The sequence below is a fragment of the Kribbia dieselivorans NBRC 106261 genome (assembly GCF_001552435.1).
Lineage (GTDB): Bacteria > Actinomycetota > Actinomycetes > Actinomycetales > Dermatophilaceae > Kribbia > Kribbia dieselivorans.
In genome coordinates this window covers 1-40,861 of the sequence record NZ_BCRE01000050.1, presented here as the reverse complement: position 1 = coordinate 40,861, position 40,861 = coordinate 1, and the positions used below count along the sequence as shown (strand labels likewise).

Annotated in this window: 39 protein-coding genes and 2 pseudogenes; 18 read left to right on the top strand and 23 right to left on the bottom strand. The window is 69.0% G+C overall.

Features of this window, described 5'->3' with window-relative positions; all coding sequences use genetic code 11:
- The coding region (locus KD1_RS05045; protein WP_169795340.1) for a helicase-associated domain-containing protein at nt 1-1,369 on the top strand (1,369 nt) is incomplete at its 5' end.
- A gap of 109 nt (nt 1,370-1,478) precedes the next feature.
- On the opposite strand, the gene KD1_RS05040 is transcribed toward KD1_RS05045, so the two are convergent.
- A complete protein-coding gene (locus tag KD1_RS05040) occupies nt 1,479-2,411 on the bottom strand; it encodes a hydroxymethylglutaryl-CoA lyase (protein ID WP_068398416.1) in 933 nt (310 codons plus the stop codon).
- Between the two features lie 106 nt (nt 2,412-2,517).
- Here KD1_RS05040 and KD1_RS05035 point away from each other — a divergent pair, with 106 nt between their 5' ends.
- The 7 genes and pseudogenes from KD1_RS05035 (at nt 2,518) to KD1_RS05010 (ending at nt 13,085) form a co-directional block, all read left to right on the top strand.
- Nucleotides 2,518-3,291 (top strand): hypothetical protein, encoded by a 774-nt coding sequence (locus KD1_RS05035; protein WP_068398413.1) that lies wholly within the window; start codon nt 2,518-2,520, stop codon nt 3,289-3,291.
- A gap of 265 nt (nt 3,292-3,556) precedes the next feature.
- Nucleotides 3,557-5,959, top strand: coding sequence for a CARDB domain-containing protein (locus tag KD1_RS05030; protein ID WP_068398410.1), 2,403 nt, complete (start codon nt 3,557-3,559; stop codon nt 5,957-5,959).
- A gap of 90 nt (nt 5,960-6,049) precedes the next feature.
- A complete protein-coding gene (locus KD1_RS05025; protein ID WP_068398407.1) occupies nt 6,050-7,696 on the top strand; it encodes a DNA repair helicase XPB in 1,647 nt (548 codons plus the stop codon).
- Nucleotides 7,697-7,917: 221 nt separating this feature from the next.
- Nucleotides 7,918-10,296 (top strand): CARDB domain-containing protein, encoded by a 2,379-nt coding sequence (locus KD1_RS05020; RefSeq protein WP_083542110.1) that lies wholly within the window; start codon nt 7,918-7,920, stop codon nt 10,294-10,296.
- A gap of 190 nt (nt 10,297-10,486) precedes the next feature.
- Nucleotides 10,487-10,621 (top strand): annotated as a pseudogene (locus KD1_RS17625) (ABC transporter ATP-binding protein); the annotation flags it as partial.
- Nucleotides 10,622-10,725: 104 nt separating this feature from the next.
- Complete coding sequence (locus KD1_RS05015; protein WP_370670748.1) at nt 10,726-11,400, top strand: ABC transporter ATP-binding protein; 675 nt, start codon at nt 10,726-10,728, stop codon at nt 11,398-11,400.
- Complete coding sequence (locus tag KD1_RS05010) at nt 11,397-13,085, top strand: ABC transporter permease (protein ID WP_068398400.1); 1,689 nt, start codon at nt 11,397-11,399, stop codon at nt 13,083-13,085. The genes KD1_RS05015 and KD1_RS05010 overlap by 4 nt, the downstream gene beginning before the upstream one ends.
- Before the next feature lie 104 nt (nt 13,086-13,189).
- On the opposite strand, the gene KD1_RS05005 is transcribed toward KD1_RS05010, so the two are convergent.
- The 5 genes from KD1_RS05005 to KD1_RS04985 all read right to left on the bottom strand — a co-directional run bounded on the left by KD1_RS05005 (nt 13,190) and on the right by KD1_RS04985 (nt 16,067).
- Nucleotides 13,190-13,528, bottom strand: a complete 339-nt coding sequence (locus tag KD1_RS05005; protein WP_068398397.1) for a hypothetical protein — start codon at nt 13,526-13,528, stop codon at nt 13,190-13,192.
- 11 nt (nt 13,529-13,539) lie between these two features.
- Nucleotides 13,540-13,890: a hypothetical protein gene (locus KD1_RS05000; protein ID WP_157073181.1), complete on the bottom strand. Its 351-nt coding sequence runs from the start codon at nt 13,888-13,890 to the stop codon at nt 13,540-13,542.
- Nucleotides 13,887-14,459 (bottom strand): hypothetical protein, encoded by a 573-nt coding sequence (locus KD1_RS04995; RefSeq protein WP_068398391.1) that lies wholly within the window; start codon nt 14,457-14,459, stop codon nt 13,887-13,889. The genes KD1_RS05000 and KD1_RS04995 overlap by 4 nt, the downstream gene beginning before the upstream one ends.
- A 2-nt stretch (nt 14,460-14,461) precedes the next feature.
- On the bottom strand, nt 14,462-15,112 hold the full coding sequence (locus KD1_RS04990; RefSeq protein ID WP_157073180.1) for a hypothetical protein: 651 nt from the start codon (nt 15,110-15,112) through the stop codon (nt 14,462-14,464).
- 61 nt (nt 15,113-15,173) lie between these two features.
- On the bottom strand, nt 15,174-16,067 hold the full coding sequence (locus KD1_RS04985) for a DUF2589 domain-containing protein (protein WP_068398384.1): 894 nt from the start codon (nt 16,065-16,067) through the stop codon (nt 15,174-15,176).
- A 95-nt stretch (nt 16,068-16,162) separates the two neighbouring features.
- On the opposite strand from KD1_RS04985, the gene KD1_RS04980 reads away from it, so the two are divergent.
- Both KD1_RS04980 and KD1_RS04975 read left to right on the top strand, forming a co-directional pair.
- Nucleotides 16,163-17,074, top strand: coding sequence for a peptidoglycan-binding domain-containing protein (locus tag KD1_RS04980; protein WP_169795339.1), 912 nt, complete (start codon nt 16,163-16,165; stop codon nt 17,072-17,074).
- A gap of 66 nt (nt 17,075-17,140) precedes the next feature.
- A complete protein-coding gene (locus KD1_RS04975) occupies nt 17,141-17,674 on the top strand; it encodes a hypothetical protein (RefSeq protein WP_068398379.1) in 534 nt (177 codons plus the stop codon).
- Between the two features lie 37 nt (nt 17,675-17,711).
- Here the strand turns inward: KD1_RS04975 and KD1_RS04970 are convergent, their stop codons facing one another.
- The 7 genes from KD1_RS04970 to cmtR (KD1_RS04940) all read right to left on the bottom strand — a co-directional run bounded on the left by KD1_RS04970 (nt 17,712) and on the right by cmtR (KD1_RS04940) (nt 25,528).
- Nucleotides 17,712-19,214, bottom strand: coding sequence for a hypothetical protein (locus tag KD1_RS04970; protein WP_068398378.1), 1,503 nt, complete (start codon nt 19,212-19,214; stop codon nt 17,712-17,714).
- A gap of 301 nt (nt 19,215-19,515) precedes the next feature.
- On the bottom strand, nt 19,516-20,334 hold the full coding sequence (locus tag KD1_RS04965; protein ID WP_010552309.1) for an AAA family ATPase: 819 nt from the start codon (nt 20,332-20,334) through the stop codon (nt 19,516-19,518).
- On the bottom strand, nt 20,331-21,728 hold the full coding sequence (locus tag KD1_RS04960) for a TnsB C-terminal domain-containing protein (protein ID WP_083542106.1): 1,398 nt from the start codon (nt 21,726-21,728) through the stop codon (nt 20,331-20,333). The genes KD1_RS04965 and KD1_RS04960 overlap by 4 nt, the downstream gene beginning before the upstream one ends.
- Nucleotides 21,729-21,735: 7 nt before the next feature.
- On the bottom strand, nt 21,736-22,332 hold the full coding sequence (locus tag KD1_RS04955) for a recombinase family protein (protein WP_068398375.1): 597 nt from the start codon (nt 22,330-22,332) through the stop codon (nt 21,736-21,738).
- 263 nt (nt 22,333-22,595) lie between these two features.
- Nucleotides 22,596-23,201, bottom strand: coding sequence for a cadmium resistance transporter (locus tag KD1_RS04950; RefSeq protein WP_068398372.1), 606 nt, complete (start codon nt 23,199-23,201; stop codon nt 22,596-22,598).
- Between the two features lie 66 nt (nt 23,202-23,267).
- Nucleotides 23,268-25,172, bottom strand: coding sequence for a heavy metal translocating P-type ATPase (locus KD1_RS04945; protein ID WP_068398428.1), 1,905 nt, complete (start codon nt 25,170-25,172; stop codon nt 23,268-23,270).
- Entirely contained in the window at nt 25,169-25,528 is a 360-nt protein-coding gene (cmtR, locus tag KD1_RS04940) for a Cd(II)/Pb(II)-sensing metalloregulatory transcriptional regulator CmtR (RefSeq protein ID WP_068398425.1), read from the bottom strand. The genes KD1_RS04945 and cmtR (KD1_RS04940) overlap by 4 nt, the downstream gene beginning before the upstream one ends.
- A gap of 86 nt (nt 25,529-25,614) precedes the next feature.
- On the opposite strand from cmtR (KD1_RS04940), the gene KD1_RS04935 reads away from it, so the two are divergent.
- From KD1_RS04935 to KD1_RS16785, 3 genes are all read left to right on the top strand, one after another.
- The gene (locus tag KD1_RS04935; RefSeq protein ID WP_068398369.1) at nt 25,615-25,989 is read left to right on the top strand and encodes an ArsR/SmtB family transcription factor; all 375 of its coding nucleotides are present in this window, start codon (nt 25,615-25,617) and stop codon (nt 25,987-25,989) included.
- Entirely contained in the window at nt 25,989-26,900 is a 912-nt protein-coding gene (locus KD1_RS04930; protein ID WP_002854089.1) for a cation diffusion facilitator family transporter, read from the top strand. Before KD1_RS04935 ends, KD1_RS04930 begins: the two co-directional genes overlap by 1 nt.
- A 64-nt stretch (nt 26,901-26,964) precedes the next feature.
- Nucleotides 26,965-27,105: a hypothetical protein gene (locus tag KD1_RS16785; RefSeq protein WP_002854087.1), complete on the top strand. Its 141-nt coding sequence runs from the start codon at nt 26,965-26,967 to the stop codon at nt 27,103-27,105.
- A 271-nt stretch (nt 27,106-27,376) separates the two neighbouring features.
- Here KD1_RS16785 and merA read toward each other — a convergent pair whose 3' ends face one another.
- Nucleotides 27,377-28,825: a mercury(II) reductase gene (gene merA / locus KD1_RS04925; protein WP_041103924.1), complete on the bottom strand. Its 1,449-nt coding sequence runs from the start codon at nt 28,823-28,825 to the stop codon at nt 27,377-27,379.
- A 71-nt stretch (nt 28,826-28,896) separates the two neighbouring features.
- Between merA and KD1_RS04920 the strand changes: the two genes are divergently transcribed.
- From KD1_RS04920 to KD1_RS04900, 5 genes are all read left to right on the top strand, one after another.
- Nucleotides 28,897-29,286 (top strand): heavy metal-responsive transcriptional regulator, encoded by a 390-nt coding sequence (locus KD1_RS04920; RefSeq protein ID WP_036382791.1) that lies wholly within the window; start codon nt 28,897-28,899, stop codon nt 29,284-29,286.
- 223 nt (nt 29,287-29,509) lie between these two features.
- Complete coding sequence (gene cmtR, locus KD1_RS04915) at nt 29,510-29,869, top strand: Cd(II)/Pb(II)-sensing metalloregulatory transcriptional regulator CmtR (protein WP_006590980.1); 360 nt, start codon at nt 29,510-29,512, stop codon at nt 29,867-29,869.
- Complete coding sequence (locus KD1_RS04910) at nt 29,866-30,468, top strand: cadmium resistance transporter (protein ID WP_015070590.1); 603 nt, start codon at nt 29,866-29,868, stop codon at nt 30,466-30,468. Before cmtR (KD1_RS04915) ends, KD1_RS04910 begins: the two co-directional genes overlap by 4 nt.
- Nucleotides 30,469-30,834: 366 nt before the next feature.
- On the top strand, nt 30,835-32,556 hold the full coding sequence (locus KD1_RS16780; protein WP_068398366.1) for a winged helix-turn-helix domain-containing protein: 1,722 nt from the start codon (nt 30,835-30,837) through the stop codon (nt 32,554-32,556).
- On the top strand, nt 32,541-33,092 hold the full coding sequence (locus tag KD1_RS04900) for an AfsR/SARP family transcriptional regulator (RefSeq protein WP_169795338.1): 552 nt from the start codon (nt 32,541-32,543) through the stop codon (nt 33,090-33,092). Before KD1_RS16780 ends, KD1_RS04900 begins: the two co-directional genes overlap by 16 nt.
- Nucleotides 33,093-33,180: 88 nt before the next feature.
- On the opposite strand, the pseudogene KD1_RS04895 reads toward KD1_RS04900, so the two are convergent.
- From KD1_RS04895 to KD1_RS04855, 9 genes and pseudogenes are all read right to left on the bottom strand, one after another.
- Nucleotides 33,181-33,561: pseudogene (locus KD1_RS04895) on the bottom strand (NADase-type glycan-binding domain-containing protein); the annotation flags it as partial.
- 18 nt (nt 33,562-33,579) lie between these two features.
- The gene (locus KD1_RS04890) at nt 33,580-34,404 is read right to left on the bottom strand and encodes a hypothetical protein (RefSeq protein ID WP_068398357.1); all 825 of its coding nucleotides are present in this window, start codon (nt 34,402-34,404) and stop codon (nt 33,580-33,582) included.
- Nucleotides 34,401-34,931: a phage tail protein gene (locus tag KD1_RS04885; protein WP_068398354.1), complete on the bottom strand. Its 531-nt coding sequence runs from the start codon at nt 34,929-34,931 to the stop codon at nt 34,401-34,403. The genes KD1_RS04890 and KD1_RS04885 overlap by 4 nt, the downstream gene beginning before the upstream one ends.
- Before the next feature lie 13 nt (nt 34,932-34,944).
- Nucleotides 34,945-36,906, bottom strand: coding sequence for a putative baseplate assembly protein (locus KD1_RS04880; RefSeq protein ID WP_068398351.1), 1,962 nt, complete (start codon nt 36,904-36,906; stop codon nt 34,945-34,947).
- Complete coding sequence (locus KD1_RS04875; protein WP_068398348.1) at nt 36,906-37,316, bottom strand: GPW/gp25 family protein; 411 nt, start codon at nt 37,314-37,316, stop codon at nt 36,906-36,908. Before KD1_RS04875 ends, KD1_RS04880 begins: the two co-directional genes overlap by 1 nt.
- Before the next feature lies 1 nt (nt 37,317).
- The gene (locus KD1_RS04870; protein WP_068398422.1) at nt 37,318-37,599 is read right to left on the bottom strand and encodes a PAAR domain-containing protein; all 282 of its coding nucleotides are present in this window, start codon (nt 37,597-37,599) and stop codon (nt 37,318-37,320) included.
- A gap of 13 nt (nt 37,600-37,612) precedes the next feature.
- On the bottom strand, nt 37,613-39,457 hold the full coding sequence (locus KD1_RS04865; RefSeq protein ID WP_068398345.1) for a VgrG-related protein: 1,845 nt from the start codon (nt 39,455-39,457) through the stop codon (nt 37,613-37,615).
- On the bottom strand, nt 39,447-40,217 hold the full coding sequence (locus KD1_RS04860) for a CIS tube protein (protein ID WP_068398343.1): 771 nt from the start codon (nt 40,215-40,217) through the stop codon (nt 39,447-39,449). Before KD1_RS04860 ends, KD1_RS04865 begins: the two co-directional genes overlap by 11 nt.
- Nucleotides 40,218-40,222: 5 nt before the next feature.
- A complete protein-coding gene (locus KD1_RS04855; RefSeq protein WP_083542102.1) occupies nt 40,223-40,669 on the bottom strand; it encodes a phage tail protein in 447 nt (148 codons plus the stop codon).
- Nucleotides 40,670-40,861 lie beyond the last annotated feature (192 nt).

Below are 40,861 nucleotides of genomic sequence, written 5' to 3'. Positions count from 1 at the left end.
CATCGCCGACGACGAGGAGGCCGACCCGTCGTGGCGGCCCACGGCCGCCGTCGAGGAGTGGCTCGACGCCGACCTCGCCGGCCGGTGGGCGACGCTCCTGCGCACGTGGCTGCCGTCGCTGCGGTTCGCCGCGCGCGTGGGGCAACCGCTGCGCACCGGGGCGATCAACGCGCTCGGCGCCGAGGTGCAATGGCCGCCGGTGCGTTCGTTGCGCCTCGAGGTGCTGCAGGTGCTCGCGGCGCTGCCGACCGGAGTCTCGATCGACGTCGAGGGGGTCGTGGCGCAGTTGCGGCACGCGCGGCCGCGGCGGATGCCGAAGGATCCGGACACGATCGTCGAGGGGATCCTGCGCCCGGCGGCATTGCTCGGGGTCACGGCGCGTGGGGCGTTGTCGGGGGCGGGGCGGGCGCTGCTGGCGCACGGGTCGATGGAGGTGCCCGTCGGCACGCAGGACCGCGATGACCTCGCCACCGAGCTGCGCGGCTGGCTGCCGGAGATCGTCGAGAGGGTCCACGTGCAGGCGGACCTGACGATCATCGCGCCCGGGCCGGTGGTGGGTCGGCTCGACCGGTTCCTGCGGCTGGTCTCCGACCTCGAGTCGCGCGGCGGAGCGACGGTGCATCGGCTGTCGGAGGCCAGTGTGCGGCGCGCGTTGGACGCTGGGGAGAGCGCCGAGAGCGTGCTCGCCGCGCTGGCTGAGTCGGCCACGGCGGCGCTGCCGCAGACCGTGGAGTACCTCGTGCGCGACGTGGCGCGGCGGCACGGACGGCTGCGGGTCGGTGGCGCGGGGAGTTACCTGCGCAGCGACGATCCGGGCAGCTTGGCCGGGTTGCTCGCGCTGCGGGAGTTGAGCCATCTCGGGTTGCACCAGATCGCGCCGACGGTGGTGATCAGCCCGTTGGACCCGTCGATGGTCATCCCGGCGCTGCGCGAGGTCGGGGCGTCACCGGTGCGAGAGAACGCGGGCGGGATCGTCGTACGGCCGGGCGCGCGGCGACGCGCGGGCCGGTTGACGACGCCGGCCAATCACAGCGCTCCGATCGTGTCGAACGTCGATGACGCGGTGATCTCGGCGACGATCGAGTCACTGCGCGTGGGGCAGGCCCGCAGTGACGCCAATCTCAAGGCGGCGGCGGCACGGCAGGGTCCGTCGATCCCGGCGAGCGACCCGACGCAGAGTCTGGCGGTGCTGCGCGAGGCGGCGGCCGAGCAGCGCGGGGTGTGGGTCGGGCACAGCAACGCGCTCGGGCAGGTGATCCGCGTGCTGTTCTACCCACGGTCGATCGAGGGCGGCCGGGTGCGCGGCTCCGTCGACGGGGTGGAACAGGTGCTGTCGGTGCACCGCATCACCGGCGTCGCCCCGGAGTAGGTGGGCCGCCCCCTCACGCCGAGTGGTCAATCCTTGCGACATAACGGACCGTTACGTCGCAAGGATTGACCACTCGGCGACGGGTTGGGTGCGAGGAGTTCGGGCCGGCTCAGGCGCCGGCGAGCGCCTTGACGACGCCGCTGGCGGAGGGGCGACCGAGCTGCTGCGCCATCCAGACCGAGGTCTCGACGAGCGCGTCCAGGTCGACGCCGGTCTCCACGCCGGCGCCGTGCAGCGCCCACACGAGGTCCTCGGTGGCGAGGTTGCCGGTGGCCGACTTCGCGTACGGGCATCCGCCCAGGCCACCGGCGGAGGAGTCGACGATCGTCACGCCCGCCCGCAGCGCGGCCATGGTGTTCGCCAAGGCCTGGCCGTACGTGTCGTGGAAGTGCACGGCGATCCGAGAAATGTCGATACCGCGCTCCTGCAATGCCGCGAGGAGCCGCTCGACCTGGCCGACCGTGGCCACGCCGATGGTGTCGCCGAGGGAGAGCTCGTCGCACCCGAGTTTCATGAGGCGCACCGCGACGTCGACGACCTGGGCGATGTCGACGTCGCCCTCCCACGGATCACCGAAGCACATGGAGACGTAGCCGCGTACCCACAGGCCGGCGTCCTTGGCGCGCTTGACCGTCGGGGTGAACATGTCGAACTGGCCGTCGAGCGTGGAGTTGAGGTTTTTCTGCGCGAACGTCTCGGTCGCCGACGCGAACACGGCGATGGCCTCGACTCCGGAGGCTAGAGCCCGGTCCAGGCCACGCTCGTTCGGCACGAGCACCGGGCGGTTGCGGCGTCGCCCCTCGTCGCCGAGCAATTCAAGGAGCTCAGCGGCGTCGGCGAGCTGCGGCACCCACGTCGGGTTGACGAAGGAGGTCGTCTCGACGGTGCCGAGCCCAGCAGCGATCAGGCGGCGTACGAACTCCGCCTTGACCTCGACCGGCACGACGGATTTCTCGTTCTGGAGCCCGTCGCGAGCGCCGACCTCGTAGATCGTCACGCGGGCCGGCAGCCCAGCGGCGGGTTCAACCTGTGGAGTACGCATGCCTCCATGGTCGCAAGGTGACGTACGTCAGTGGAAGTCGTCAGGCATTAGATTGGGTCACAGTGGCCCGATCGCGGTGATCAGCCGACAACCTCAGGGGGAAGCGATGTCCGAGGAGCCGAAGCGCAGCGAGAACGCGCTCGAGGGCGGAACCGAACCGCAGCGTGACCTGTGGTCGGACCCGACCGCGCCGGTACCGACGTACGGGGCGACCGAGCAGATCCCGACCGGAGCGCCGACCGAGCAGGTTCCCGTCACGCCGCCGACTGAGCAGGTGCCGACCGGAGCGCCGACCGAGCAGGTGCCGGTGACGCCGCCGACTGAGTCGGGGAACGCCGCTCCGCCGCCACCGGCCCCCACCTCGGCCGAGCCGTACCCGACCGCGGCGCCCTACACGCCGCAGCCCTACGGCCAGGAGCAGTACGGCCAGGGGCAGTCCGGTCAACAGGCGTACGGCCAGCAGACCTACGGGGAACAGCCGTACGGCACCCAGCCCTACGGCGCTCCGCCCACGCCGCCGCAGGCGTACGGCCAGCCGGCGCCGCAGTACTCCGGCGACTACCACCCCACGTCGTCGACGAACACCTCGGCCGTCGTGCTGCTTGTGCTCTCGCTGCTCGCGCCGTTCATCGGGTTGGTGCTACAGCCGATCGCCGCCGTCCCAGCCATCGTGGCCCTGACCAAGCAGTCGACCGACCCGGCGAGCAGCCGCCGCTGGACCCGCGGCGGCTGGATCACCTTCGCCATCCTCATCGTGCTCGAGATCATCCTGATCATCGCGGCGATCGCCTTCTTCGCGGTCCTGGTGCGCGACGGCGTGGTTGGCCCCGATGGCACCTTCCCCTCACCGACCGAACAGTACGGCGGCGGCAGCGTCTGACCGCCCGCGCACCCTTCCACCCCGGCGCGGGACGGCAATTCAGGGAATTCGGGCAAATTGGACATATCGGACACAATTCGGACATATCGGACTCAATGAGACGGATATCCCCCGTTTCCGTTGACGCTCCCTGCATTCTCCGGGAGGCTGGTCAGAATGGTGCGTGGACTATTTCTACGCGCCCAGCGAGGTCAGCGACGATTTGACGGGGGAACCAATCATGCGGGACGGAAACCGACACCGACTCGTTTCATGGCGCGCGGCCATGGCAGCAGCGGTCGTCACCGGGCTGGGCTCGGCCGCGGCGGGCGTGACACCTGCGACTGCGGCGACCGGTCCCGACCTGACCGTGCCCTCGGTCGCGGCCCCGCCGTCCTCCGTCATGGCCGGAGAATCGATACGCGTCTCGGCGAAGATCGCCAATACCGGCAATCGGAGCGCCGCCAAAACCACGACACGGTTCTACCTCTCGACCGACGCGAAGAAGAGCAAAGGCGACCGACTCATCACCTCGAAGGCGACCACGTCCCTGCGAGCCAAGCGGTCCACGACCGTCACCACCACCGCGAAACTCTCGAGCGCGATCCCGGCACGCACGTACCGCCTCATCGTCTGCGCCGACGCCACCTCCAAGGTCCGCGAAACGCGTGAGACGAACAACTGCCGCACCGCCACCCGCGCCGTCAAGGTCACCCCGGCCCGCGCCGACCTGGTCATCTCCTCCTTCTCCTCTCCACCCGCCAAGGTCACCCGCGGCACGGCCATGAAGGTCACCGCCAAGGTCGCCAACACCGGCACCAAGACCGCCGGGGCCAGCACCACCCGCTTCCACCTCTCCACCGACGCCAAGTTCAGCACCAACGACCGGGTCCTCACCTCCCGGTCCACGCCCTCACTGGCGGCCGGCAAGTCGGCGACCGTGACGTCCTCGCCGACCGTGCCCAACGCCACTCCCCCCGGCAGTTATCACCTCATCGCCTGCGCCGACGCCACCAAGAAGGTCACCGAACGCTCCGAGGTCAACAACTGCCGCACCGCCACGCGTCGGGTCACGATCGAGACCCCCGATACCACCCCGGGCGGGCAGTTCCTCAAAACCCCCAACCCGCTCAACGTCACCTACGCCACCGAAGAGGTGACGCAGCACTTGGACTTCGATTTCCCGGACGGCGCCATCGTCTATATCCACACCGTGACGGGCAGCGACGGCACGACCTACGAACTGCGCGTGCCGCACAACGCGACCATCACCCCGGTCGAGATCACCATGCGGCCGGTCACCGCCATCACCGGATCGCCGTTCACCAGCGGCCTCGGCGCCGTCGAGATCCGCCCACACGGCCTGCAACTGATCGAACCCGCGACCCTGACGATCACCCCGAAGAACGGCGCCTCCGGCACACCGACCGCGTTCAAGTACGCCGAGGGGGGATACGACTTCCACCCCTACCCCTCGAAGCTCAACGCCAAGAGCGTGACCATGCAGCTGATGAGTTTCTCCACCGTCGGAGCCGCGAACGCCACCGCCGCCCAGATCGACACCGCCCGCACGCGCTACACCGAACAGGCCCGCGGCCAACTCGAATCCGCCGCCGCCACCGGCGACACCTCCGACCTCAAGTCCACCCTCGAGGGCTACACAAAGGACGTCGTCGACCCACTTGTCGAGCAGGGCATGAAGAGCGACGACGCCGCCCGCGAGGCCATTTCGGAGTTGACCAACCTCGAACGCACCGCCCAACTCCTCGGCTTCAAGGAAGGCGAGATCGTCCCCGACCTGGCCAAGAAGATCAGTGACCTCATCGCCGCGGCCATGGCCCGCGCCGACCACAACTGCCGCAACGACCACCGCCTCGACCGTGCCGTCGACATGATCGCCCTGGCCCGCACCGCCGCCCTGCTCGGCGACCAAGACCTCGCCGACTTCGCACTGGAGGCCTTCAGCGCCTGCCTGCGCTGGCGAGTCGACTACTCGGCAAGGTACGAGGACCAGGAGGTCTGGAGTGACTTCCCTCCGCACTACTACGACCAGAACCGGCAGGTCGATCTCCCCGCGTCGAGTCGTGACCTCTACATCGACTTGAGCGACACGCTCCTCCCGGCTGGCTACGTCAACGGCTTCGGGCGGCTGGTATGGGGCGAGGCCAGGTTCGTGCAGACCGGGGTCAGCGACGACAACACCCCCTTCTACTACCACGAGTACTTGACCAACTTATCCGACGGCGACATCGGTGCCCGACTTGTCCTCGATCTCAACGACTACGCACCGCCGCCGAGCAAGCTGGCCGCCCCCGAACGGGCGGCCGACACCCAGCAGTTGCAGATCGGGGTGCCCGAGGTTCACTCGGGTTGGCTGTGGGACCGACAGCTGACACCCCTGCTTGGCAAGACCAAGCGCTCGAACCTCAACGGCCCGCTCCCGGACGGCGCCGCGGGGGAGCTCACAAAGAGGTGGAGCGGCATGAACACCACGGCGCACACCCGATACGCGGATAATCCGGAGTTCGGGGGCAACGTGCTGACCATCAAGTTCTCACCCGCCGACCAGCAGGGTGCTGAGATGGTCAGCAGGCGTTGGGAGGACTCCTTCGCCACATGCAATACGCAGGGAGCCAGCTGTTGGGTCAAGGCCAAGACCGAGGTCACGCTGACCCACGCGCCCAAGTGACCGCCCCACGCCCCGTCGAGTGATGGTTTCGGGTCGCCCCAGGAGTCCTGGGGCGACCCGAAACCATCACTCGACGGTAGACTCGAACGAGTGACTGACGGACCGCTGATCGTCCAGAGCGACAAGACCCTCCTGCTCGAGGTCGACCACCCGACCGCACAGGACGCCCGCCGTGCCATCGCCCCGTTCGCCGAACTCGAACGCGCGCCCGAGCACGTGCACACCTACCGCGTCACCCCGCTGGGCCTGTGGAACGCCCGCGCCGCCGGCCACGACGCCGAGCAGGTTGTCGACGCGCTCGTGCGCTACTCCCGCTACCCCGTGCCGCATGCGCTGCTCGTCGACGTCGCCGAGACGATGGACCGCTACGGCCGCCTCACCCTGACCAAGGACGACTCCGGCAACCTCGTCCTGCGCACCACCGACCGCGCCGTGCTCGCCGAGATCCAGCGGCACAAGAAAATCAAACCGCTTCTCGGAGAAGCGATCGACGACGACACCGTGCTCGTGCACCCCTCCGAGCGCGGCCACCTGAAACAAGAACTGCTCAAGGTCGGCTGGCCCGCCGAGGACCACGCCGGTTACGTCGACGGCGAGGCCCACGCCATCGATCTCGACGAGAACGGCTGGTCGCTGCGGCCGTACCAGTCGCAGGCCGTCGATGGCTTCTGGGACGGCGGCTCCGGCGTCGTCGTGCTCCCGTGCGGCGCGGGCAAGACCCTCGTCGGCGCCGGGGCGATGGCCAAGGCCAAGGCGACGACGCTCATCCTCGTGACGAACACGGTCTCGGCCCGGCAGTGGCGCGACGAGTTGCTCAAACGCACAAGCTTGACGGAGGACGAGATCGGCGAGTACTCCGGCGCACGCAAGGAGATTCGTCCGGTCACCATCGCGACCTACCAGGTCCTGACGACAAAGCGCAAGGGTGTGTACCCGCACCTCGACCTGCTCGACGCCCGCGACTGGGGGCTGATCCTCTACGACGAGGTGCACCTCCTGCCGGCGCCGATCTTCCGCATGACCGCCGACCTGCAGGCCCGGCGCCGCCTCGGCCTGACCGCCACGCTCGTGCGCGAGGACGGGCGCGAGGCCGACGTCTTCAGCCTCATCGGCCCCAAGCGCTTCGACGCTCCGTGGAAGGACATCGAGGCGCAGGGCTACATCGCGCCGGCCGACTGCGTCGAGGTCCGGGTGACCCTGCCGGACTCCGACCGCATGGCCTACGCCGTCGCCGAACCCGACGACCGCTACCGACTTGCGGCCTGCGCGCCGGCGAAGATCCCGATCGTCGACACCCTCGTGGCCCGCCACGCCGGACAGCCGCTGCTCGTCATCGGCCAGTACATCGACCAGCTCGAGGAGGTCGCGGCGCACATCGGGTCGGACATCATCACCGGTCAGACCCCGGTCAAGGAGCGCCAGCGGTTGTTCCAAGCGTTCCGCACCGGGGAGATCTCGCATTTGGTGGTGAGCAAGGTCGCGAACTTCTCGATCGACCTGCCGGAGGCGAGTGTGGCGATCCAGATCAGTGGCACGTTCGGTTCGCGCCAGGAGGAGGCGCAGCGTCTCGGCCGCGTGCTGCGCCCCAAGGGTGATGGGCGGACCGCGCATTTCTACACGATCGTCGCGCGCGACACCGTCGATGCCGACTTCGCGGCGCACCGCCAGCGTTTCCTCGCCGAGCAGGGATACGCGTATCGGATCGTCGACGCCGCTGACGTCACCCCCGACGCCTGACCCCCGCGCGCTATCTCGCCGAGTGATGGTTTCGGGCCGCTTCAGGAGCCCCGAAGCGGCCCGAAACCATCACTCGGCGGAGCACCCACACGCATGGGAGGGGAAATCGGACAAATCGGACGACTTCACCCGATTCATTGACCCCACTCGGATTCACCGACAGGCTGGATCCTTGTCAGCGCGAGGAATTCCTACGCGTCAACGATTCCGGGGGTCAGATCATGCAGCGCACCGACCGACACCGACGTTCTTCATTGCGCATGGGCATCGCGACCGCCGTCGTCGCCGGGCTGGGCACGGCCGCGGCGGGCGTTGCACCGGCGACTGCGGCGACCGGCCCCGATCTGACCGTCCCCTCGGTCGCGGCCCCACCGTCCTCCGTCATGGCCGGAGTGTCGATGCGCGTCTCGGCCAAGGTCACCAACACCGGCAATCGGAGCGCGGCGAAGACGACGACCCGCTTCTACCTCTCCACCGACGCGAAGATGAGCAAGGGCGACCGGCTCATCGCTAGCAAGGCCACGACCTCGTTGCGGGCCAAACGCTCCACGACGGTCACCACCACGCCGAAACTCTCGACCGCCACACCCGCTCGCACGTACCGCCTCATCGTCTGCGCCGACGCCACGTCGAAGGTCCGCGAAACCCGCGAATCGAACAACTGCCGCACCGCAACTCGCGCCATCAAGGTCACCCCCGCCCGCGCCGACCTCGTCATCTCCTCGGTCACCGCACCGCCGGTCAAGGTCACCCGCGGCGCGCCGATGAAGGTCACCGCGAAGGTCGCCAACACCGGCACGAAGAGCGCCGGAACCAGCACGACCCGCTTCTACCTCTCGACCGACACGAAGTACGGCACGAGTGATCGGCTGCTGACGTCACGCTCGACCGCAGCCCTGATACCCGGCAAATCGGTGACGGTCTCCTCCACGCCGACCGTGCCCAACGGCACTCCGCCCGGCACGTATCACCTCGTCGTCTGCGCCGACGCCGCGAAGAAGGTCGTCGAGAAGTCGGAGACGAACAACTGCCGCGCCTCGACCCGAGGCGTCACCGTCGAGGTCGCCGGCACGCCGCCGGGTGGGTTCCTCAAGACACCCAACCCACTCAACGTCACCTACACCACCGAGAACGTGACGCAGAAAAAGTCATTCTCGTTCCCGGACGACATCTACACGGTCACCGGCGCCGATGGCACGACGTACGAGTTGCGGGTTCCGATCAACGCGACCGTCACCCCGGTCGACATCACCCTGCGGCCAGTCACCTCGATCGACGGATCGCCGTTCACGGGCGGACTCGGGGCCGTCGAGATTCGCCCGCACGGACTTCAGTTGCTCCAACCCGCCACGCTGACGATCACCCCGCCGAAGGGTGTCTCCGGCACGCCGACGGCGTTCAAGTACGCCGAGGGCGGGTACGACTTCCACCCCTATCCCTCGAAGCAGGAGGGCCAGGCGGTGACGATGCAGTTGATGAGCTTCTCCACCGCTGGAGCCGCGAACGCCACGACTGCGCAGATCGACGCGGCCCGCACCCGGTACACCGAACAGGCCCGTGCGCAACTCGAATCCGCCGTCGCGACCGGTGACGCCTCCGATCTGCGCTCCACGCTGGAGGGCTACAAGAGAGACGTCGTCGACCCCCTCGTCGAGCAGGGGAAGTCCAGCGACGACGCCGCCCGCGAGGCCATCTCGGAGTTGACCAACCTCGAACGCACGGCCCAACTGCTCGGTCTCAAGGAGGGCGAGATCGTCCCCGACCTCGCGAAGAAGATCGGCGACCTCATCGCCGCCGCCATGGCCCGCGCCGACCAGAACTGCCGCGTCGACCACCGCATCGACCGCGCCCAAGACCTCATGGGCCTGGCCCGCACCGCCGCCCTGCTCGGCGACCAGGACCTGGCCGACTTCGCCATCGACAGCATCAGCGCGTGCCTGCGATGGCGGGTCGACTACTCCGCCTCGTACACCGACACGCAGACCTGGCCCAACACCGCGCCGTTCTACTACGCGATGAACCGGCAGGTCGACCTGTCGGTGAGTAGCCGGGAACTCTACCTGGACCTCACCGAGTTCACTTTCCTCCCGCGGGGCGCTGGGCCGTTGGTCCACGACGGAGCGTCGTTGACCGAGACACAGGAGAACGCGCAGTACTCGTCGATCGAGACGCTCACCGGCACGGAGTCCGGTGAAATCGAGGCGCAGATCGACCTCGACCTCAACCTGTACACCCCACCGCCGAGCAAGGTTGCCAGCCCCGAGCCGGCTGCCCGGACGCAAGTTCTGACCGTCAAGAGTCGCGTCCTGACGCCGCTGATCCACCACACCAGGACAGACACCACCGTTTCGGGTAGGACGACGACGCGGACCGCGGCCTACACCGTGTGGAACGGCTTCAGCCGGGAGGTGCATGACCCCAACGGAACCGGATCGGAGTTCGTCGGCAGCGAGGTGCGCCTCCGGTTCGCGGCGACGGACCAGAACGGCGCTATCCTGGCGCGCAAGCGTTGGTCCGACACCCGCAGTGAATGCATGCCCGGCTGTTCTCGCCGCGAGGCCGCGACCACCGAGATGACGCTGACACACGCCCCGCGGTAGGCCCCACCCCCACCCCCTCCTGGTTCGAGGTATTACGCGTCGGGTATCCGCCGCGTAATACCTCGAACCGGTGGGAGGAGCGACCGGTGGGTGCCTGTGTGACCACCCTCACCGGGGCGGTTTCGCGCACCACCTGCCCCGCCGAACCACAACTGCAAGGCTGGAGACATCTGGGAACCCCGCCGACACGATGGGAGGTGTGGGCCAGATGGTCGCCATCACCGTCGAGCGCCTGCGCAAGACCTATGCAGATCTGGTCGCCGTCGACGACCTCTCCTTCACGATCGACCACGGCGAGATCGTCGCCCTGCTCGGGCCGAACGGCGCCGGCAAGACGACCACGGTCGAGATCCTCGAGGGCGCTCCGGCGGCGACGTCGACGTCCTCGGCTTCGACCCGCAGACGGGCGGGCGAGACTACCGCGAACGCATCGGCATCGTCCTGCAGGAGGCCGGGTTCGACGACGACTTCACCGTCATCGAACTCGTCCGCATGTACCGCGGCCTCTACCCACGCCGGCTCGACGCCGACGAGGTCATCGACCGGGTCGGCCTGTCGGAGAAAGCCACCGCCCGGGTCAAGACACTTTCCGGAGGACAGCGGCGTCGCCTCGATCTGGCCCTCGGGTTGGTCGGTGATCCAGATCTGGTGTTCCTCGACGAACCGACGACGGGGTTCGACCCGTCGGCCCGCCGCCGCGCCTGGAGCCTCGTCGAGGGCCTGCGCGAGATGGGCAAGACCGTCGTGCTGACGACGCATTACCTCGACGAGGCCGAGCAGTTGGCCGACCGGGTCGCGATCATCGTGCGCGGCCGGCTCGTCGCCCTCGGCACCCCGGCGCAGCTGGCCGCTCAACACCAGACCTCGGTGGTGACGTTCCGCCTACCCGACGGCACCACGCTCACCGACCTGCCACCACTGCCCGTCGACGTCGAGCCCGAGGGCGGCGGCTGGCGACTGTCGACGCCGCACCCCACCGCGCTCCTGCACACGCTGACGTCCTGGGCGAGCGAGCGTCGGCTCGAGTTCCCCTCCCTGACCGTCCGCCGCCCCACGCTGGAGGACGTCTACCTCTTCCTCATCGGCGAGGACGACCCGCGATGACCACCACCGCACCCCGCGCACGCACACACACCCACGCCGACCGGCCCCGTGCGGTCGAGTTGGTTCGCGGCCCGACCGCCCACGCCGCGCTCGAATCCTGGCGCTCGCGCACCGTGCTCCTCGTCAGCCTGCTGCTACCCCTGCTGTGGCTGTTCGTCATCGGGGCCATCGCCGGCAACGAGATCTACGACGAGTCCACCGGCCTACGGGTCATGCAGTTCGCCGCTCCGACCGCGATCGTCATGGGCGCGATCCTCGCGAGCCTGCCCACGGTGGCGATCAGCATCACCGACGCCCGCCAATCGGGTGTGCTCAAACGCCTGCGCGGCACTCCGCTGCCGAGTTGGGCCTACCTGCTCGGGCGCGGATTGGCGGCGGCCGCACTCGCCATCGTCGCCGTCGCGCTGGCGTGGGCCGTGGCCGTGCTCGCCTACGACGTGCAGATCATCTGGCGCACCCTGTTCGCCTCGATCGTCACGCTCGTTCTCGCCATCGCGTGCTACATCGCCATCGGCTTGGCGATCTCGACGCTGGCCCGGAGCACTGTTGTGGCGCAGGCCGTTTCGATCGGCGGTGTGCTCATCCTCGCGTTCATCTCCGAGTTGTTCACGATCGGAGGATCGTTCCCACTGGTCATCACGCGCACGGCCGATCTCCTGCCGGTCAAGCCCGTCTCGAGTGCCCTGCAGGACCAGTTCAACCCCTACCTGACCGGGTCGGGCTGGGATGGCCGCGCGATCGCCGTGCTGCTCATCTGGCTGGTCCTCGCCGCACTGGTCGCGGTGTGGGGATGGCCGGATCGCGAGCGGGTCTTTCGGTCTCGCCGAGCGAAAGGCACCGTCGAGGGCGAGGCGGGTCACGAGACTCCGGCCATGCATGCCGGAGCGTCGTCGACCACCACCGCGATGCCCGTCGCCACGGTCGCCGGTCGCCCCAGCGATGGTGCGCTGCTCGGTGGCCAGGTGCGGGCGGCCCTGACATCGCTGTGGCGCGACCCGGTCGGGTTGTTCTTCGCGATCGTCATGCCGCTGGGGCTGTATGCCCTCATGGCTGGCCCGAATCGAGACTGGAGCACCCCCGACGGCATTCCGCTGCCCACGCTGCTCATGGCGAGCATGACCGCGTGGGGCGTGGCGTACACGATGTTCTCGACCGTGCCCGAACTGGTCGTGCGGGCGCGGGAGCGCGGTGTGCTCAAGCGGTTGCGCGGCACTCCGTTGCGACCCGCGACGTATCTGACCGGGCGGGTCATCGCCGGCGTCGTGCTCAGCCTGGTCGTCGCCGTGCTCGTGGTCGGGTTCGGGGCGGTGGCGTACGGCGTCGACGTGACGGTGGTCAAGGTCGTGCTGACGGCCGGGCTGGTCATCCTCGGCGCGGTGGTCATCGCCGCGTGCGGATTCCTCCTGGCGGCGCGGGTGTCGAGCACCAAGGCGTTCACCGCGCTGTCGCTGGCGATCCTGCTGCCGGTGGCGTTCTTCTCCGACGTCTTCGTCGCCGAGGCGCCGGACTGGATGGACCGCGTCGGTGCGATCTTCCCGCTGTTGCACCTGCAGCACTCGCTCTCCGACGTGCTCACCGGCACGGGTGACGTGGGCACCTGGTGGCACGTCGCAGTGCTGGTGGTCTGGGGCGTCGTGGCGTCCGCGCTCGCGGTGCGACTGTTCCGGTGGGGGTCGCGCGGCTGAGGCCGCCCCCACCCGGGTCCGCCCCGCCCCCACCTGGTTCGAGGTATTACGCGTCGGATACCCGCCGCGTAATACCTCGAACCGCGTGGCGGGAGGCCGGCGGGTCACAGGGTCGACACGAACACGGCCACGGCAGCCGCAGCGACAGTCATCCCGAGAGCCCACGGGATCACCCCGCCGCGTCGGAAGAACCAGCCCAGCGGCAGCAACCCGGCCCCGGAGACCACGACCGCAAGGGACCCGATCGACAGGGCGACATCACGGGCGATCCCAGGAGCGGGGTTGAGGGCGATACTCACCAGCACACCGACGCCGACGGTGAACGGCAGCAGCAGGAGCAGCGCCGCCACCACGGCCAAGGCGAAGGCCCACCAGGGTCGCCACACGGTCCGGCCCGTTCGCTCCTCCGTCTCGTGCCATTGCGGTGTCGTCCACGGGTTCATGGGCCCAGCATTCAGCCGAAGAATCCGCTGACCGCGAGATACCACAGCCAGAACGCCGTGACGATCATCCCGAAAGTCCACGGGATCACCCCGCCGCGTCGGAAGAACCAGCCCAACGGCAGCAGCCCGACCGCGGAGACCACGACCGCGAGCCCGCCGATGGCATAACCGAGTTCACGGCCCAACTCACCAGGGTCCTGGATCGCGGTGTTGACGATCAGGCCGATCCCGAAGATGAACGGATACAGCAGGAGCAGCGCCGCGACGACGGCGGCGACCACGGCCCACGCCGGCTTCCACGCGGGAGTCCGCGCACGATTCTCCGGCCGTTGTTGCCTGTTCGAGGTCGGTGCGGCGTTCACGGCTCCAGCGTCTCCCACGCACGGTCGACGAAGATGACGATGTCGCGCGCGCCGACGAGGGCGAGCAGGTGCGCGGCGACGCTCGCCAGGTCGGGATCGGCGGCCATGCGTTGCGGCAATGACCGGAGCGCCGCGGCGAGGTGTGTCGGGTCGGTGGCATCGGCCATCATCCCCTTGGCCCGCGCCACGGACACCGCCTGCCGGGAGAGTCGCTCGGCCTCCTGGAAGACGCTCTGCCGCTCGGCGATGACGGTGTTGAGCAGGTCCGTCGTCTCGCGGAGCACCAGGGTCGCGGTGGCGTCGCGGACCTTGCGCGGGGTGGGGCGACCGGTGACATCGACGTCCGCCAGACGCGTTCCGCGGGCGGCCTGGATGAGCACTGCGCGATGCGCCGCAACCTGCGAGACCGTCGGGATCCGGTTCTGCTCCAAGGCGTTCTCACAATCCTTGAGCCACCGTTGAACCTCGTCGGCGAACACCGTCGACCGGTCGTCGAGCAGGTCGGTCAGACCCGGCACGCGCTGCAACAGCGTGACGATCTCCTCGTACTGCAGCAGGGTCAGGGCCATGGTCACTCCGGGGTCAGTCGGAAGCCCGGGCCATCGGGCTCCTCGGTGATCTCGAACGCGTCCTCGGTGATGTTGAGCCGAATGTGCACGACGTTGGCCGTATTCGCCTGCTCCTTGATCGCGGCCGACTGCACGACGACGTTGACCGCTGGCATGGGCACGCGCTTGCGGCGCAACAACTCGTGCAGCGACGACGCCGCCAGCTTCGGAAAGCCCATCAACTCCGGCCCCAGGCTCGCGCCCTTCTTCGTCTCGGCGGCCTTGGTCACGGCCGCCTCCGAGGCACGGCGGGCGACATCCTCGGGGGTCAACAGTGTCGGGTCACCCTCGGCGAAGGCCGCGCTCACCTCGTCGACGGCCGCGGCCACAACGGCATCGCCCTCGGCGACGGGCAGCCGCAGTTTCGACTCCGTCAGCGCAACGCGCACGGCCTTGTTGACCTCGGTGCGCGTCGGCTTCTCCATCGCCCAACCCATCGACTTCCCGTCCCCGACACCGATGTCGGTGATGAGCATGGGTAGGTCGACCGTGACCTCGGGCAACCGCACCCGAGGGACCGACAGGTGTTTCAGAAGCGGATCGGCGCTGTAGGCCTGCGCGATCCTGACCGCCTCGAGGTCGGCGCTGGCCCGCGCCTGCGCGACGGCGGACATCAGCGATCCAATCACTTCTCCGAACGTGGCCATGTCGGTCCCCCGGTCTCGTGTGCGTCGGTCAGGCCTCGACGGCGGCCGGAGCCTTCGTGGGTTGGGCCTTGATCGCGTCCTCGAGAATGCCGAGGAGCTTCTCCATGCCGGCCGGCATCTCGTCCTGGGTCGCGCGGATGTGCACAGCCATGGAGTAGGTGCGGTCGACCTTGGTGCCCGTCTGGGTGTTCTTCTGGTACGACGTGGCGACCTTGAGGTTGACCGTCGCGACGGCGAAGAGCGGCGGGTACTTGACCGTGGCGTCCAACGACGCTCCGAACTTGAAGGTCTCGTCGGTCTTCGTCTCCTCGACCGAGTTGATCTTGGCGTTGAAGTCGATCGTCGTCTCCTCGATGCGGATGAACGGGATCGGGAGCATCGTCAAAATCGGGACCTCGAGGTTCATGGTCTGGAACTGCGCCGCCTGGGCCGCCACCGCCGCCTGGAACTCGGCCGTCGCGGTTGCGTTGTCACCACCGGCCGGGGCCGCGCCGACGCTGATGCTCGGGGCCGACGTGTAACCGGCGCCGGCGTTCGTGATGCTGATCGACGTGACGGCGCCACCGGCGCCGAGCGCGGCGGTCGCGGTCATGCCACTGCCGCCACCACCGCTGATCGTCACCGCCGGTGGGCTGGTGTAACCGCTACCACCGTCGGTGACCGTGATCCCGGTGACCCGCGCGGGCACGGCCGGCTGGTAGGGCGCGACTTCCTTCGGGTACTTGAAGGAGACGTAGATCGGCTCGCCGGTCTGGGCCTTGGTCGGGTCGTCGCTGTTGCCCGGCTTGAAGCCGACCGACTTGATGAAGTTGACCGAACTCATCGCGGCTTGGGCCTGCGCGTCGACGACGGCGATGAGCGGCCCGCCGAGCATCGAGCGGAAGTCGATGGATGAAAGTTCGCGTCCCGGTTCACTGGCCATGATTTCCCCCAAGAATGGATTCCCGTTTGCAGATCACCCTGCAACAATCGACGGTACGGCAGGGGGCCGTTCAGTGTTTGAGTAAGGGGACTCAGATGAGCGATATTCAAGGATCCGTGGGCCAGGGTGGCGACAACGCCGAGCCCGACGTCCGCATTGTCCAGAAGGCGTTGAACCGGTTCGACCTGACGCCACTGACGGCACTCGCGGTCGACGGTCGGTGCGGTCCGCGCACGATCGAATCGATCCGGCACTTCCAAACCCGCAACGTGGGAATCGCCAACCCCGACGGGCGCGTCGACCCGGGCGGGCGCACCATGCGGCGCCTGGACACCGGCAGCGGCGAGCGGGGCACGGGTCAGAGCCCGGAGACCCGTGCGGCCGACCGGCAATTGCGCGCCGAGCGGGTGGACCCGCGCGTCCAGGAGACGGCGGTGACCACCCGATTGATCGACCATTTGATTCCGCGCTTCGGCTCGCTGCGGGCGAAGATCATCGGCGGGTTCCTGTCGGATTCGGACCAGTTCTGGAAGGTCAACTACCACTGGGAGTATCTGTTGACCATGACCGAACACTCGCTCACGTTGTCGCTGGACCGGGCCGATCAGACGGACCTGCAGAATCTCGCGTCGAGCCTGCGCGGCTGCGCGCCCACACCGTCCTGCGGATATACCTCGAGCCCGGTCGGCAAACCCGTGGACAATTCGAGCGCCGAGGACGCGCTACGGCGCTATCAGGTGCTGCGCTCCGGCAAGGAGACGTTCGGCCGCGTGACCCAAAGGGCCGACCTCAAGAAGAAGAGCACCCGCAGCGCGGCGATGTTCGACCTCGCGGCCGCGCCGGTCGCCTCGCCGGGCAAGAGCAAGCACGGCTCCGGCTACGCCCTCGACATCCAGGGCGACAACAACGGCATCAAGTCGCTGTGCAGCGGACTGGGGGCGACGCTGGTGTTCGACGAGAAGAGTCACGTGCACGTCGAGTTCAAGAACGGCCTGGCCGCTCCGTGACCGGTGTCACGGGGCGCCTCGCCGCGATCCACTGACGCCCGGTCGTGGCGGTGGAAGTCTGGAGACATGAGGACGTTCATCGTCTACGAATCAGAGTTCGGCAACACCAAGGCCGTGGCGGAGGCCGTGGCCGCAGGCTTCGCGGCGGCGGGGGCCGTGGAGGGACCGGCCCCGGTCGTCACCGGAGTCGAGGAGGCGCCGCCGCTGCAGGAGTTGGCCGCCGACCTGCTGGTGGTCGGAGCGCCGACGCATGCCTTCGGTCTGAGCCGCCCCGGTACCCGGGAGGACGCCCACCAGCGCGGGGGCGCGCAGGTGATCACCGGGGTTCGGGAGTGGCTGGAGGCGGCGGAGACCGTGCACCTGCCGGCGGCGACCTTCGACACCCACCTCCACCATGCTCCGGGATCGGCGAGCGGCGCGGCTGCCAAGCGGCTGCGCAAGCTCGGCTGCGAGCTCGTGGCCGACCCCGAGAAGTTCTACGTCGAGGGTACGGCGGGCCCGCTGCTCGAGGGCGAGGCCGAGCGCGCCCGTCAGTGGGGCGCCGGCTTGGCCCGGGTCATGGCGGAGCGCGGTTCGGCGGCCGGGCGGGACTCGCGCTAGCCGATGCCTCCCGGCACCGGCGTGGTCGAAAGGCTGCTCAGAGGTTGGCGGCGAAGTCTGCCGGGACCGCACGAACCCACGTCCGGATGAACCGCCGATCGACGTCATCGGGAAGCTGAGCCGGCATGTTCTTGGTCAGATCCTTGCTGCTGGCCGTCCGGACGAGGTGGCGGCCGCCTTCCGGTCGCACCGGAGCGAGAATGGACCGGCCCCCCGGATTGGGAATGCTGGCCGAGTGCCAGCCCCCGGATCCGGCCGATGACCGTTCGGCGCCGGCCTGACCGCCGATGTCCTCCAGCATGTCGTCGAAGGCCGTACCTGGCATCGTGTGCGTGAAATCGTCTCGCGTGTACCGCGTCTTCCGGCCGGCATCGGTGGCCATGGCCAACCACGTCATCCACGTCACTGCCTCCTGTGGGCCGATGATGTCGGTCTTGACGTAGCTGTGCGCCGGGTACAGGAGACTGGGATACCTGGAGGCGTCGTACTCCTTCTTGGCACGGACGGCTTCGGCGAACTTCGCTCCGTGGTGCCGCTCAAGATGGGCGCGGAACTCCGCCGGGGTGATGTACCGGTTGCCGAACCATGGGGTGGCATGGTGAATGGCCTCGTCGACGAACGCCACATAGCCGAACTCCGTCACCGTCGGTGAACTCTCGATCCGCGTCGGGCTTGGCAGCGACTGGCGAATGGCAGTCAGGTCGGCGCCGAACTCCGGCGGCAGCGTCCCGTTCCCGCCACCCACCCCGGTGAGCTGATCGTGCGCTTCCGATCGGGGCGGGTTTGTGATGTATTCAGGACCGCGCACATCATGCCCCTCCACATGATAGTTGAGGTTGACGAAGAGGCTCTGGCCTTGGGTGTCCTTGTGAAAGCCCGCCATGTCCTTGGGGCGGCTCCGGATGTAATGCAGCTCCACGAGGATCTTCCACTGGGCGTTCGGGAGACCTGCCAGCCGCAGATACTCCACTTGCTTGGCGTCGATCATGGTCTTGAGCGCGTTCTCCACCACCAGGGCACCCAGATTGTTCTGGGCCACCACGTGACCGAATTTGATACCGGTCGATCGAGTATTCGTTCCTTCGAGCGTGACGAACCGCGCGGCCGGACCGCTCTGGGGCACGTCTTGCACCAGGGCGTCGTGCAGCGCGCCGGTCCGCTCCTTGCTTCCCTCGTTCAGATAGCTCGGCATTTGGGGGAGATGCAGAATCAGGACACCACCAAGGTTCAGTTCGGACCGGATCGCATGACCGTCCCCCCACGTCTCCCGCGCCAGCCGTTCAAGGCCGGCCACCAGCGACTTCTGCACCTCGATGGCCGGGCCCTCCGCCACGCGCGGAGTGGCGAGTTCCTGCAGCAGCGCCGCCGATTCTCCGTTGCGCTGAATGGTCGCCTGCCGCTGCACCGACGGGGTCGGGGCGGCCTCTCGCGCCAAGCGCTGCGAGACCACAGCATTGCCGACGGAGCGCTGCAGCGCCAGAACCTCCTCGACACCCCCGCGCCGTGTCTGGTCGAGTTCACGGGTTCGACGCTCCGCCACCGTACCGACCTCGGAGGCTGACGACCTGACTCGACGAGCGGCGCCGGGCTCTCGTCGCGCCCCATTCTCGTGCGCATGCGTCGACATGACCTCTCCCTCCGCCCGGCGCACCTGGGTGCACCCCACCTACGACGGTAGCCCTCCACGACGTGCCCACAGGTGCCGATCACCGTGCCCCAAAGGGCAAATCAGATTCGGTGCCGCGCAGGAGAATTGCGATGAGATTTCAATCGAACGCCGGTTCTGCGAGTGTGACTTCGTCTGCTGAATGGCGGGGTTCTTCGTTCGCTTCGTGGCGGGGTCAGGTGACACCGATGACCAGGGTGCTCTGTGCGGCTTCGATGACGTCGTTGGTGATGGTGTCGAGTTCGTTGATCTTCAGGACCCGCTGGATCTGGGGGAAGAGGCGTTCGAGGAGCCGGAAGTTGCCGCGGGTGATCCGTGCGATGGCTGCGATGGCTTGGGCGTCGGTGAAGTCGTCGGGGTCGAGGGTCTTGCCGAGGGATCGCCAGTGTCGCTCGAGGACGAACAGCAGTTCGTCTTGTCCCAGGGGCCGGTACTGGTGGGCGAAGCCGACTCGGCTGTAGAACTGGGGGTAGTGGCTGAACTGCTTCTCCAGGCCGGGCATGCCGATCAGGATCAGGGCGATGCCGTCGCGGTCGTAGCGATCGCGCAGCAGTTCCAGCGCGGCGGGACGCAGTCGTTCGGCCTCGTCGACGATGATCAGCTCCACGTAGTTCCTGCCGTGTCGCCATCCCCAGGCCTCGGGAGTGGCCGTGCCGGGAGGTACGAGGTGCTGCTCGATGCACATGTTGGTGCGGGTGATGGCTTGGGTCAGCTCGTCCTTCAGGGTCCGCGGGGTGGTCAGCACGCTGGGGGTGTAGAGCACGGTGCGGCTCCGGTTCAAGGCGGCGTAGATCTTGGCGTCGTTGTCGGAGCGCGGCCCCCAGTAGGTCAGCAGGTCATGAGCCTTCTCGTAGTGTGCGTAGCGGCGTGCGGAGAGTGTCTTTCCTACGCCGGCTGATCCGAAGCACAAACCGATGGTGTGCCCGCGGCGCACGGCGTCGGCGAACTCGGTGAAGCGGCGGTGCTCCTTGGTGACGATGAAGCGCTGGCTCACCTGAGGTCCTCCTTGTAGATCTTCAACGCCGACCTCGGCGCCGGAGCCGGTGCTTCGGTGATCCGTGGCGTCTCGGTAGGTGCGGCCACGAGGGCGATGCGTTCGTTGATGCCGGCTCGCAGCGCCCGGCGGCGGGCGTTGCGCGCGGCCTGGATCTCCTTGAGGCTGACCTTCTGGTCGTGGTGCTCTTGGTTGACGGCCTTGCAGACGAATTCGTCGTGATCGAAGACGCGGATCTCGGTGATGTCGCGGGGGTCGTAGCGGATCACGACCGAGCGTCCGACGTAGCCGGCCAGAGTTGGCGAGACGTAGCGCAGGCCCTGGAAGCGGATGCCATCGCGGCGCACGACGCGGGTCTTGGCGACGGTTAACAGCAGTCTGTCGAGGTCTTCCAGGCTCTCGGGCATTCGGGGCAGCCAGCCATCGGCGATCCACGCGCTGCGCGGGGAGGTTCCGAGCTCGCTGTGCGTGCGGTCGTTGTAGGTGGCCACGAACGCCTCCAGGGCGCTATCGAGGGCGGCCAGGGACAGTTTCGGTGTCGGCCAGGGGTGCCCTTCGGTGATGTGTCCGGGCAGGGTGGCGAGTAGCTCGGTGTTGATGGTGCCGAAGAACCGCTCGATCTTGCCCCGTCCCTGGGGTCGGGCGACGGTGGAGTGGATCAGTCGGATGTGGAGGTCGACGGCGGTGTGGGCGAGCTGGTCACTGGTGAAGTCGCTGCCGTGGTCGACGTAGAGCACGTCGGGCAGGCCGCACATCGGCCAAGCCGGGTCGGTCTTGTGCCAGATCGCTTGGCGCAGCGCCAGGGCGGTGTTCATCGTCGACGGTGCGCCCAGGAAGACTGTGTAGCCGCAGACCGCCCGGGAGCAGTCGTCGAGGATCGTTGTCAGCCATGGCCGTGCGGGCTTGCCGTCGGTGCCCACCACCAGGATGTCGAGCATGGTGTGATCGGATTGCCACATCGCGTTGGGCAGCTCTGCTTGCCGGCGTAGCACCAGCTCGTGCTTGTCGCGGTAGGACGCTGCGCCCTCCAGGGCGAGGGTGACCATGCCGGGATCCAGGGTCCGCACGATGTCCCACACCACCGAGTAGGAGGGGACCGGCCACCTCCGGGCGGCGCAGATGCCCGTGACTTTGCGATGGATCGTGGCGATGGCCGGCCGCGGCTTGCTCAGTGCCAGGCCCTCGATCAGGTCGACGAGGTCGGGCGGAAGGCGGCGGGAGCCGGCGTCCGCCCGTGAGGCTGTCTCCAGTCCGGCGTAGCCGTCGGCGCGGTAGCGGGCGTGCCAGCGCTCCAGGGTCCGCAGCCCTACATCGGTCTCGCGAGCTAAGCGCGCGAGGGGCACCTGGTCCTCGACGTGGAGCCTGAGGATTCGCCACCGCGCTCGAGCGTCCACGACGCACCTACTGCAAGGCGTTCTCGCGCCCGCGCTCGGCGCGCTGAAGGGCGCGGTAGACCGTGGAGCGGCCCACGCTGAACAGCTCGGCCAGCTCGCCCACGGTGTGCTCGTCGGCAGCATGTAGCTGGACGAGGTGAGCTTCTTGCCGGGGGGTGAGTTTCGGTGACTTCCCGCGCAGCTGGCCCTTGGCCTTGGCGACCTTCATCCCCTCGCGGGTGCGGGCACGGATGAGGTCGGCTTCGAACTCGGCGACCATCGCCAGCACGTTGAACAACAGTTTCCCCATCGGGTCGGTCGGGTCGTACACCGATCCGGCGATGCTCAGCTTCACTTCCCGCGCCGCGAGGTCGTCGGCGATCTGGTGGGCATCACGGACTGAACGCGCCAGCCGATCGAGCTTGGTGACCACGAACGTATCGCCGTCCCGACAGGCAGCCAGCGCCTGCCGCAGGCCCTCACGGTCGGCGTTGCGGCCCGTGAGCCCGTGATCGACGTAGATGCGCTTGGGATCGACGCCGAACGCCGCGAGTCCGTCACGCTGCGCGGTCAAGTCCTGCTCGTCGGTGGAGACTCGGGCATAGCCGACCTTCAAGGGGGACATGCTCCCCAGTGTGTCATATAGCCTCCCTTCACCGGACAGTTCACCGGACGGGTCTTACGGGACAGCCCGCCAGGCGTGCCGTCGTTCCTCTCGATAAGTAGCGGTGGTGTCCGGTGAGGGTTCCACTTACGGGACGGTCAATGCTCATGCCGCAGACCTCCCCCTCCCGCCGCAGAAGAGGTAACAGCGTTTGCTCCCGAGGACCGCGACGTTCTGTCAGTCGTCGTTGAATTTCCAGTGATGTCGGGCGCCGCGGGCGTGAGCTACAAGCCGAAGGCGCCGCCCTCGAGGAGGATGACGATGCCGAGGCCGATGAGGACCAGCGGGAAGAGGATGTGTTCCCAGCGTTCGAGGATCTCGGCGATGGGCCGGCGGGTGGCGACGTACTTGGCTGCGAGGACGAGGAGGCCGACCAGGGCGAGGAAGACGAGGCAGTAGGCGATGATCGCGGTGGTGGACGCGGTGGCGAAGACGGGGACGTAGACCCCGATGTTGTCTCCGCCGTTGGCGAACGTCACGGCGGCCACGGTCAGGACTCCGACCTGCTTGTCGGCGACCTTGGCCTCGTCATCGTCGTCGTCACCGCGGTTGCGCCACGCTCGCCATGCCGCGTAGAGGCCCAGGGCGAGGGGGATGAGCCCGAAGTAGGGCAGGGCGTCCTCGGGCAGGAAGCTGCGGGCCCCGAGGGAGATCACCACGGCGGCGAGCAGGATGCCCCCGAAGCCGAGGTACTGGCCGAGCAGGATCTTGCGGGTGGTGCCCCGCTGGCCGGCGCCGCGGGCGTAGAAGAGGGACAGGACGATGATGTCGTCGATGTTCGTGGCCACGAACAGGCCGATCGCCTGCAGGATCGGGGTGAGCAGTTCCATCGGTGCCTTTCAGGGCGCGCCGGACCGCCGGCGGTGGGTCAGTGGGGCCGCGTTGGTCCGCGGGGGTCAGTGTCCGCGCGTGGGCTGGTGGGTGCGTGCGGCGCGCAGGCCGTTGAGGATGACCAGGACCTCGGCGACTTCGTGGATGAGTACGACGGCGGCCAGGCCCAGGACGCCGGTGATGGCCAGGGGTGGCAGCGCGGCGATGATGAGCAGTGACAGGACGATGTTCTGGTTGACGATGCGCCGTCCGCGTCGGGCGTGGGCGATGGCCTGAGGCAGCAGGCGCAGGTCCTGGCCGGTGAAGGCGATGTCGGCGGACTCGATCGCGGCGTCGGAGCCGGTGGCTCCCATCGCGATCCCGACGTCGGCCGCGGCCAGGGCGGGGGCGTCGTTGATGCCGTCACCGATCATCGCGGTGGGCCGGCGCACGCTGAGCTCGCCCACGGCGGCGGACTTGCCTTCGGGGCGCAGCTCGGCGCGCACGTCGCTGATGCCGGCCTGGGCCGCGAGGGCGCGGGCGGTGCGCTCGTTGTCTCCGGTCAGCATCGTGACGTCGATGCCCTGGCCCGCCAGGGTCGTGATGACCTCGGGGACCTCGGGACGGAGCTCGTCACGCACCCCGATCGCCCCGGCGACCGCGCCGTCGCGGTGGACGACGACGACCGTCATCCCCTGGGCCTCCAGGTCACGGACCCGGTAGGTGAGGTCGCCGGGGTCGACCCAGCGGGGGCTGCCGACCAGCACTACGGCGCCGTCGACGGTGCCGTGGATTCCGTGGCCGGCTTCCTCGGTGGTGCCCTGGGCGGCGGGGATTGTGGGGGCGGCGTGGGTGATGGCGGTGGCGAGGGGGTGGGTGCTGTGCTGCTCGAGCGCGGCGGCCCAGGCCAGGACCTGTTGCTCGGTGACGTCGGCGGCGGGGACGACGGCGGTGACGGTGGGCTGGTTGCGGGTCAGGGTCCCGGTCTTGTCGAAGGCGACGTGCCCGATGTCCCCGAATCGTTCGAAGATGGCACCGCTCTTGATGATGACGCCGAACTTGCTGGCCGAGCCGACCGCGGAGACCACGGTGATCGGCACCGCGATCGCCAGCGCACACGGGGAGGCGGCCACGAGCACCACCAGGGCGCGGGTGATCCAGGTCTGCGGGTCACCGGCGAGTGAGCCGATGAGCGCGACCAGCACGGCCAGGACCAGGACGCCGGGCACGAGCGGACGGGCGATGCGGTCGGCCAGCCGGGCGCGTTGCCCCTTCTCGGCCTGGGCGCGTTCGACCAGGCTCACGATCGTGGTCAGGGAGTTGTCGGTGCCGGGCGCGGTCGCCTCGACCTGCAGGGCTCCGGCGGCGTTGATCGCCCCGGCAGACACCTCATCACCGGGGCCGACCTCGACGGGGATGGACTCACCGGTGATCGCCGAGGTGTCCACGCTGCTGTGCCCGCTGCGGACGATGCCGTCGGTGGCGATGCGCTCACCGGGCCTGATCAGCATGACCTGCCCCGCGGCCAGGTCACGGGCCGGGACGCTCGCGCTATGGCCGTCGGTGAGGACGGTGGCGCTCTGGGGCACGAGCTTGAGCAGCGCGCGCAGCCCGGCACGCGCCCGGTCCATCGCCCGGTCCTCCAAGGCCTCGGCGATGGAGTAGAGGAAGGCCAGGGCCGCGGCCTCCTCCACGTGGCCGAGGATGACCGCGCCGGTGGCGCTCATCGTCATGAGGAGCGCGATGCCGAGCTTGCCCGTGGCGAGCTTGCGCAGCGCACCGGGGACGAACGTGGAGGCCCCGAGCAGCAGACCGACCCAGAACAGCACCAGCGCCGCGCTCTGGGCGCCGGACCACTCACAGGCCAGCCCGGCGACGAACGCGACCCCCGAGGCGATGGGGATCAGGACGGCGCGGTCAGCCCACCACGGGGTCTCGTGCTCGTCGTCGGTCTCGAGCTCCTCGACGGGGGTGTGGGTGGTCGCCCTCATGCCACGGTCCCGCTCGGGCAGCAGCCGGGCACCGTGCAGGTGGCATCCACGCACGGGGCGTTCTCATCGACGGCCAGCGTCACCTCGACCAGCGCGGTCATCGCCGCCCCCAGGTGGGGGTCGGCGATCTCGTACCGCGTCTGGCGCCCCTCGGGCTCGGCCACGACGATGCCGCAGTCCCGCAGGCAGGTGAGGTGGTTCGACACGTTCGACCGGGTCAGGCCTAGGTCGCGGGCGAGTACCGCCGGGTAGCTCGGGCCCTCGAAGAGTGTCATGAGGATGCGGGAGCGGGTCGGGTCGGCCATCGCCCGGCCCAGCCGGTTCATCACGTCCAGCCGCGAAGCAATAGTCAGCATGCGCTGACCATACAGAACCTGCTGACCTCTCGTGTGTGGCTCCCGCTGCTGATATCTGCACATCTGCATTGGTGTATGGTCGTGGCATGAGTGTGACGCCGTTGGATTCGTGTCAGGTCACCGCCGTCCATCCGGAGAAGGTGGCGCTGACCCGGGAGAGGATCCCCGACGAGCGCGAGGCCGGCAGGTTGGCCGAGCTGTTCAAGCTCCTGGGGGACCCGCGCCGTGCCCGGGTGCTGTATGCGTTGCTGGAGGCCGGCGAGCTGTGCGTGTGTGACCTGGCGGCGTCGGTCGATGTCGCGGAGGCGTCGGTGTCCCAGGTGCTGCGGGTGCTGCGTACCGCTGGGGTGGTCGAGAACCGCCGGGAGGGGCGGATGGTGTACTACCGCCTCGCTGACGGGCATGTGCGGATGCTGCTGGACGTCTCCCGTGAGCACGCCCGCCACGAGGGGCAGGGCTGATGGGGGCGGGACACAGCCATGCCCCGGCGACCGGGCATGCCGGTGGCCGCTACCGTCGGCGGCTGGCGGGGGCGTTCGCCCTGACGGCGGGCTTCTTCCTGATCGAGCTGGTCGCGGGGCTGGTGTCGGGGTCGTTGGCGCTGCTGTCGGATGCCGGGCACATGGCTGCCGATGTGGTGGTGCTGGGTGCGGCGCTGCTGGCGACGCGCATCGCGAGCCGGCCGGACTCCACAGGGCGACGCACCTATGGCTCCTACCGGGCCGAGGTGTTCGCCTCGGCGTTGGCGGTGCTGGCGATGCTCGCGGTCGGGGTGTACGTGGTGGTCGAGGCCATCAGCCGGCTGGGCGACGCGCCGGAGGTGGCCTCCGGCGCCATGCTCGCGGTCGGCTTCGCCGGCCTGGTGATCAACATCATCTCCATGCTGCTGCTGCGCAGCGGGGCCAAGGACAGCCTGAACGTCAAGGGCGCCTACTACGAGGTGATCGCCGACGCCGCCGGGTCGGTGGGTGTCATGGTCGCCGGCGTGCTGATCATCCTCACCGGCCAGCCGATCTGGGACGTCGTGGTCGCGGCGCTCATCGCGGTCTTCGTCATCATCCGGGCAGTGGTTCTGGGCAGGCAGGTGATCGCGGTGCTGGGCCAGCACGCCCCGGAAGGGGTGGACCCGGAGGACGTCGCCGGTGACCTGGACGCGGTCGAGGGGGTGGAGGAGGTCCACGACCTGCACCTGTGGACCCTGACGTCGGGGATGAACGTGGCCACGGCCCACCTGGTCGCTGACCAGGGCGCGGACCACGGCGCCGTGCTTGCCGGCGCGCGCCGGGTGCTGCGCGACCGTTACGGTATCGCCCATGCCACCTTGCAGGTGGAGGGCGCCGGCAGCGACGGCTGTCACGACCTGAGCTGGTAGCACTCGGCACGGAAGCCCGCTCGCGAGAGCCGCACATGCTTGAGCAACGTCTTAGGAGCGCGCGATGACCGCGAAGCACGGCAAGGGCCCCGGGCCGGACGAGGGCCAGCGGCCGGCCCGGCGCGGGGTGGTGCTCACCCTGCTGGGGATCGGTCTGGTCGCCGCGGCTTACGTGGTGACGATCGTGGTCATGGTGGTGCGGTGACGCGGCCCAAACGGACCGCGGCCTCATGGCGGCGCCGCAAGGCGGTCATCGCGTCGTCCAGTGCTGTCCTCGTCGGGTCGAGCACGTAGAGGTCGTGAAGACGTCCAGATATAGGCCTGGGACGGGAGTTCTTGCATCGACTGAACTCCCCGGTGGTTGCAGGTCCGATACGCAGGGGTGCCAGTAAGTAGGGCTGATCGGCGCCCATTTTCTTGTCTCGCGCCCCGGGGCGAGGCGGTCCCCTATCGGTGTCCCTGTGTGCGGGGCAGGTTCACGCCGCGCAGCAGGAGAGCTTGGCGATGTCGGTGGTGAAGGCCTGCGCGGTGAGCTTGAGGCCTTCGGCCATGGTCAGGTAGGGGCTCCAGAGATTGGCGACCTGGCTGGTGGTCATGCCGGCCTCGAGCATGTAGACCCCGGCGGCGGCGAGGTCGCCGGCGTCCTGGGCCAGGGCGGTAATGCCGATGATGCGGCCGGTGTCGGCGTCGGTGACCATCTTGATGAACCCGCGGGTGTCGCGGTTGACGATCGCGCGTGGGACGTGCGCGAGTGACAGGACACGGCTGTCGTAGCGGATCCCGGCAGCGGAGGCCTGCCGTTCGGTCATCCCGACGGCGGCCAGGGCGGGGCTGGTGAACACGACCCGGGGCAGGTGGCGGTAGTCGACCTCGAGGCCGGCGCCGGTGAGGGCGTTGTCGGCGACGAGGGCGCCGTGGGCCGCGGCGACGTACACGAACTGACGGTGGGCGGTGACGTCACCGGCAGCCCAGACGCGCGGGTTGGTGCTGCGCAGATGGCTGTCGACGACCACCTCGCCGTGGTCGCCGGTGCGCACGTCGACGGTGTCGAGACCGAGCGTGGCGGTGACCGGGCGGCGCCCGGTGGCGACGAGTACCTCGGCCGCCCGGAGTTCCTGTGAGCCGTCAGTGGTGGTGGCAGTGACCGTGACCTCGCCGGTGGCCGGGTCGCGGCGGACCGCGCTGGGCACCGCGCCGCGGATGATCTGGATGCCTTCGTCCGTGAAGATCTCATCCAGGGCGGTGGACGCCTCGGGTTCTTCCTGGGACGCCAGCCGTGAGCGGACCAGCATGGTGACCCGGACGCCGAGCCGAGCGAAGAGCTGGGCCTGCTCCATCGCGACGTAGCCGCCGCCGATGACCAGCAGCGACTCCGGGACGTGGTCCAGTTCCATCGCGGTGGTCGAGGTCAGGTAACCGGCCTCCTGCAGGCCGGGGACCGGCGGCGCCCAGGGCCTGGAGCCGGTGGCGATGAGGTAGTGCGCGGCCCGGACCGTCTCCACCGTGCCGTCAGGGCCGGTGACGCGCAGTGCCGGCTCGCTGGGTGTGCCGACGAACGTGGCGTCCCCGGGGTGGAGATCCCATCCGTACTCGGTGGCCAGGTCCAGGTACTTCTCGCCACGCAGTGACCCGACGAGCCGATCCTTGCCGGCGATCAAGGCGGGCATGTCGACCGGCCGGACTTCGGGGAGCGGCAGGCCGGGGAACCGGGAGGCGTCGAGTGTGACGTGGCGGGCCTCGGCGGTCGCGAGCAAGGCCTTGGAGGGCACGCACCCGGTGTTCACGCAGGTACCGCCGACGGTGCCACGCTCGATCATCACCACCCGTCTGCCGAGGTTGGTGGCGCGGATCGCGGCCGCGAACGCCGCCCCACCGGACCCGATCATTGCCAGGTCATACGACCTGCTGTTAGCCGTTGCCGTCATGAACTCCTCCTTCATCGCCCTCAGGATCGACCTTCCAGTGCACTGGAAGGTCAAGGGGGAGAATGAGTGGCATGCGGATCGGTGAGGTGGCTCGGGCGTCGGGCACGACGAGCAAGACCCTGCGGTACTACGAGGAGGTCGGGCTGCTACCCGCCGCGGACCGCACCCCGGCGGGCTACCGGGACTACGGCGCCGAGGTGCTCGACCGGCTGGACTTCATCCGCCGGGGGCAAGCGGCCGGGCTGACCCTGGCCCAGATCGGTCAGGTGCTGGACATCCGCGACCGGGGGCAGGCCCCCTGCCGGCACGTCACCGACCTGCTCGACACCCGCCTTGATGTGATCGACCGGCAACTCGCCGAGCTCGCGCAGCTACGCACCACGATCGCCGACCTGCGCGAGGACGCCGCCGCCGGCGACCCGGCCACGTGCTCCCCCGAGGATGTCTGCCGCTACCTGTGACACCGAAGTTCACGGGCCCGTGGCAGCGCATGGCGGCCCACTCTGTTGCGTTGGGGTGTTAGACCTTTCGCAACGGTTCTGTTGCGCGGGGTGCACCCTATCGCGACGCCTATTCCTCCGGCCTGCCGTCGGCCGCTGTCCCGGTGAAGGATCCCCTTGCGGGCATGCGATCTGGGCTGACGCCTGTGACCGAGTGTTCAGTTCGCGCTGTATAGTTCAGTCCATGCTGACTATTGCTTCGCGTCTCGACGTGATGAACCGCCTGGGTCGTGCACTGGCCGACCCCACTCGATCCCGGATCATCTTGACCCTGCTCGACCATCCCGCTTACCCGGCGGAACTGGCCCGAGATCTGGACCTGACACGCCCGAACGTGTCCAACCACCTGGCATGCCTGCGCGATTGCGGGATCGTCGTCTCCGAGCCCGAGGGTCGTCGGACACGATATGAGATCGCCGATTCGCACCTGGCGCAGGCGCTGACGGCACTGGTCGATGCCACCCTGGCAGTGGACGAAGACGCCCCGTGCATCGATCCCGCCTGCTCGCTTCCCGGATGCGACGCAGCTGGGGAGGGCGCATGATCCTCACCTCGGTCTTGCAGGCGATGGGCCTGTTCGCAGCGACCAACATCGACGACATCATCGTGCTCTCCCTCTTCTTCGCGCGAGGGGCAGGCCAGCGCGGCACTACCGCCCGCATTCTGGCCGGCCAGTACCTCGGATTCGCCGGCATCCTCGGTGCCGCGGTCCTGGTGACCATCGGTGCCGGAGCATTCCTGCCCTCGGCAGCCATCCCGTACTTCGGTCTCATCCCTCTGGGCCTCGGCCTCTGGGCCGCATGGCAGGCCTGGCGCGGAGACGATGACGACGATGACGACGAGGCCAAGGTTGCCGGCAAGAAGGTCGGCGTGTGGACAGTCGCAGGCGTCACCCTTGCCAACGGCGGCGACAACATCGGCGTCTACACCCCTGTCTTCCTCGGCGTGGAACCTCTCGCAGTAGTCGCCTACTGCATCGTCTTCCTCGCGCTCGTCGCGGTCCTGGTGGCCCTGGCAAAGTTCGTCGCCACCCGCCCCCCGATCGCCGAAGTGCTCGAACGCTGGGAGTACATCCTCTTCCCCATCGTTCTCATCGGCCTCGGCATCGTGATCCTCGTCAGCGGCGGAGCCTTCGGACTCTGACGTAGCGGCAGCGGTCCAAACGGCCCCGACCGGGCGCACCCCTCTCGGTTCAGACCGCGACACCTACCTGCAGCCAGTCCTGCGTGATCGCGGCAACAAGACCGCCACGGAGCGCTGCAAAAACCCCGCCACCAAGCGAACGAAGCCACATCTGCGAGATCCACGGCGCCGCGCCTCGTGCGCCGATAGTCTGAAACGGCGCTGGTGAACGTGCGGACACGGTTGACGGCACGCCCAGAAGGCCGTGAAGAGGTACGGCAAACAATGGTGCGAGGCGGCAATACCCGATTTCTCAGCGGGTGCTTCAGTGGGTATGTTTTCTCTGACCATTGCGGCTTCAACCATCGACCATGGAGGACGAGCGGGGTGGATGAACTGACCGACGCAGGACGCACCGGTTCAGCGCTGGCGCGCCCACGACTCCTCGATCTCCTGGCGCCCATCGACGCCAACGGCTTCGCCGTGGTCGTGGCGCCGGCCGGTTCGGGCAAGACCACTGTGCTCGACCAGTGGACCGCGAGCAGGGGCGGCGGAGTGCGGTGGTATTCGCTCGGGCAATTGCCCTCACCGGACGACGTGCTGGGTGACCCCGCCGGGGCGGGGGAGATCCCGACGGGCGTCGTCATCGACGACCCTGGCCTTTCCCCCCACAGCCGTACGGACGAGGGTCTCGGCGAGTTCATCCAGCGCCTCGCGCCGGTCGTCCCGGTCATCCTCGCGACGAGGACGATGCCCGCCCTGAACTTCGCGCGGTACGCGTTCCCCCGGGTTCGCTTCGTCACCGCCCAGGACCTGGCCTTTCGCCCCTGGGAGGTCGCCGCGCTGTTCTCGCGCACCTACAACGACCCCATCGGTCTGGACGCGGCGACCGCCCTCGCCGATCGCACCGACGGGTGGGCGGCCGCGCTCTTCCACTGGCAACTCGCCCGCCAGATGGGGCCCCTCGGTGATCCCCTCGACGAGCCCGTTGGGTACGACTCCTTGATGCGCGCCTACCTCAATGCCGAGGTGCTCCACCAGGTCGACGACCAGGACCGGCACCTGATGCGGCTGGCGAGCACCTTCGACTCGTTGACGGCCGAGCACCTCGATCGATTGCTCGACACCAACGGGAGCCACACGGCACTCCGACGGATCGCCGCGGCCGTCGACCTCGTCCACGTCGGCACCCACGCATCCAGCGGCACGCAATACCGCTACCACGCGGTCCTGCGGCAACACCTCAACTCCGAACTTCTCGACGAGGTGGGGCTGCCCGAGGCTCGGCTCCTGCAGGCGCAGGCCACGGCCATCGCACGCGACCTCGGCGACGACACCCCCGAGGTGCTCCGTCACTCCCCTGACGCGCCCCCGCTCCCGCCGTCCGACCCCAAGGCCGCGCCGCTGACCGCCCTGCGCCTTCTCTCCCGGGGTCAGACGCGACTGGCCCGCGCCACCCTTGCCGACCACGCACCGACCGGTGACCCGAGATCGAACGCCGACGTGGCGTGGCACCGAGCGGCTCAGGTCGGAGTGGCCTGTGTCGAGGCGCTCGTCGACCCCACCCGCCCCGAGGCCGACCTCGACACCCTCGATCGCACGCTGCGGGTCGAAGGCCTTCCGTGGCTGCGACGGTTGGTGAGCGTCACGATGCTGTGCCGAACCGGGGACGCCCGCGCCTGCCGCGAGGCGCTGGCCGTGGCCGCCGCCCGAGACCGCGCCGACGATCCCTGGGGAGCGGCGTTGATCGAGTCCGTGGTCGCCACCGCCCTCCTCCGCCACGGCCGTCCGGACACGGCGCTCCTGCAACGCCTTGAGACCCGCTTTCGACAACTCGACGAGTCGGCCCTGGTGGCGTGGACCACCTGGCGCGACACGTGTGCCGCCCACGCGACCCAGAGCGACCGAGGACCACGCGAATCGAAGCGGCCCGCCCCGACCGCGGGGCCGCTCGGACCGCCCTGGCACGAAGTGTCCATCACGTGTTTCGGCGATTTCACCGTCCGGGTCCACGACCAACCCGTCAGCCTCAGTGGGCTGCGTCCGGTTGCCCAGCCGTCCTGCGCATCCTCGCGCTCAACGCCGGCACGGCCGTGCATCGCGATGTGATCATCGGAGCGCGGTGGGCGGACCTCCCCGAGACATCGGCCCGCCACAACGTCCACGTCGCCGTGTCGAGCCTGCGCACGCACCTGGAGCGGATCCTCCCGGGCCGAGGGCGGCAACTGCTGATCCGCGACGGGCTCTCCTATGTCTTCGCACCGAAGTCGGAGTCGGTCACCGACCTGCAGAAGTTCCAGCGACGACTGGCCGAGGCGACCCAATCCCGACACGCCGGAGACCGTACGACCCAGGCCGAGGCGCTCCGCGCGGCCCTGGACCTGTACGTCGACGAGGTCCTGCCCGCTGACGGCTCGGCCGAGTGGCTCCTGCCCGCCCGGGACCGCCACCGTCAGTCCGCCGCCGAGGCCTCGGATCTGCTCGCCCGCCTCGAACTCGACCGCGGTCACGTGGCCGAGGCCGTCCATGTGGCACAGCGCAGCGTCGAGATCGACCCGTGGCGCGATGCCTCGTGGCGCACCCTCATCGAGGCCCACCGGGCTGCCGGCGACCCGGCGTCGGCCGAGCGGGCCAAGCGCCAGTAAGCGGAGGTACTGACCTCGATCGGGGTGAGCGTGCTCCCGTCGTCACCCGGGCTGGGGCCGGCGACCTCCGCGACCGGGCGGCGAGGCGTCAGCCGCGCGTGAAGTACGCCACCTCCCCGATGGCGATCCGCTTCTTCGGTGAGGCCCCGACGGCACTTCTGACGGTCATGCGCACGCGGGTCACGTCGTTGATCCCGATGAGATGGTCCTGCTGGGTCGGCTCGTCGCGCAGTTTCAACGCGCGCCGTTCGACCGAGCCGTCGGCTGTGGTGATCGTCAGCATGACATTCGCGGGTCGACCCGTCTTGAGGTAGTCCTTGTCCTGGCGGGAGGACCCGTTGAAGATCTGCACCGCGACCAACCGGAAGGGTTTGTCGAAGTTCGCCTGCACGTACTGGTTCGTGCCGCCCCCGCGCCCGGCTGGGGTCCAGTACGTGTCCGGATTCCCGTCACGCAGCAGGGAGGCCGGGTGCTGCGGCGCGGACGACTACGCGCTGACGGTGGTCGGTTCGTACCGCTGGGTGCCGGAGACGCGATCGAGCACCGAGTCCTGGGCGCCGCCCTTCCACCACGGCCAGGCAAAGGCGACGACGCCGTACACCACGGCGGCCACGAGCGCGAGTGCGACCAATCGGCCGGGGAGCCTCGATCGACGGCGGATCTTCGGCCTCGTGCCGGCCGCGGGTGCCGCCGATCGCCGGGAGAAGAGTCGACGCCACCACGGGTCGGCCGCCACCACGGTCGCATCGGCCAGCGGGGATCCACACCGGCGGCAGAAGTTGCGCGCCGGCGCGTTGCCCGTGCCGCACGTGCCGCACACGAGGTCGCCGGGGCGAAGGGGTGGCTCGTTGTGGGTCGGTGCGGGCCGCTTCGGCTTCGGCTTCGCCTCGGCGGCGGGTTGGCGTGCGGCGGGCTGCTGGGGTGCCGGCTTCTGGGGTGCCGGTTTCTGGGGTGCCGGTTGCTTCGGTGAGGCCGACCGGGCGACGGGCCCGGGCGAGACCTCCGTCTTGGCCTTCGACTCGGGCGCCACCTCGGGCTCTGGCGCGACCGCAGTCTCAGGCGCGAGACTCTCGGGCGCGACCGCGGGCTGCGGTTCAGCCGCCGGCTCAGGTGCGGTCGCTGGTAGCGGTTCGGCCGCCGCCTCAACGAGGGCGACCGGTTCGACCACGGCTGGTTCCTCGGGCGAGGGCTGCCCGTCCCAATCCAGGTAGGCCCCACACGACCCGCAGAAGGCCGTGCCCCACTCGTTGTGCGACCCACACTCGTCACACACCACCGTGCTGGTCCCAGCTTCGTTGGAAACCTCGCTCATCGTTGCCACACCTCGATCTCGTGCTGAACATAGGGGGGCACGGCCGCCGCCACGGCCGCGTTGATCAGGGGCAGGTCGACCGCCTCCGGGTCGTCGACGCCGATCCGCACCTGAAGTCGCGCCGGCAGGGTGCCGGGAGCCTCGGCGCCCGGGGTCACCGACCAGGCGGTCGCGCCCGAGTCCGCGATCTCGACATCGCCACCGGTCAGGTGGTGGAGCATCGATCGCAGGCCACGCGCGGTACCGCTGAACCGGTGGGTCTCAACCGCCTCGCGCACGGCGAGGCGCTGGACCCCAAGCGGGGTGGTGGGGTCCAGGTTGGCCGCCACCCACGAGCCGACGAAGGCGAGCAGATCGGCCGGTGCCGTGCCCGGGTCGACGTAGGCGGGGATGTTGTCGACGGTGCTCAGGATCGGGGCAAGGGCGTCGTCGAAGGCGGCCACGAACCGGGCCGTGAAGTCATCCTCCTGATAGGCGCCCGGGAGGAGATGAATGAACGGATGGGGCGAGGTCAACCCCGGAATCATGCCGCGCACGACGTCACCCCACCCCGCCGGGCAGCGGGCCGGCCCCGGAGACCCGAACCTGGTGCTGGAACGAGAACGCCAAGGCGTTGGGATCGAGGACGATCCGGTCGGTGGGTTCACCGCGCACCCCGGTCGTCGGGTCGGCGGCGAAGAGCTTGACGTCCTCGACCATCTCGGTGCCCGCAAGTCCCTGCAGCACCGCGTACACCTCGCCGACGTGGACCGGTCGGCCGAACGGCCAGCCCTGCCCGTCCGGTCCTCCGGTCAGGGGGTTGAAGTGGCGGTAGAGCGCCGCCAGGGCGTCCGCGCGCAACTTCTCCGGTTCCACGCGGGAGCGGGCGGTGATGCGCGCCACGACCGTGATCCCCTGATAGAAGGGCGGCTCGATGATCAGGCGACTGCCGACGATCCGTCGATCATCAAGAAAACGCGACACCGTCTCGAGCACGGACACCTCTGGGAGCAGGGACTCGAACGGAAGCCGACCATCGGCCTCGACCGGCACATCGGGCACGACCAACAGGCGCGCGGTCAGATCTCCCTCACCGACACACCGCACCCGCGCCAGTGACGGCGCCGCCTGGCGGGCAAGCAGTTCGTAGTCCGCCGCGGTGACGGCGCGATCGCGCGTGCGCAGGTCCAGCGGGCCGCGCACGCGGAGTTCATCGAGGGTTTCGGCGGCGGTGCCCCCGCTGGCCGGGTGTCGGTTCTCCACGCGCTCCATCAGGGGAATGGAGGTGCGCAGCACGGAGATGGCGCGCGCCGACACGTTGCCGTTCGCTCCTCCGCCCGTGCGGTAGACCGGAACCCGGATCGGTGAGCCCTTCGGCGGCACCGCCCCATAGCCCGTCAACGTGCCGTCGGGTTCACGCACCGCCGGCCCGAACTCGATCGTCGCCTCGGTGCGGTCCACCCGGAAGACACGATCCTCGGGACCGTGATCGGTGAACTGGCCGACCTCCAGCCACGTCTGCCACCCGGAGCCGCCGGCCACCTCGATCTCCAACGGCCGCCCGTCATCGACGACCGGGGCGCGTTCGAGGCGGAAGGTCTGGCCCGGCACGCCCTCGGAGAGCCCGACGACCTCATCGAACACGTCCTCCGCATGCACGGCCCGCACGGTGGCCCCGACCGTCTGGGCCTGCGCGGCGCGGACCATCGGGGAGATCGTGTACGGCGGATACCCCGGCTCGGGCTCGGTCACGACCGTGCGCAGCCAGCCTCCCCGGACCCCACCCATCGTCGAGGCGACGTGCTCCTGCGGGACGTGGATGACGATGTATCCGGCGCGGTTGAGACCACCGGTCCCGTCGCGCTCGGTCTCGCAGCGGCGCCAGCCGTCGGCGGTCCAGGCTTCCCACCGCAGCGGCGGGTGTTCGGGATTGACACCCACGCCGCGCACCTCGCAATCGAGACGCAACTCGATGGCGCACTGCGGAGCCGCGTCGTCGAGGGCGACCAGCAGGGCGTCGCCCTGAGCCGGGTTCTCCGAGAACGCGTTGAATCCACTGGCTTCACGGAGCTCCGTGGCGCGGGTGATCACCTCGCCCTCCACACCCTGGGTCGCGACCAGGCTCAACGACCGCGTCGGGATGACGAGTTCACGCACCGTCTCGAAGACGGTCGCCTCGTCGTGCTCGGTGCGCACCGTGCTCACCTGCGTACCACGCCGCACGGTGACGTCCTCCTCCTGCGGCGAGGACAGCCAGAAGGTCACGTCGGCGCCGGCCGCGGTGGCGGGGTGGGGCCGAATGCCGATGAGATCGAGGAAGGCGAGGTAGAGCTTGTCGGGGACGCGGTTGAGCCGATACAGCAGCGCGTCGGTCATGTACGCGAACGTCTCGATCAGCGTCACGCCGGGGTCGGAGACGTTGTGGTCGGTCCACTCGGGGCAGCGCTGCTGGACCATGCGTTTGGCGTCGTCGACGAGATCCTGGAATCGGCGGTCGTCGAGGTTGGGCACCGGTATCGGCATCAGGAGCCACTCCGTTCGGTCGGCGGGATGACGTAGAACGGAAAGACCAGGTTGCGCGGGTCGTTCGTGCCACGAAGCGTGTAATGGATGTCGATGTAGAGAGTGCCCTGCTCGACCTCGTCGAAACGGACGTCCACGGCCTCGAGTTCGATCCGTGGTTCCCACCGGTCCAGGGCCACCCGCACCGCGTAGGCGATATCCCCGGCGGTGCTCGCATCGGCCGGCGCAAAGATGTAGTCGTGCACGGCGCACCCGAACTCGGGGCGCATGGGTCGTTCCCCCGGCGACGTCGCCAGAATGAGGCGAATGCTTTCCTCGATCTCCTTGGATCCCGACACCAGAGCAATTCCCCCGGTGGCGTCGGCGCGCACGGGAAATGACCATCCCCGACCAATGAACTCCTCGGCCATGTCACCCTCCGATCAACACGGTTGGGCACCCCGGCGGGATGATCGGCGCGCCGCACCCGGCCATGTCGGAGACGCGCAGCGCCGGCCGACCACCGATGAGCACCGTGGCCGAACCCTTGGGGAAGGGCGTGGGCGGGTGCACCGCCGGCGGCGGGAACGAACAGGTGTGCAGATCGCCCACGACGGCCGCGGGCAGCCCGCCGATGAGGACGGTCGGCACACCCGGGCCGGTGACGACCCCCGGATGTCCGGTCAGGTCGCTGACACGTGCGGCAGGAAGCATCTCCACGCCCTCCCTAGTTGATCTTCACGATGGCGCCCTTGACCGTCGTCGCCGCAGCGGCGGACAGTTCGGCCATGGCCTGACCGGCGACCTTGACGGTGGCGCCGGTGAGTTCACCCGTCGCCTTGGCGGCCAGCTTGAGGTTGGTCGCGTTGATCTTGACGTCGGCCTTGGCATCGAGGGTGATGTTCGTGGCCGCGAGGGTGATGTTGCCCTGGGTGGAATCGAGCGCGATGTTGCCGCCGCTGGTCGTGACGGTGACATCCTTCTGGGCGGTGACGTTGACCGGTCCCTGACTGACGATCTCGATCGCCGCGTCGGCCTTCTGCACCAACGTGATGCGCTGTTTGCCCTCGGACGTGGAGATGTCGATCTTCTGCTCGCTCTCGGATTCGATCATGTTCAGGGCCATGCCGGTGCGCGAGACGAGCGAGCGTTGAACGACCTTGCCATTGCCCTTGTCGACCGCCTGGTCGAAGGGTTGCTTGGGCCTGTCGCGACCGTTGAACAGGCCGCCCAGGATGTACGGCTCGTCGGCGCCGCCGAGCCCAAAGGCGACGAGCACCTCGTCACCGACCTCCGGCAGCACGGAGAACCCCCGGTTGGCCCCGGCCCCCAACTGGAGGGTGCGCGACCACGCACTGACGAAATCGTCGGACAGAGCCGGGAAGGTGACGCGGACCCGGCCCAGACCGTCCGGGTCCTTGATGTCACTGACGATGCCGACGACCATGCCATCGAGCCGATCGGCCCGCGCGCGCATTCCCCCGGACGTGGTGAGTCCATACGCCGAGCGATCCGAGGAGTTGCTGACACTGAACGCCGTGACATAGCCCCGGTCACTGAATTCATGCCGGGTCGAGGTCAGGGTGTATTTGCCGTTGAACGGCTTTCCCACCCCGACGAGCGTGACCGCCTCCCCGGCGCGCAGGTCCGGATTCCCCCGGGCGACGCCCTCCAACTCCGCGTGCGATCCTCCGACGCGGTCGGCGATCGACTTGGCGACCCGATCGCACCCGCCCGCGTCGAGTTGATTCGTTCGCGGCGCCACAATGGCCGGAGCGCCGACCGCCTGGGCCAACTTCGCCGGGGCCACCCCATCGAGCGTCGCGCTGGACGTGCCGGCCGAGGCCTTCGCGACGATCGCCTTCTTGGCCTTGACGTCCCAGGAGCGGACCTCGACCGAGGGGACCTGATCGGCGGCCGTCACCGTCGCGCGCAGGCTGACGAGGTTGACGCCACGCTCGAGCACCATGGGGTTGCGCCGCGCGCTGTTCGCGCCCGGGCCGCTCGCGGCTCCGGTCGGTGCGCCCACGACCAACTTGCCGTCCTTGACCGCCACGGACACCCCGGATTCGAAGGCCAGCCGTTGGATGAGCTCCCAGTCGCTGCCGACCTGGGCGGTGTGGGCCTGCACGGACCCGAACGGATCGACCCGGCCCACGGGCACGCCGGCGGCCTGGGCCTTCGCCCGGATGATGTCGGCCGGCGTCTGGTTGACGAAGGCCTCGACCCGCACGCCGCGACGGAAGCGGTGCGTCTTGTCATAGCCGCGCACGATCGTGCGGGTACCCGTGGGGGTGAGTTCGACCTCGAGCGCGGTGACCTCGCCGGTGAAGAGGGTCGGCGCTGCGCCGGTGCCGCTCTGCTGCACCGCGACGGTCAACGGCGCTCCGATCGTGACCGCCGCCCGTTCGAGCATGTCGGCGTCATCGTCGAGGAAGGAGATGACCGCCAGATCCGGCACACCGACGGAATCGTCGACGACGACGCTCGACAATCTGGACTCCACCTCGGCGCTCAGGGGTCGCCCACCGATCGTGATGAGCGGAGTGCTGCTCGTCTCCTCACTTCGCATCGGTGAACTCCTCGATGGCCGGGAGGAGCACGGTGTCCCCCGAGCGCAGTCGCAGCGGATCGTCGATGTCGTTGGCGCGCGCAATGGCTCGCCACATCGAGGTGTCGCCGTACTCGCGGTAGGCGATCGAGGGCAGCGTGTCGCCGTCGACGAGGACGTGGACGCGTCGCGGCACCAGACCGCCGGAGGTCGGGTTCTGGTTCGGCGTCTCCCCGGCGAGTTCATCGAGTTGGACCGTGCACACGGCGCGGATCGGCAGACCGCCCGCGGTGAAGACCGTGTACGTCGCCGTGACGCTGCTGATGTAGGCGAGGAAGCCCGTCAGCGCGCCCCAGCGGAACAGCACCCACGGCGGGGAGTCCTTCTTCTTCGAGTGGGACGAGGTCGTGGGCACGCAGCAGGCGAAGAGCTGCTCGACGCGCTTGACGACGCTGTTGTCCTGGGTGTCGGTGGCGTCGAAGAACATCTCCAGGCTCAGCGTCGACGGTTGCGGGCCCTGGTACTGCGGCGGCGCACTGCGCTTGTTGCCGCGGCCGGTGGCGCGCGTCCAGTGGGCCGACTTGCTCAGGCTGAGCTCGCGCGGGTTGAACTGGAATTCGACCTTGGCGATCTCGGGGCCCGGCTTGGACAGCGAGCCGTCGGGTGAGGGCTCGAAGAGCTGGAGGTAGGCGTGCTCGAGCTTCGGGCGACTGGCACTCGAGGAGGCACCGCCGGTGCCGCTCGTACCCGTGGCGGTGAACGCCACTGCGGGAGGAGTCATGGTGCTCAGCCCCGCCCGGTGGCCAAGAAGCCGTGGTGGGCGATCTCCACCGTTTCGGTGAGCACGCGCGGGTCATCGGCCGAGATGGTCGGACCGCTCCAGCGCACCGGGACGACGTCGAGCAGACCCCACGTGGCGATGATCGAGCCGTTGGCGCGCATCACCTCGATCGTCCCGGTCGCGCCGCGCTTGTGGCCGTTGGCCATGCTGGCGAACCACTTGGCGATGGTCTCGGTGTCACGGCTGAGTGGGCGGGACAGCGTGATGTTGGGGTAACGCAGCTTCGTGGGCAACTGCCAGACGAACCCATTGTTGCCGCCCTCCTCTCGCGTCTCCATGACGACTTCGGCGCCCAGGCCCTGACAACTGGTGAACATGCCCAGGCTCTGGTCGTCCAGCTTGACGAGAAAGGCGACCGACAGGGCGGTGTCGATGTCCTGCACGACGTTCATGACTGTGCTCCCTTCACCAGGCGTCCGTCCGCAGGCCTCGGCGGTCGCGGTCGACCAGCAGTTCGGCCCGTATCCGCAACATGAGCGGTTCGTAGAGCCGCCGCGCGAGGTCTTCGAGTTGGCTGGCGGCTTCGGCCGGCGTGGCCGCGGCCGGTTGAGCCGGCGCGGACGGGCTCGCATTCGGCGCGGCGG

Coding starts and splice junctions, on each gene's coding strand:
- KD1_RS05040 (WP_068398416.1), bottom strand. CDS start 2,411: ATGCGTACTCCACAGGTTGAACCCGCCGCTGGGCTGCCGGCCCGCGTG.
- KD1_RS05035 (WP_068398413.1), top strand. CDS start 2,518: ATGTCCGAGGAGCCGAAGCGCAGCGAGAACGCGCTCGAGGGCGGAACC.
- KD1_RS05030 (WP_068398410.1), top strand. CDS start 3,557: ATGGCAGCAGCGGTCGTCACCGGGCTGGGCTCGGCCGCGGCGGGCGTG.
- KD1_RS05020 (WP_083542110.1), top strand. CDS start 7,918: ATGCAGCGCACCGACCGACACCGACGTTCTTCATTGCGCATGGGCATC.
- KD1_RS05010 (WP_068398400.1), top strand. CDS start 11,397: ATGACCACCACCGCACCCCGCGCACGCACACACACCCACGCCGACCGG.
- KD1_RS05005 (WP_068398397.1), bottom strand. CDS start 13,528: ATGAACCCGTGGACGACACCGCAATGGCACGAGACGGAGGAGCGAACG.
- KD1_RS04995 (WP_068398391.1), bottom strand. CDS start 14,459: ATGGCCCTGACCCTGCTGCAGTACGAGGAGATCGTCACGCTGTTGCAG.
- KD1_RS04990 (WP_157073180.1), bottom strand. CDS start 15,112: ATGTCCGCCGTCGCGCAGGCGCGGGCCAGCGCCGACCTCGAGGCGGTC.
- KD1_RS04985 (WP_068398384.1), bottom strand. CDS start 16,067: ATGGCCAGTGAACCGGGACGCGAACTTTCATCCATCGACTTCCGCTCG.
- KD1_RS04980 (WP_169795339.1), top strand. CDS start 16,163: ATGAGCGATATTCAAGGATCCGTGGGCCAGGGTGGCGACAACGCCGAG.
- KD1_RS04975 (WP_068398379.1), top strand. CDS start 17,141: ATGAGGACGTTCATCGTCTACGAATCAGAGTTCGGCAACACCAAGGCC.
- KD1_RS04955 (WP_068398375.1), bottom strand. CDS start 22,332: ATGTCCCCCTTGAAGGTCGGCTATGCCCGAGTCTCCACCGACGAGCAG.
- KD1_RS04950 (WP_068398372.1), bottom strand. CDS start 23,201: ATGGAACTGCTCACCCCGATCCTGCAGGCGATCGGCCTGTTCGTGGCC.
- KD1_RS04945 (WP_068398428.1), bottom strand. CDS start 25,172: ATGAGGGCGACCACCCACACCCCCGTCGAGGAGCTCGAGACCGACGAC.
- cmtR (WP_068398425.1), bottom strand. CDS start 25,528: ATGCTGACTATTGCTTCGCGGCTGGACGTGATGAACCGGCTGGGCCGG.
- KD1_RS04935 (WP_068398369.1), top strand. CDS start 25,615: ATGAGTGTGACGCCGTTGGATTCGTGTCAGGTCACCGCCGTCCATCCG.
- KD1_RS04930 (WP_002854089.1), top strand. CDS start 25,989: ATGGGGGCGGGACACAGCCATGCCCCGGCGACCGGGCATGCCGGTGGC.
- KD1_RS16785 (WP_002854087.1), top strand. CDS start 26,965: ATGACCGCGAAGCACGGCAAGGGCCCCGGGCCGGACGAGGGCCAGCGG.
- merA (WP_041103924.1), bottom strand. CDS start 28,825: ATGACGGCAACGGCTAACAGCAGGTCGTATGACCTGGCAATGATCGGG.
- KD1_RS04920 (WP_036382791.1), top strand. CDS start 28,897: ATGCGGATCGGTGAGGTGGCTCGGGCGTCGGGCACGACGAGCAAGACC.
- cmtR (WP_006590980.1), top strand. CDS start 29,510: ATGCTGACTATTGCTTCGCGTCTCGACGTGATGAACCGCCTGGGTCGT.
- KD1_RS04910 (WP_015070590.1), top strand. CDS start 29,866: ATGATCCTCACCTCGGTCTTGCAGGCGATGGGCCTGTTCGCAGCGACC.
- KD1_RS04890 (WP_068398357.1), bottom strand. CDS start 34,404: ATGAGCGAGGTTTCCAACGAAGCTGGGACCAGCACGGTGGTGTGTGAC.
- KD1_RS04885 (WP_068398354.1), bottom strand. CDS start 34,931: ATGATTCCGGGGTTGACCTCGCCCCATCCGTTCATTCATCTCCTCCCG.
- KD1_RS04880 (WP_068398351.1), bottom strand. CDS start 36,906: ATGCCGATACCGGTGCCCAACCTCGACGACCGCCGATTCCAGGATCTC.
- KD1_RS04875 (WP_068398348.1), bottom strand. CDS start 37,316: ATGGCCGAGGAGTTCATTGGTCGGGGATGGTCATTTCCCGTGCGCGCC.
- KD1_RS04870 (WP_068398422.1), bottom strand. CDS start 37,599: ATGCTTCCTGCCGCACGTGTCAGCGACCTGACCGGACATCCGGGGGTC.
- KD1_RS04865 (WP_068398345.1), bottom strand. CDS start 39,457: ATGCGAAGTGAGGAGACGAGCAGCACTCCGCTCATCACGATCGGTGGG.
- KD1_RS04860 (WP_068398343.1), bottom strand. CDS start 40,217: ATGACTCCTCCCGCAGTGGCGTTCACCGCCACGGGTACGAGCGGCACC.
- KD1_RS04855 (WP_083542102.1), bottom strand. CDS start 40,669: ATGAACGTCGTGCAGGACATCGACACCGCCCTGTCGGTCGCCTTTCTC.